A 50,994-nucleotide genomic window follows, 5' to 3' on the forward strand; every position below is an offset into this window, starting at 1 on the left:
GGGCGGGGGCAGGCGAAGTGGCGGCCACCGCGCCGGGGCCGCAGATGGCCTGGGTGCGGGCGGTCGCGAAGGCCTGGATATCGGACAGCGGCCGCGGATGCGCGCTGGCCACCGCGGCTGCGAAGAGCTGGGGCGAGGGCAGGGTGCGCCCGCCGTCCGGCGCGCAGAAGGTCTGGCTCAGTTCCCACCGCCGGACCACGCGGTCCTCCTCGATACGGCTGCTGCTCGCCGCCCAGAGGATGTTCCCCCGCCCGCGCACGGCAGAATCGAGGATGGAGGGCTGCTCGGCAAGGGTCTCCTCGCGGTTGCCGGCCGGCTCCACCGGCCCCAGCCGGCGTGCGAGCGCGAGCGGCGGCGCATCCCCCGGATAGGCCGAGACGAAGGCGAGCAGGGCCTGGTCGCCCGCCGGCGATCCCGGCTGCGACGTATCCATGTCGAGGAAGATGCCACTCGCCCGCTTGGCCGCCGCCAGCGCCACCAGCCCGGCAACCATATCGCGGGGCGCCTGCTGGGGGTGCCCGAGCCGCGCCATCGTCGCTGCATCGATATCGATCAGCGTCACCGGAACGGCATCGCGGGTGGCGCCGGACAAGACCGCCGACCAGCGCACGATCCTGTCCTTGTCGCCCAGATTGGCGCTGAACCCGGCGATCTGGTCAGCCAGGCCGAAAAACGAAAAGCAGCCGACGATACTGGCAATGATCACCGGCTTGGCGAGCAGGCCGATCCCCCGGGACGGACGTTTCACGAAAGGATCCACCTCGGTATGAACGCCACAACACCACCCGCCCGTGCGGCTGCCAAGGAACGGCAATCTTTTGAAAATACAGCTCCAGCGGCGCCTTGGAAAGAGCTGTCGGTCCGGGCTAATTGTCTGCCGGCCGGCCTTCGCCGATGGTTCATGCCAGGCTGATGGACAGGCACCGAAGGCACGGCAAACGGCCACTCAGGAACAGATGAGCATGTCCGGAAAAACCCTGAAGCGCGACAAGTGGGTCCGCATCATGTGCGACTATTCCGCCGATGGCGTGTGGGACCATCGAGGTGCGGCCTGCAATGCGGCCGACCTTCCGGTTTCATCGGAAACCCGCGCCATGATCCGTGGATGGCAAGCGTGGTACGAGCACGCCGCCGGCTCGAAGATGTCGCACGTGTTCGACGATGCCGCGCACGCTGCATTCGGCCTGTTCATCGCGCGATGCGTGAAGCGCGAACTGCCTGACTGGACGGTCATCTACCTCGACGACAGCAAGCCGAGAAACGGTTGGCAGCCGGGGGAACCTCGCGACCATTTCGAATATGAGATCATCCTGGCGTCGGACGGGAGCTTTCTGCCATGATTCGAGGACTGATCTGGCGGAAGGGGTGGGATTCGAACCCACGGTGGGCTTCCACCCACGGCGGTTTTCAAGACCGCTGCCTTAAACCACTCGGCCACCCTTCCGAAGATGCGCATCGGGCGTTGACGCCCCGTCCCGAGTCCGGCTGAAGCCCTCATCTAGCCCACCCGCCGGCACCCGTCGAGGCCTCCCCAAAAGGACCCCTCGCGTTCACCATGGCCGCGGCTTCGCCCCATTTTCGCCGTCATTAGCCCTGCTTTTGGCGAGGAATGCGGTTGTCCGGCTCAAAGGATGGCGCGCGCCTTGAAGACATCCCGGCCGGGTTTCGGCGCAAGCTGGAGACCGGGCATTGATGAAGAGGGGACCGTCGTTGCACTTCCTTCCGCGCATTCCGGCTGCCTTGCATAGGTCCTGTCCGCCTGTGGCGGGCGCGGCAACAGCGGCAAAGGCCGGAAGCTGTACGGGAGTGAAAGTGGCGGCGGCGCTCGCCGGCTGCCTCGCCATCGCGGGCTGCGGCTCCGTTGAAACCCTCGGCAGCAAGATCGATCCCCTCTACGGCGTCTCGGCCAGCCCCCGCGTGGTGGCGGAGGGCGATCCGGTCCCCCGCGGCGGCGGCGGCTACAAGGTGGGCAAGCCCTATACGGTGGCCGGGCGCACCTATGTGCCGGCGGAAAATCCCAACTACTCCGACGAAGGCCTCGCCTCCTGGTACGGCAAGGATTTCCACGGGCGAAAGACCGCCAATGGCGAGATCTTCGACATGGGCTCCATCTCGGCCGCCCACAAGACGCTGCCCATGCCGTCCTATGTGCGCGTGACCAACCTCGCCAACAAGCGCTCCATCATCGTGCGCGTGAACAATCGCGGGCCCTATGTGGGCGGCCGCGTGATCGACGTCTCCTATCGCGCCGCCGACCTGCTCGGCTTCGCCAAGTTCGGTGTCGCCCGGGTGCGGGTGGATTACATGGGCCGCGCCCCCATCGACGAGGATGACGACGTCAAGCTGGCCTCCACCCTGCGCCAGGACGGCACCCTTGCCGATCTGAAGGCCACTTCGCCGGTCATGGTGGCCTCCGCCCGGCCCTTCGTGCCGGACGTGCCATCCGTGCGCGCGGTGCCGGCCTCCACCCCGCCCAGCGCCGAGGCGCCGGTGCCGCCGTCGCGGCCCTATGACCTCGGCACGTCGGGAAGCCCCGCGTCCAATGCGGGCTCGGTGGCGGTGGCGAGCGCATCGGGCTGGTCCTCCGGGCCGGCCCCCGTCAGCGGGCTGGGGTTTGCCGGCGTGCCCGCCGAAGGCGCACGCTGAGAAGGCGCACGCTGAGAAGGCGCACTTGGACCTGCGTTTTCCTGAGGCGTTGCGCGTCAGGGCTTTACCGGTCTCCCGACCTTGGATGATGATCGCGGCGCACCGTCGGCTGCGCGGCTGAGTCTCGGCCGGGCACATCTGGGGTGGCACGTCTTGCCCGCGGCGGCCGTGGCCGATCCGGGATAGCCAGGTGGATCAACATGCTGCCGAAGCGTCGCTTCGCCCTTCTTCTCGCGGCCGTCGCCATGCTCTCCGGTGCGATGGCTGCCGGCGCGATGATTGCCGGCGCAGGTCGCGCGCGGGCGGCAGACGGATTCCAGACCCAAGCACCTTCCGCCATCCTCGTGGACTACGAGACCGGGACGATCCTGTTCGAGAAGGATGCGGACCGCCGCATCGCCCCCGGCACCCTGGCCAAGGTGATGACCGCGGATGTGGTGTTCTCCCAGCTCAAGGCGGGCAAGATCGCCCTCGACACCCCGTTCACCGTGAGCGTCAACGCCTGGCGCCGCGGCGGCGGCCCCTCGGGCCTCGCGGCCATGTTTGCCGAGGTGAACAAGCCGGCCCCCGTGGGGGAGCTTCTCGCCGGCATGCTTGTGGTCTCGGGCAACGACGCGGCCATCGCGCTGGCGGAGGGCATCGGCGGCACCGAGGTCGAATTCTCCCAGATGATGACGGAACGGGCCAAGGCCATCGGCATGGCCAATTCCGAGTTCCGCAATGCCACGGGCTTCGCCGATCCGGGCCAGTTTTCAACAGCCCGCGACCTGTCCGTGCTGGCCCAGCACATCATCCGGACGTATCCCGACTATTATCCCGTGTTTGCAAGGCCCGGCATCGAGTGGAGCCGGATCAAGCAGCGCAACCGCAACGTGCTGCTCGATGCCGGCATCGGCGCTGACGGGCTCCAGATCGGCTGGCTGAAGGATGTCGGCTACCATGCCCTCGGCTCGGCGGTGCAGAACGGCCAGAGGCTCATCGTCGTGGTGCTGGCGGCGCGGTCCGAAAAGGAACGGCTGGACGAGACCCGCAAGCTGGTGGATTGGGGCTTCCAGTCGTTTCGCCAGCGGGTGATCTTCGCCGCCGACCAGGAGGTGGGCCGCGCCCAGGTGTTCGGCGGTGCCTTGGGCAGCGTCGGCCTCGTGGGGGGACGGCCGGTGACCGTGCTCACCCCGCGATCGGGCAACGAGCGCATCACCGCCCGCGTGGTCTATATGGGTCCGCTGCGTGCGCCGGTGACCAAGGGCACGCAGGCGGGCCGGCTCGAAGTGACGCGCGGCCAGACGAAGGTGCTGGAAATGCCGCTCTATACCCAGGAGGACGTGCCGATGGGCTCGCTGGTGGATCGCGCCCTCGACGGCGGCCTGACGCTGATGGGCGACAGCGTGCGCGACCTCGCCAAGCGCGCGCTGGCGAAGCTCCACAAATGACCAAGGGCTGCTTCATCACGCTGGAAGGCGGGGAGGGGACCGGCAAGTCCACCCAGGCCCGCCGCCTTGCGGCGCATCTGCGCACGCTCGGCCACGACGTGGTGGAAACCCGCGAGCCCGGCGGCTCGCCGGGGGCGGAGGCGGTGCGCCATGTGCTGCTCTCGGGCGCGGCCGAGCCGCTGGGGCCGGTGGCCGAGGCCCTGCTGTTCGCGGCCGCCCGGGCCGACCATGTGAAAACCTTGATCCGCCCGGCGCTGGCGGCAGGCAAAACCGTGATCTGCGACCGCTTCATCGATTCCACCCGGGTCTACCAGGGCGCCGTGGGCCAGGTGGCGTCTCATCTCCTCGACGCGCTGGAAGAGATGGCGACGGGCGGCACCCGGCCGGACCTGACCCTGATCCTGGACGTGCCGCCGGAAACCGGCCTTGCCCGTGCCGCCGCGCGCGGCAAGGGCGACCCCGACCGGTTCGAGAAGGAAGGTATCGCCTACCACGCCAGCGTGCGCGAGGCCTTCCTCGCCCGCGCGGCGGGGGCGCCGGGGCGCTGCGTCGCGGTGGACGCCACCCCCGACGCGGATCGGGTGGCGGCCGAGATCGCCGGCGTCGTCGCCGCCCGCCTCGGCCTGTTCGCCACCGCCGAGGCATCCTGATGGCGCCGGCCCTGAGCCCAATGAGCCGCGCCCCAATGAAGCGCGCGCCAATGAAGCGCACTCCATGAGCGAGATCGTCTCCGGCGATGTGCTGCCCGGCGCGCCCCACCCGCGCGATCAGGCGCGGCTGTTCGGCCATGGGGTGGTGGAAGCGGACCTGATCGGCGATTTCCGCGCCGGCCGGCTGCCCCATGCCCTGCTCATCGGCGGGCCGGAGGGGATCGGCAAGGCGACGCTGGCCTATCGCCTCGCCCGCATGGTGCTGTCCGGTGGCCCCGCGCCCGGCAGCCACACGCTGGATCTTCCGCCGGCCCATCCGGTGTTCCGGCAGGTGGCCTCCCAGAGCCATCCGGATCTCCTGGTCCTGCACCGGGTGCCCGAGGCGGGGGAGGACAAGATCCCCACCGTCATTCCGGCCGAGATGGTGCGGCGGGTGCGCAGCTTCTTCGGCGCCACGGCGGCGGCCGGGGGCTGGCGCGTCTGCATCGTGGACGCGGTGGACGAACTCAACGCGTTCGGCGCCAACGCGTTGCTGAAGACGCTGGAGGAGCCGCCCCCCAAGGCGTTGTTCCTGCTCATTTCCCATGCGCCGGGCCGGGTGCTGCCCACCATCCGCTCGCGCACGCGACTGCTGGGGCTGCGCCCACTCGGCAGTGCCGACGTGCTCGCCGCCCTCGATCACCTGAAGGAGGAGATGGCGGACCTCGACGCCGCCACCCTGCCATCCGCCGCCGAGGCCAGCGGCGGCAGCGTGCGCCGGGCCATCGTGCTGGCGCGGGGGGAGGGGATGGAGGTGCGCGTCGCCACCCTGAAGGCGCTGGAGCAACTGCCCCGGCCCCGTCCGGAAGACCTCCACGCGCTGGGTGCCCGCCTCCAGGGCGACCGCTCCGACGGGCTCGACCTCTTCATCGAGGCGGTGAGCGACTATGTGGCGGCCCGTGCGACGCAAGGCGAAGAGCCGCGCCATCGCCTTGTCCGCCTCGGCGAGGTATGGGAGAAGGTGCGGCGCAGCGCGCGCGAGGCGGATGTCTTCAATCTCGATCGCAAGGCGCTGGTGTTCCGTGTCTTTGCCGATCTCGCCGAAGCCGTGCGCTGAGAAGCCGCCGCGACGCGCGGGGCCGGAGCCCTTTTCCGAGCCAGCCTGTTTCGAGCGCCCGATGTCCGCGAAGCCTCCCTTCTACATCACCACCGCCATCGCCTACCCCAACGGCGTGCCCCACATGGGCCACGCCTACGAGGCGATCGCGACCGACTGCATCGCGCGCTTCAAGCGGCTCGACGGCTATGACGTGCGCTTCCTGACGGGCACGGACGAGCACGGCATCAAGATGCTCCAGACCGCCCAGAAGGCCGGGATCACGGCGCCCGAGCTGCTGGCGCGCAACGTGCCGCGCTTCGAGGCCATGGTGGAGGCCTTCAACCTCTCCATCGACGATTTCATCCGCACCACCCAGGAGCGGCACCACGCCTCCAGCCAGGCCATCTGGGAGAAGATGGCCGCCAATGGCGACATCTATAAATCCACCTATGCCGGCTGGTATTCGGTGCGCGACGAGGCCTATTACGCCGAAGACGAGACCCAGCTGAACGAGCAGGGCGTCCGCCTCGGCCCCCAGGGCACGCCGGTGGAGTGGGTGGAGGAGGAGAGCTACTTTTTCCGCCTCTCCGCCTATCAGGATCGGCTTCTCGCCTATTACGCGGAAAACCCCGGCTTCATCATGCCGGAGGCCCGGCGCAACGAGGTGGTGAGCTTCGTTTCGGGCGGGCTCACGGACCTCTCCATCTCCCGCACCACCTTCGACTGGGGCATCCCGGTGCCCGGCGACGACAAGCACATCATGTATGTGTGGGTGGACGCGCTGACCAACTATATCACCGCGCTCGGCTATCCGGACACGCAGGCGGACCTGTTCAAAAGGTTCTGGCCGGCGGACGTGCATGTGATCGGCAAGGACATCATCCGCTTCCATGCGGTCTACTGGCCGGCCTTCCTGTGGTCGGCTGGGCTGGAGGCGCCGAAACGTGTGTTCGGCCACGGCTTCCTGTTCAACCGCGGGGAGAAGATGTCCAAGTCCGTGGGCAATGTGATCGACCCGTTCGATCTCGCCGCCACCTACGGCGTGGACGCCATCCGCTATTTCTTCCTGCGCGAGGTGTCGTTCGGCCAGGACGGGTCCTACAGCCACGAGGCCATCGTGGCGCGCATGAACGCGGACCTTGCCAACGACCTTGGCAACCTCGCCCAGCGCTCCCTGTCCATGATCGCCAAGAACCTCGATGGCGTGGTGCCGCAGCCCGGCCCGCTCTCGCCGGAGGACGAGGCCATCCTCGCTTTGGCCGACGGCATGCTGGAGAAGAGCCGCGAGGCCATGGAGGGCCAGGCGATCCACCACTACCTCGCCGCGGTGTGGAACGTGGTGGCCGAGGCCAACCGCTATTTCGCCGCCCAGGCCCCCTGGGCCCTGCGCAAGACCGATCCCGCCCGCATGGCGACCGTGCTGTGGGTGACCGCCGAGCTGATCCGCGAGGTGGGCATCCTGGTGCAGCCGGTGATGCCCGAAAGCGCCGCCAGGCTGCTCGACCTCGTGGTGGTACCGGCGGACGAGCGCGGCTTCGACCGGCTGGGTGCCGGCCACCGGCTGCCCGCCGGCCGCGTCCTGCCCGCGCCCGTGGGCGTGTTCCCGCGCTATGTGGAGCCGGAAACGGCCTCGTGAGCGCAAAACCGCGCGACGGGATGGATGGCGCACCCTAAAGTGTCCTATACGGGATTCTGATCATGCCGATGCGATCGGGATCCATTTCGCTCATGCAGCCCATGGGCTTAACCTTGATCGGGCACTTTCAACCCCAGGCGCGCCGCGGGCGCGTGGCAGTGGAGGCAGCGGGAGCCGTGCGGATGACGGGCGCAAAAGGGATCTCGGCGGTGGCCCTCGTGCTGCTTCTCGCGGGCTGTGGCGGCGAGCGGTACGACCGCGCCCCGCCTCAGGCGTCCCTGGACCCCGTGCCCCCGATGATGCCCGCCGAGCAGGCGCCCCTGCCGGAAGGCCCGGCGGTTCCGCGCATTGAGGTCAGGCTTCCGAACGCTGATTCGACGCTGGTGCGCGCGCGCATTTCCACCTCGCGCCGGGCCCGGCAATACAACATCACCGTGGACCAGCCGGCCCAGCTCGTGGCCGAGAAGCGCCTGTCGCCGGACGAGGCCATGAAGCGCACCAATGGTCAGAGCCAGGACGCGGCCTTCCGGCTCGACTACATTTTCAACACCTCCGGCGGGACGGTCACCGTCTCGCTCGAAGCCTCCATCGTCTCCAATCCGGGACGGCCGGGCGAGGTGGTGCATCCCATCACCATGCCCGCCAGCGATGCCGAAGCGCTCAAGCAGGAAATCTCGGCGTCCGGCTGAGGGGGTTCACTCAGCGCGGCCGCTCGGTTCCTGACAGGCGCTCGACGAGGATGACGGTGGCGAGGGCCGCCACCGTCTTCACCACCGCACCGGGAAGGAACGGCAGGAAGCCCTTTTCCAGCGCCGCCGTCGGCCCGATCTTGGTAGCGAGCCAGCCGGCCCCGATTACCATCAGCAGCAGATGGCCCAGCGCCAGAACGCCGAACAACGGCAACGGCTTGAGCCGCGCCCAAGTCTCCTGCAACAAGCCCACCAGCAGTGCCGTCAGCAGGAAGCCGACGATGAAGCCGCCCGACGGCCCGGTGAGCATGCCAAGCCCGCTGCGCCCGCCAGAAAACACCGGCAGGCCCATGAGCCCGGCAAACAGGTAGATCGCCACGGTCAGCCCGCCGAACTGCCACCCCATGAGCGCAGCAAGGGTGATCAGCACATAGCTCTGCGCCGTGATGGGCACCGGCTGGATGGGAATGGAGACCTGCGCGCTCCACGACAGCAGGGCGACACCCACGACGAGCGCGGCCACCGCCCAGGCGGCGGAATAATCGGCGAGCCGGGCGAGGGCGGGGCGGAAGGGGAGTGCAGGCGATGGCATGTGCGAGACCCGTTGCGGCAACGCCCGCACAAAGGCCGAAGCGGCGCCGTCCGTCAACGCCGGTGGCGGTGGGTTTCAAGCCTCCTCGGCATCGCTCGCAGGCCGAGGCCGTTCCTATGAGCGGCCGTTTCCATGACTTGCCCCACCTCGACGCGGGAGGGGGATGCGCTTATGGGAGGCCGATCTTTCGAATGTGAAATGCCATGCTCGTCGACAGCCATTGCCATCTCGATTTTCCCGACTTCGCCGCCGAACTGCCGGACGTGGTGGCCCGCGCCGGCGCGGCCGGGGTGTCCCATCTCGTCACCATCTCCACGCGGGTGCGGCGGTTTCCGCAGATCCTCGCCATTGCCGAGCGGTTCGACCAGGTCTCCTGCTCGGTGGGCACCCATCCGCACCAGGCGGCGGAGGAACTGGACGTGACCCTCGGCGAGATCGTCGCTTTGTCCCGCCATCCCAAGGTGGTGGCCATCGGCGAGGCGGGGCTCGACTATCACTACGACACCAGCCCGCGCGACGCGCAGGAGCAGGGCTTCCGCACCCATATCGCGGCGGCGCGGGAGACCGGCCTGCCCCTGGTTATCCACGCCCGCGAGGCGGACGAGGACGTGGCCGCCATCCTGGAGGAGGAGAGCGCCAGGGGCGCCTTCCCCTTCCTGCTCCACTGCTTCACGGCGGGGCCGGATCTGGCGCGCCGGGCACTGGCGCTGGGCGGCTACATCTCCTTCTCCGGCGTGGTGACCTTCAAGAAGAGCGAGGACCTGCGCGCCATCGCGGCGAGCGTGCCGGCCGACCGCATCCTGGTGGAGACCGATTCGCCCTTCCTCGCGCCGACGCCCTACCGCGGCAAGCGCAACGAGCCCTCCTTCGTGCGCGAGACCGCCAAGGTGCTGGCCGAAGCCCGGGGCGAGGCGTTCGAGGATTTTGCGCAGGCCACCACGCGGAATTTCTTCACTTTGTTCTCCAAGGCGAAAAGCCAGCCCTGACATCAAGAGGACGCCCGGTGAACCACGACCGCTATGACGACACCTATATCCGCGCCATCCTGTCCGAGGTGCGGACCATCGCCATCGTGGGCGCCAGCGCCAATGCGGCCCGGCCGTCCTATTTCGTCATGAAATACCTGTCCGAGCGCGGCTATCGCGTGTTCCCGGTCAATCCGGGGCAGGCCGGCAAGACGGTGGCCGGCCTCACCTTCGTGGCCACGCTGGCCGACGTGCCCGAGCCCATCGACATGGTGGACGTGTTCCGCGCGCCGGAGCATGTGCCGGCCGTGGTGGACGAGGTGCTGAAGCTCGATCCCCTGCCCAAGGTGCTGTGGACGCAGCTCGGCGTGCGCAACGACGAGGCCGCCGCCAAGGCCGAGGCCGCGGGGCTCAAGGTGGTGATGAACCGCTGCCCCAAGATCGAATATGGCCGCCTCTCCGGGGAGATCGGCTGGACCGGGGTGAATTCCCGCACCATCTCCTCCCGCAAGCCGCTGCGGCTTGGGGAGGGGGTGCAGCGGCTTTCCATCGCACCGCGCGGGCCTAAAAGTTCATAAAATTCGTCGATTTACTGTATTAAATAAAAATCCACGCCGGGCTATCACGGATCGGCGTCCTGCCACTGGGAGACAGCGCTTATGACCGACGAGACCAGCGCGCCGCCGCGCGAGCCGGGTTTTTCCACCCTCGCCATCCATGCGGGCGCGCAGCCGGACCCCACCACGGGCGCGCGGGCGACCCCCATCTACCAGACCACGTCCTTCGTCTTCGACGACGTGGACCACGCCGCGGCCCTGTTCGGCCTCCAGACCTTCGGCAACATCTATTCGCGCATCACCAACCCCACCAATGCGGTGCTGGAAGAGCGCGTGGCGGCGCTGGAAGGCGGCACGGCGGCGCTGGCGGTGGCCTCGGGCCATGCGGCGCAGCATCTGGTGTTCCATACGCTGCTGACGCCGGGGGATGAGTTCATCGCCTCCCGCAAGCTCTATGGCGGCTCCATCAACCAGTTCAACCACGCCTTCAAGAGCTTCGGCTGGAACGTGGTGTGGGCCGATCCGGACGACATCTCCTCCTTCGAGAAGGCGGTGACGCCGAAGACCAAGGCCATCTTCACCGAGAGCATCGCCAATCCCGGCGGCGTGGTCACCGACATCGCCGCCATCTCGGCGGTGGCGAAGAAGGCCGGCGTGCCGCTCATCGTCGACAACACGCTGGCGACGCCCTACCTGTGGCAGCCCATCAGGCACGGCGCCGACATTGTCGTGCATTCGGCCACCAAGTTCCTGGGCGGCCACGGCAATTCCATCGGCGGCGTGATCGTGGACGCGGGCACCTTCGACTGGTCCGCCACCGACCGCTATCCCTTCCTCTCCAAGCCGCGGCCGGAATATTCCGGCATGGTGCTGCACGAGACCTTCGGCAACTTCGCCTTCGCCATCGCCGCCCGGGTGCTGGGCCTGCGCGATCTGGGCCCGGCGCTGTCGCCCTTCAACGCCTTCCTCATCCTCACCGGCATCGAGACGCTGGGGCTGCGCATGCAGCGCCACAGCGAGAATGCGCTGAAGGTGGCCGAATATCTTGCCGCCCATCCCAAGGTGGAATGGGTGAGCTATCCCGGCCTTGCAAGCGACCGCTACCATGCCCTGGCGCAGCAGTATTTGCCCAAGGGCGCGGGCGCCGTCTTCACCTTCGGCCTGAAGGGCGGCTACGAGGCGGGCGTGAAGCTGGTGTCGAACGTGGAGCTGTTCTCCCACCTCGCCAATATCGGCGACACGCGCTCCCTCATCATCCACCCCGCCTCCACCACCCATCGCCAGCTGACGGACGAAGCCAAGGTGGTGGCCGGCGCCGGGCCGGAAGTGGTGCGCCTGTCGGTGGGCATCGAGGACGTGGCCGACATCATCGGCGACCTGGACCAGGCGCTGGCGAAGGTCTGAGGAGGCGCCGTCTCAACCGGAGCCTTCGGCGCCATAGACCTCGCGCGTCAGCTCCAGCCACGCGCGGGCGGCGTGGGACAGGTAGCTGCCCTGCCGCCAGACGATGGCCATCTGCCATTGCGTACCCGGCTCGTCGAGCCGGGTACGCACCACGGAGGGCGTCGCCCGCTGCTCGGCGATGGTGCGGGGCAGGAAGGCGATGCCGAGGCCCGCCCCCGCCAGCTCCACGATGAAATCGATCTGGCCGCTGCGCGCCGCCACCTGCGGGGCGAAGCCGTTGCGGGCGCAGGCGTCCTCCAGCACCTGGTTGAGGGCGAAGCCGCCCTCGAACAGGATGAAGGGGGAGGACGCCAGCGCCGCGATGCCGGTGCATTCCGCGCCGGCCAGCGGGTGCGCTTTGGGCAGCACCGCCATCAGCGGCTCGCGCCGCACCGGCTGGCCGTCGAACCCCTCGCGCGCCGGCAGCAGCGAGCCGGCCAGTTCCACCTCGCCATCCAGCAGCATTTCTTCCAGCCGCTTCGAGCCGTGCTCGGTGAGGCGGATCTCGATGCCGGGATAGCGCGCGCGGAAGATGGCGAACAGCGGCGCGAACAGGGTGCTGGCGCCCAGCGGCGGCAGGCCGAGACGCAGGCTGCCGCGCCTGAGGCCGCGCAGGTCGTCCAGTTCCGCCACCAGTCCCTCGCGCTCGGCCAGCAAGGTGAGGGCACGGCGATAGACGATTTCCCCCGCTGCGGTGAGCTGGCTGCGATGGCCGATGCGGTCGAGCAGGGGCACGCCCAGTTCGTCCTCCAGCTGCTTCACGGCCTTGGAGACGGTGGGCTGGGTGGAAAACAGCACCTTCGCGGCCGGGGAGAAGCCCCCCTGGCGCACCACCTCGACGAAGACCCTCAGGGTGCGAAGTTCCATATTATGCGATTATGGAATGAATTGAATTCAGTCAATTCATTTTCATCATACTGCATCGCATACTATATTGCCGGCAATGGCACTTCAGGTGCCGCACGGTGTCTGCCCCCATGTCTGCCTCAATGTCTTCACATTCCATGTCCCGCTGGCCCATGTTGCGCAATATGCTGCGCAGCATGGGCGTTACGCTGCATCGCAGCATGATCCTTCAGATCGCGGTTCTCGCCGGCTTCTGGGCCGTGGGGGAAGCGACCGTGCGGCTCACCCACCTGCCTCTGCCCGGCGGCATCGTCGGCATGGTGGTGGTGTTGACCCTGCTCGGCACCGGCCATATCCGGCCCGCCGTGGTGCGGCGCGGCGCCGGCTGGCTGTTGGCCGAAATGCTGCTCTTCTTCGTTCCGGCGGTGATGGCGATCCTCGACCATGGCGAGCTGATGGGCCTTGTGGGCCTGAAGATCGCCGCGGTGATCCTCACCGGCACGGTCATGGTCATGGGCGGCACCGCCCTGGCGGTGGACCTGTGCTACCGCTGGCGCATGCGCGCGGCGACGCCGGAGGCCAGCCATGCTGCGTGATCCGCTGTTCGCCACCCTGTTCTGGTCGGCGGTCACCATCGGCTGCTATGCGGCGGCCCGGCTGGTCGCCCGGCGCTGGCGCTTCTGGTGGACCTCGCCGCTGCTCCTCACCCCGGTGGCGGTGGGCATTGTCGCCCTCAGCCTCCACACCGGCTATGCGGACTATATCCGCGGCACCCACTGGCTGGTGCTGATGATGGGGCCGGCGACGGTGGCCTTCGCCATTCCCATCTACGAGCAGCGCGCGCTCATCCGCCGCCAGTGGCCGGTGCTGCTGGTGGGCGTGCTGGTGGGTTCCGCGCTGGCCATGTCCACGGCCTTCCTGCTGGCGGACCTGCTGGGCCTGTCGCACACGCTCCAGCTCAGCCTGATGCCGCGCTCCACCTCCACGCCCTTCGCCATGAGCGTATCCAGCGACATCGGCGGGTTGCCGGACCTCACGGCGGTGTTCGTGATCGTCACCGGCATCTGCGGCGCGGCGCTCGGGGAGCTGGTGATGAAGCTGATGCCGCTGCGCTCGTCGCTGGCGCGCGGCGCCCTGTTCGGCATGGGTGCCCACGGTGCCGGCGTCGCCCGCGCCCACCAGATCGGTGGGGAAGAGGGGTCCATAGCCGGCTTGGTGATGGTGCTGGCCGGACTGTTCAACGTGCTCATGGCCCCGGTGGTCGCCGCCTTGATGGCCTGAGACTTGGGGCCGGATCCTCACATCTTGAATCAAGGTGAGCAAATCCGGCCCCAACCTCGGGCAAAGACACTACTTTCCGCGTTCACCCCTTGACCAGCCGAAGCTTCGGCGCCGCAGCTTCGTCCCGTCCGGAGGAAAGCCCGCCCAGATGCAGCGTGGCCACCACCAGCACCAGGGTGGCACCGAACTGGTGGGCCAAAGCCAGATCAAGGGGCACCTGATGGATCAGCGTCAGGATACCCAGCATCGCCTGCGCGGTGACGAGAACGAACAGCACCCACGCCCGCTGCGCCGCAGCGCCACCCACCCGGCGCGCGCCGAGGGCATGCAGCAGCGCCAGCGTCCATAGGGCATAGGCGATCATGCGGTGGTTGAACTGCACCGTCAACGCATTCTCGAACAGGTTGCGCCAGAACGGCTCCGCTGCCGCCAGCTGGGCCGCGGGGGGGACAAGATGGCCGTCCATGAGCGGCCACGTATTGAAGGCCATGCCGGCATCGAGCCCCGCCACCAGCCCGCCGGCGAAGACCTGCACCAGCACCAGCACCAGCAGCGCCCACGCGGTGGCCCGCATGCGCCCACTCACCACCTGCCGCGGCTCCGGCGACAAGGAGCGGGCGACCGCAACGATGGCGGACAGGATGATGCAGGCCAGCGTCAGATGGACGGCAAGGCGGTACTGGCTCACCGATACCCGCGCGGTCAGCCCCGACGCCACCATCCACCATCCGACCGCGCCCTGAAGGCCGCCCAGAACGAACAGGGCCAGGCACTTCGCCAGCAGGCGGCCGCGCAGCACCCCGCGCCAGGCGAACCAGAGGAAGGGCAGCAGGAAGGCAAAGCCGATGAGGCGGCCGAGCAGGCGGTGGCCCCATTCCCACCAGTAGATCCGCTTGAAGGCCTCCAGCCCCATGCCCTTGTTGAGGATCTCGTATTGGGGAATGGCCTTGTACTTGTCGAACTCGGCCTGCCAGTCCGCCTGCGAGAGCGGGGGCAGGGCGCCGGTGACCGGCTTCCACTCGGTGATGGAGAGGCCCGATTCGGTGAGACGGGTCGCACCGCCCACCACCACCATGGCGATGACGAGCCCGGCGAGGGCATAAAGCCACAGGCGCACGCCGGCCAGGCCGGGGCCGCGGCGGTCGCGGGGGAGCGTGATGGCCTCGACGTGCGGCATGTGTCCCTCAGTTTCCGTGCGATCGCGGGGCTGGAGCAGGGCTCGGTCAGGCCGATCCGTCTGCGGTCCCGCGATGCGCGCAAGACGAATGATCGCATATCCCGCCCGCCGGACCGGCGCCCTGGCGGGGACGTGCTCTGGCCCCTCGGGTCCGATCCGTTATAGAGGGCGCATATGGCGCGCAAGGGCGCGGGTGCCGCATGCCCCTGGGGGCGCACCCCGTGCGGCGGCGAGACGAGGGAGAGCAGGTCCATGCCCCAACGCATCCGAAAGCTCATCGGCACGGTGCTGCTGCTCCTGCTGGTGGTGTTCTGGGCGCTCTCCGCCATGGCCCTCGCCCAGGGGCGGGTGACCGAGCTTGGCTGGTTCCTGCAGATGATCTGCTACACCCTGCTGGGCGCGCTGTGGGTCATCCCCGCCGGCCTGCTGATCCGCTGGATGGAGCGACCGGACCGCAAGGCTTGAAGTCTAAAGTTCAAATAATTACAGTGTATTATATCTGAGTTCTCATGCGTTTGGTGAGGTCCGCAGGGCGTCGACAGCAGAGCCTTGCCCGCGCATGAGGCGCAGCTTTCAACCGTATAATTAGTCGGCTTATTAAAAATATTCGCCGGCTATGTATATGGCGGTGGTTTCAGGCGGCGCCGGCATAGCGAAGCGTGGCTTCGCGGTGGCGCATGGGCGTGGCCAGGGCGTCGAGGGTTGGCAACGGCGGCGCGTCGCCTTCGGTCTGGTGGCCCTCGTCCTGCGGTGCGGCAAGGCACAGCATGACCACCCGTGCGAAGCGCTGCTGCGCCAGCGCGTCGAAGCTCTCCACCGCCGCGGTGGACGGGGCGGTGTCGGCCGTCAGGCACACCACCAGCGGATCAAGGGCGGCAAGCCTGTCGCCGCCGTCAGCGCCCGACAGGCTCGGCGCGGCGACCACCACATAGTCGTAGGTGCGCTTCAGCGCCCCCAGCACCAAGGCGAGGCGATCGGCCCCCACCACGAACGATCCGGCGCGCGCATCGCGGCCGGGCGGGATCACATGGGCGCGGGAGCGGGCATCGCGATGGATGGTCTCGCCAAAGCCGGCGACGCCGAACAGCAGCTCGCTCATGCCCGGAGCGAAGGAATCAGGAACAAGCGAGGCCAGGCACCTGGAGCCGCCGTCGAGCGCCACCAGCGCCACGCGCGCCTCCTCCGCCAGCCGGCGGGCGAGGGCGATGGCGCAGGCGGCCGAGGCTTCCGGCAGGTCGTCGGAACTGAGGATGACGAGGGGGGATGCGCCGGACCGCGTCAGCTGGACGGCGAGCCGGGCCACGGCCGGCTCGATCTGAAGCCCGCCGTCCGGCCCGCCGAGCCAGGCGATGCGGTGGCTGCCCTTGAGTTCCAGCGGCAGGTCCGTGCCGTTCAGCGGACCTTCGGCTTCGGGCGCGGCGGCGGCCTTGCGCTGGGCGATCAGCAGGGTCAGGGCGGCCGCCAGGAGCAGCCCGAGCGCCAGCGGCCGCGGCGGATCGGGCAGGAAAGCGACGCGCGCCGGCTCCCCGCGCCGCACGGCGGGCAGGACAGCGGGCAGGACGGCGGGCAGGAGAGCGGGCTCGTCGGTGGCAACCCGCGTCGTCGCGTCCAGGGCCAGGAAGGCGGCCACATAGGCGTCCGCCGCGCGCAGGGCCAGTCCCGGCGTCGGCGCGGACAGGGACAGGCTCAGGCCGCGCCCGCCGTTGACGGTCGTGACCGTGAGATCATCGAGCAGCCGCCAGGCCGCGCGCACCGCTTCCGGGCGGTCCTGCGCCTCGGCGCGGGCACCGCCGAGCTGGCGCCAGAGCCCCGCGGCCAGCCGTGAGCGGTCATCGGGCGCGAGCCGGCCGGCGGCGTCATAGGCCAGCTCGCGGGAAACCAGCACCTGGGCCACGCCGCGCGCCGCGGCAGCAGGCGGCTGGGTGCCCACGTCGAAGGCGATGGTGGTGGTGGCGGTGAAATGCAGCGGGAAGAAGCTAGCGGCGACGGCCAGCAGAAGGGCGAGCCACGCCACCTGCCAGAGGCCGGGGCGCCATGCGCGTGCGCTCGCCCACCCTGCGGCGCGGGCCTCAGCCACATCCGTGTGCGCCACGTCCGTGTGCACCATTGGGCCGCTCTCCCCGGAGCCGGACCCGTCGCCGCTCACAAAAGCCGCCCCGGACCGTCCCGAACCTTCGAGGAAGGGACCGTTTCCCCGGCCGGACGCGTGAAACACGCCGGTCGGAACAACCCCTCGCAGGCGGCGCGAGTCGCACCAGCCTTTATCGAGTTGAGCGGATTATGGTTGATGGTTGGTAAACGAGGGCCTCGGTGCCTTCCGCAGGGGCGGCGCCGTCACCGGTCCTCCCAGCTGGGGGCACGCCTGGCGAGGACCGCGGAGATGCCTTCGTCCGCGTCGCGGGCCAGCATGTTCTCGGCCATCACGCGGGAGGCATGGGCATAGGCGTCGTCGAGGCCCATCTCCATCTGGGCGTAGAAGGCGGCCTTGCCGAGCTTCACCGGCACCTGGGACTTCTCGGCGATGCGGCGGGCGAGGGCCTGCGCCGCAGACAGCGCCTCGCCGGCCGGCACCACGCGGTTGACGAGGCCCATGCGGCGGGCCTCCTCCGCCTCCACCCACTCGCCCAGCAGCAGCATCTCCATGGCGTGCTTGCGCACCAGATTGCGCGAGAGCGCCACCATGGGGGTGTGGCAGAACAGGCCGATGTTCACGCCCGGCGTGCAGAAGCGGGCCTTCTCCCCGGCCACAGCGAGGTCGCAGCTCGCCACCAGCTGGCAGCCGGCGGCGGTGGCCATGCCTTCCACGGCGGCGACGACCGGCTGGGGCAGGCGGACGATGGCGGTCATCAGTGTGGCGCAGCGCTCAAGCACCTCCTCGAAATAGGCCCGGCCCTGGTCGGCGTCGCCGCGATGGGCCTGGATCTCCTTCAGGTCGTGGCCGGCGGAATAGACCGGGCCTTCCGCCGCCAGCACCACGACGCGCACGGAGGAATCCGCCGCGATTGCGGCGAGGGCGGAGGTGAGCGCGGCCATCATCGCCTCGGAGAGGCTGTTGCGCTGTTCCGGCCTTGCCAGCGTCAGCGTTGCGACCCCGTCCTCACAGCTCGTCTTCACGACAGGGGCCGCCGCGCCGGCGACGGGATGGGCCGATGGCACAGCCGACATGGATTTCCGCCTTCTTCCGTTTGACCTTCGGGGTACTATCCTATTCACAAGAAGCAACCGGCGCGAGCCGGGCCAAAGCGCATTCAAGGGCAGGGGACGAGAGGCATGGACGCGGCGCGCGGTGCGGTGATGTCGGTAAAGGAGCTGGAAGCCTTCCTCACGCTGGAGTTTCCCCAGGCCTTCGGGCCGGGCAAGCCGCACCATGTGGAGAGCGTGGGCCGCAACGTCGCCACCGTCCGCCTCGACGCCGACGAGAGCCATCTGCGGCCCGGCGGCACTGTTTCCGGCCCGGCCATGATGGCGCTGGCGGACGTGGCCATCTATGTCGCCCTGCTGGGCCAGATCGGGCCGGTGGGGCTCGCCGTGACGACCAACCTCTCCATCAATTTCCTGCGCAAGCCGGCGCCGGGCCCCATGTTCGCCGACGCCAGGCTGATCAAGCTCGGCAAGCGCCTTGCCGTGGGCGAGGTGGGGCTGCGGGGGCCGGGCAGCGACGACCTCGTCGCCCATTGCGTCGCCACCTATTCCATCCCCGAACGGCCGGGAGCCTGATCCCGGTCAAGGACACCGCCTTTCCAACCCGCTAGAGACGGGCAATCCGACGGGATTGCGACGCACTCTCGCCGGAACCTGCTCCGGGGATGGGTCAAGGGGAGAGGCGGCCATGGCGACCATCCTGATCATTCAGGGGCATCCCGACCCTGGTGGCGGCCATCTGTGCCACGCGCTGGCGGATGCCTACGCGGCCGGGGCGCAGGCGGCCGGCCATACGGTGCTGCGGGTGGATGTCGGCCGGCTCGACATACCGCTGCTGCACACCCAGCACGACTTTCTCCATGCCCCGCCGCTCCATGCGCTGGCCTCCGCCCGCGCGGCGCTGGTGGAGGCCGAGCACGTGGCCCTCTTCTTCCCGCTCTGGCTCGGCGGCATGCCGGCGGTGCTCAAGGGTTTTCTGGAACAGCTGCTGCGTCCGGGCTTCGCCTTCGACTATGTCAAAGGCGGCGGCACGCGCATGCTGCTGGAAGGCCGGTCCGCCCGGGTGGTGGTGACCATGGGCATGCCGGGGCTCATCTTCCGGCTGTGGTTTCTCGGGGCGGGACTCTCGGCGCTGACGCGCAACATCCTGGGCTTCGTTGGCTTTTCCCCGGTGCGCGCCACCGTGCTGGGCGGCGTCGAGGCGGCGGGGGAGGCCAGGCGCCGGCGCTGGCTCGGCCGGATGGACGCCCTCGGCCGCGCCGCGCGATAGGGTCGGAAGATAGGGCAAGGTCATGGGATAACAGGTCGTTTTTTGATGGTGTTATAGCACCATTTTTATAACTCATTGTTTTATAATATGTTTTAATGCCTCTGAAACGTTGACGGATGGGCGGGGCTCCACTAGAAGCCGTTCATCGCCGGATCGCGATTGGCCGCAAGGCCGTCGCGACCGGCCTTCTTATTCGGAAGCATCCCATGAAGACGTATTCGGCCAAGCCTGCCGAAATCGAAAAGAAGTGGGTGGTGATTGACGCCAGTGGCCTCGTCGTAGGCCGGCTCGCGACCATCATTGCCATGCGCCTGAAGGGCAAGCACCTGCCCATCTACACCCCCCACGTGGATTGCGGCGACAACATCGTCGTGGTGAACGCGGAGAAGGCGGTGTTCACGGGCCGCAAGAAGGACCAGAAGGTCTACTACCATCACACCGGCTTCCCGGGCGGCATCAAGGAACGCACCGCGAAGTTCGTGCTCGAAGGCCGCTTCCCGGAGCGCGTCATCGAGAAGGCGGTGGAGCGCATGCTCGCCCGCGGCCCGCTGGGTCGCAAGATCATGGGCAACCTGCGTGTCTACAAGGGCCCGTCCCACCCGCACGAGGCCCAGCAGCCGGTCGCCCTCGACGTGGCGGCGCTCAACCGCAAGAACGTGAGGAACTGACATGGCCGAGGTTCTCCAGTCCCTCGACGCTCTCGGCGCGGCCAGCGTTGCCGCCGTCCAGCCCGAAGCCCCCGTGCATGTCCAGAAGCTGGACAAGTACGGCCGCGCCTATGCCACCGGCAAGCGCAAGAACGCGGTCGCCCGCGTGTGGGTTCGCCCCGGCACCGGCAAGGTCACCGTCAACGACCGGGACATCGAGGTGTATTTCGCCCGTCCCGTGCTGCGCCTCATGATCAACCAGCCGTTCCAGGCGGCTGCGCGTGAAGGCCAGTACGACGTGGTGTGCACCGTCTCCGGCGGCGGCCTCTCCGGCCAGGCCGGCGCGGTGCGCCACGGCATCTCCAAGGCGCTCACCTATTACGAGCCCGAGCTGCGCAGCCCCCTCAAGAAGGGCGGCTTCATCACCCGCGACAGCCGTGTGGTCGAGCGCAAGAAGTACGGCCGCGCCAAGGCCCGTCGTTCGTTCCAGTTCTCCAAGCGCTGATCGCGCGGAACGCTTCGATCTCAATGCGAACGGCGGGGCCTGGCCCCGCCGTTTTCTTTTGTGCGCCGTGTGGTGCCTGGGTATTCCAGGCAGTGCCGCCGAAACGCAAATGGCCGGGACGAGCCCGGCCATGCGCAAAAAAACTCTGGAATGGGATGGCACCGCCCGCAAGGGCCGGGCGCGTCAGAAGCTCGGGGTGTCGCCGTCGAGGGGGCTCCACTGGCCGTTGACGGTGGGGTCGCCGGGCGGACCGGAACCGTAGCCGCCCGACAGGTCCGGCGGGAACACGTAGTCGTTGTTGCGGTCGTTGCCGATCTTCACGTCGGGGCGGATGGCCGGGCCGGGACCGGGATCGAGATAATTGCCCTGGGGAATGACCGGCAGCTGGATGACACGGGGCGACACCTGGATCCGCTGGCCGGACGAATAGGTCTGTGCCGAAGCCTGCACGGCCGCCGCCGCCATAATCGCCAGCAGCATCGCTCCCGCGGTGCCGTTCGCTCCCCAGCTCACATGCGCCATGATACCGTCCCGCATCCCGCCGAACGAAACCCGCCGGCTGCCGCCTTGAAGCACGTTCCCGGCGGGGTGTGAAGGGGTGTGCTGGCGCCACCACCATGGCAGCGAGGGGGCGCCAAAGACAATTGCCCCCGGCGCGGCGGCACGGCATCTTCGCAGCCAGGCTCGAATGGCGCGCCCGGTGCGGCCCGCCCGGTGCGGAGGTCAACACCGATGCGGTCCCTGCACATGGCGGCCCGGCTCCTCGCCGGGATCATCCTTGCGGCCAGCACGCTTCCCGCCTTCGAGGCCCAGGCGGCGCCGGCCCGCATCATCCTGCTGCGGCATGGCGAGAAGGCCGGCCCCTGGCAGCTCTGCCCGCTCGGAATGGAGCGGGCCCGCGCGCTGGCCGCCTATTATCTCGGGCGCAACGCGCAGAACTCCCTGTTCCGGCCGGGGGAAACACCGAAGGCGATCCTCGCCATCTCCATGCACACGCTGGATACCATCTCCCCCGTGGCCCAGAGCTGGGAGATGCCGGTCACCTTCTACAGCGCCATGCCGGAGCCGCGGGGCGACGGCTTCCACCTGAGCGCCAAGCGGCTCGGCGCGCGCACGCGCGAAGCGGTGCGCGACATGCTCACCAAGCCCGAATGGGCCGGGCAGACCCTGGTGGTGGACTGGGAGCACGATCACATTGCCAAGACCGACCTGGATCGCGATCGCATGGCTGCGGCCCGCGACGCGGCCAAGGATGTGAGCGAACCGGCGGAGCGGGTCACCCTCTATGACCTGCTGCGCCTCGACCGGCTCGCGGGCGTTCCAGACACATGGCCGGGCGATACCTACGACTATTTCTGGATCATCGATTTCGATGCGCAGACCGGCCAGCCGTCCGCCTTCGCCATGGTGAAGCAGGTGTTCGGGCCGCCGTTCGCCCATATCCCGCACAACGACTGGGGCAAGCGTGAGGCCGGTGCGCCCGCCTCACGCGCCGGCTGTACCTGAGCATCTTCGCACCGTCTGCGACCGCAACCCGGGGCTCCGGAAGGGCGCCTGGATAACGTGCCTGGAACAAAGTGCCAGAGCGGGATCGGGAGCGGAGCCGGGCGCGACGCGGCGTGCGAAGACCGTCGGATACCGACCGTGTCGGCCTCCGCACCTGTCTGGTCCGCGACAGTCCGGGCTTGTTTATTGCCGGCTTATTTCTTGTACTTGCGGATCATCATATCAATGGCGGTGGTGGATTCCGACACGTTCAACCAGTTTTCCGCCTGCTCGTCGTTCTTGAATTCCCGGCCCAGATTGATGGGCTCATCGTGTCCCGGCACGTGCAGGAAACAGGCCCACTTGCCATTCGGCAGTTTATCCACGGTGACCTTATGGTCCGACATGCTGCGATCCTCGCCTGCGCTGTATTTGCTTCACGGGGCACAGGCGCAATACGCGCGCCCGCCGCCCGGTCCCTCCAATGCAATTGGCCGGCCAGAGCCGGCGGATCGGCGGCTTGACCACCGCCTTCTGCAGGGCCACCACTGATCGGGATCGGGGGAGGGGAGGGCGAGATGGACGAGATGCGCGCGCGGCTGGACAGCCCGGAGACCTTCGAACCCCTGCTCCGGCTGGCGCTCCGGTTCGGGACGCTGGCGCTGCTGTTCATCTGGTGCTTCACCATCATGAAGCCGTTCCTCACCCCCATCCTCTGGGGGCTCATCATCGCCATTGCGTCCCATCCGCTGTTCATTCGCCTCAGGGCCGCGGTCCATGGCCGCACCGCCGTCGCGGCCACGCTCTATGTGCTGCTGGCCCTCGCGCTGCTGGTGCTGCCGGCCTATCTCCTCGCCGACACGCTGATCGCGAGCCTCAAGCTTCTGGCCCACCATCTCGCCGACGGCACCCTGCGCGTGCCGCCGCCGCCGGAATCGGTGCGCAGCTGGATCGTGGTGGGGGATCCCATCCACCGCTTCTGGCTGCTGGCCTCCACCAATCTCGACCAGGCCTTCGCCTCGATCACCCCGGAGCTGACCTCCATGGGGCGCTCCATGGTCTCGGGCGTGTCGGACGTGCTGGTGGGCTTCCTCGAATTCATCATCGCCATCTTCGTGGCGGCGGCCCTCATGGCCAATGCGGCGAGCGGACAGAGGATCGCCGGCGATGTCGCCATCCGGCTCGCGGGCGAAGGCGGACGCAGCTATGCGGATCTCGCGGTGCGCACCATCCGCAGCGTCACCAAGGGCATCATCGGCGTCGCCCTCATCCAGGCACTGCTCGCCGGCCTGGGCTTCCTGGCGGCGGATATCCCGGCCGCGGGACTGCTGGCGCTGTTGTGCCTGATCATCGCCATCGTGCAGCTGCCGCTGGTGCTGGTGCTGCTGCCGGTGGTCATCTACGCCTTCACCATTCTCGAGCCCGTGCCCGCCGTGGTGTTCGCGGTGTGGTGCACCGGCGTCTCGCTGATCGAGCACGTGCTGCGGCCGCTGATGCTGGCGCGCGGGGTGGATGTGCCCATGCTGGTGGTGTTCATCGGCGCCATCGGCGGGCTGCTCACCTCCGGCGTGCTCGGCCTGTTCGTCGGGCCGGTGGTGCTGGCGCTGGGTTATACGCTGGTGCTCGCCTGGCTGCAGGCGGCCCCCCACGGCGGCGGCGTCGAGGGGGGTGAGGTCGAGCGCCTTTAGAGCCCGCGCCGATTGGCCTGCAAGCCGATCGGCCAACGCTTTCTCTTTCCTTGAGTCCAGAGGCCGGCGGCTTTGTCTGCGCACCGTTTCCGCCGGCGCGATGGACGCGCCGGCGGACACTCAAGGGGTCAGTGCGCCGCTCCCGGCACGATCACGGTCGGGACCATGCTGGTGAAGGGCGGCAGATAGGCCTGGGCCATGATCAGCAAGCCCACCAGCACCGCTAGCGCGATGGAGTGGAAGAACACGTAGCGCAGGATGGAGCCCTCGTGCCCGTACCACTTGGTGGCGGTGGAGGCGACGACGATGGACTGGGCGTCGATCATCTTGCCCATCACGCCGCCGGAGGAGTTGGCCGCGGCCATCAGCACCGGGTTGAGATGGAGCTGCTGCGCGGTGATCTTCTGCAGGCCGCCGAACAGCACGTTGGACGCGGTGTCCGAGCCGGTCACCGCCACGCCGACCCAGCCGAGCAGGGTGCCGAACAGCGGATAGAACCAGCCGGTATGGGCGAAGGCGAGGCCCAGCGTGGCATCGAGGCCCGAATAGCGGATGACGAAGCCGAGCGCCAGCATGCAGGCGATGGTGAGCAGCGAGTAGCGGATCATGTACAGCGTCTTGCCGTACATCCTCACGAGGCCGGCCGGGCTGTAGCCGAGCACGAGGCCGGAGACGATACCGGAGAGCAGGATTCCGGTGCCGGTGGCGGAGACGAGGTTGAGGCTGAACACCGCCGCCTCGGTATGGGGCGCGGCCACCACCGGGGGCACCTTCTGCACCAGCTGGTGCAGGCCTTCCACCGGGAACCTGGCCACCCAGATGCTGTCGAAGAACGCCTTGGCCTCGGGCACGCCCCAGATGAACACGAAGACGGAGAGGATGATCCAGGGCAGCCAGGCCTTGAACACCGCACCGGGCTTCTGGGCCTCGGCGGCGGGCATGTGGCCGGTGTCCTCGAGGTCCTTGGAGGACCAGTCGCGGGGCGCTTCCGTCATGGGGCGCTTGGGCTGCCACACCCGCAGGAACAGGGCGAGGAAGGCCATGGAGGAGATGGCCGCCACCACGTCCACGAGCCAGGGACCGTGGAAGTTGGAGACGAGATACTGCGGCACCGCGAACGATACGCCCGCCACCAGCAGCGCCGGCCACACTTCCAGCATCTTGCGGAAGCCGACGAAGGCCCAGATCAGCCAGAACGGCACGATGAGGGAGAAGAACGGCAGCTGACGGCCGATCATGCCGGACAGCTGGTGCAAATCAAGCCCGGTGACGGCGGCGAGCGCGATCACCGGCGTGCCCAGGGCGCCGTAGGCCACCGGCGCGGTATTGGCGATGAGCGAGAGGCCGGACGCGGCGAGGGGCGAAAAGCCGAGGCCGATCAGCATGACGGCGGTGACCGCCACCGGGGTGCCGAAGCCCGCCGCGCCCTCGAAGAAGGCGCCGAACGAGAAGGCGATGAACAGCAGCTGGATGCGCCGGTCGTCCGAGATGCCCCGGATGGAGCGCTGGAGAACGTCGAACTCCCCTTTCTCGCTGGTGAGCTGGTAGAGGAAGATGACGTTGAGGATGATCCAGCCGATGGGCATCAACCCGAAGCCGGCGCCGTAGAGCGCGGACATCCCGGCCATCTGCACCGGCATGCCGAAGGCCAGCACGGCCACCACCAGCGCGCTGGCAAGGCCCAGCAGTGCCGCCAGATGGGCGCGCATCTCGAAGATGCCGATGGCGCCGAGCAGGACCACGACCGGTACGGCCGCGAGCAACGTGGACAGCAGCATGCTGCCCATGGGGTCATAGACTTGAGACCAGATCATCGGGTGCCCCTCCAGCCTCAGGGCAAGCCGGGGCGTTCGGGTCCGCGGTGCGGCCCGTGCCTTCTTTGCTGCCTCTGAGCGGTGTTTATAGGTATGTGAATATGGTGAACGACCCCGGACGGGCCGCGGTCAATCTTTTCCTCCGGATATAGTATTCTGGTCTTCTAACGAACCAGTAGTGCCATTTCGGTAAAATACTTTGACCATGCGTGTCAACTGGAGAAATCTCTTTCACCGTCGCAGGGCGCCGGCTAAAATCAGTTCAAATCGCAAGAAGGCCGCTAAACTCTTGATTCTCCTCAAGCGGCAGAACAGATGGGCAGGATGACCAAGGACGGCATCAAGGGCGCCAGCGCCGCCGAGAGCACCGCGCGCCACATCGAGGAACTGATCGTGGAGGGTGCATTGCGCCCGGGCGAGCCGCTGCTTCCGGAACGGGAGATGGCGGTGCGGCTCAACGTCTCGCGCCCCACCTTGCGGCAGGGCATGAAGATGCTCGAGGACAAGGGCCTGCTCGTCGCCGATACCAACGGCAGCCGGGTGGTGGCGCCGCTGGGAACCAGCTTCACCGACCCGCTGATCAATCTCCTGTCGTCCGGCGAGGCGGTGACGGACGATTATCTTGAACTGCGCACCACCCTCGAACGCATGGCCGCGACCCTCGCCGCCACCCGCGCCAACGACGTGGACCGCGCCATCCTGCGGGAAGCCATGGAGCGCATCGACAGCGCCCACGGCGAGGCCGATGCGGGCCACGAGGCGGAAGCCGACGTGGACCTGCACCTCGCCGTCTACGAGGCGAGCCACAATCTGGTTCTGCTGCACATCATGCGCGCGCTGTCGGGCATGCTGCGCAAGGGCATCTTCCACAACCGGGAAAAGCTCTATGCCCGGCCGGAGGTGCGCGATGTGCTGCGCGATCAGCACCGGGCCATCTACGAGGCCATCATGGCGCGCGACCCGGACGCCGCCGGCCGCTGCGCCGAGGCGCATATGAGCTACACCCAACGCGTCATCGCAGAGATTGCGGCCGCCGATGCGCGCCTCGAAATCTCCCTGCGCCGCATCGAGGGCGGCGGCATTGCCTCACGCGCGGGCAAGCCGCGCGGCTGAGCCCCCGGGATCCTTTGTCGCTCAAAACATCCTGCAACCGATCGCGACACCGATCTTGTGAACGCTGCCTTGTGAAGGGCGGCGGCATCATCCCCCTGGAGCACTCCCCAAAATGGCGAATCGGGGATATGGTCCCTCGATCCGTCCCAGTACCGTAGTTAAATACCGCCAATAAGTAAGATGAGGGAATTGCCACCCGGTACCGGTTGTTTTCGCGGCTGATAACGCTTCCGCAGTGCTCGCCTTTTCTTTTCATGCAGGGCAGATGCGCGACGGGACCGTGGCATCGGAAGATCGGACTGGAATGCCAGAAGGTATTTGGGGATGACCAATATGTCGCGCGCCCGTGCCGTCCGCATCGCTTCGCTGCTGTTGCTCGGCCTCCTCTCCTCGTCCGTTGCGCGGGCGCAGGAAGGCGGCATTCCGGTGGGCGTCGTTCCCGCTGAACTCAAGCCCGTCTCCGACGCCATGGAGTTCGTCGGTCGCGTGGAGGCGCCGGAACGGGTGGAGATCCGGGCCCGGGTGAAGGGCATGCTGGAAGCCGTCCTGTTCAAGGAAGGCGAGACGGTGAAAGAGGGCGCGCCGCTCTATCGCATCGAGAAGCCCCTGTTCCAGGCCGACGTGCAGCAGGCGGAAGGCGACGTGGAGCGGGCCAAGGCCGCCCTCAGCCTCGCCAAGATCCAGCGCGAGCGGGCCGAGGAACTGGTCGCCAAGAATGCCGGCACGGTGGTGGCCCGCGACCAGGCGGTGGCGAACGAGGAATCCTCCACCGGTGCCCTGCTGTCGGCCGAGGCGGCGCTCAACACCACCAAGATCAATCTCGGCTACACCGACATCGTCTCGCCCATCACCGGCCGCATCGGCCGCTCGGCGGTCACCCGCGGCCACATCGTGGGGCCGGACAGCGGCGTGCTCGCCACCGTGGTGAGCCAGGACCCCATGTACGTCACCTTCCCGGTGAGCCAGCGCGACTATCTGGAAGCGCAGAAGGACGAGGGGAAGATGGACCTCGCCAGCGTGGAGGTGCGCATCAAGTTCGCCGACGGCACGGTCTATGGCGAGGTGGGGCGGGTGAATTTCGTCGACGTCTCGGTCAATCGCACCACCGACACCATGATCCTGCGCGCCGATGTGCCCAACCCCGCCGGCAAGCTGGTGGACGGCCAGTTGGTCCGCGTGGAGCTGAAGGCCGGGACACCGGAGGAGCGGGTGGTGATCCCGCAGGCGGCGCTGATCGCCGACCAGGCCGGCATCTATGTGTTCGTGGTGGAGAACGGCAAGGCGGTGGTGCGCCGGGTGAAGACCGGCGGCACCCAGGGGCCGAACATCATCGTCACCGACGGGGTAAAGGCCGGCGAACCGGTGATCGTGGAGGGCTTCGAGAGCCTGAAGCCCGGAATAGCAGTACGAGCGACCCCGACGGCCATCGGCCTGAAAGGCTGAGCCATGCTCTCTTCCGTCTTCGTCGACCGTCCGCGGCTCGCCATCGTCATCGCCATCGTCACGGTGATCGCCGGCCTGCTCTCGCTGCTGGCCATTCCGGTGGCGCAGTATCCCGATATCATCCCGCCGCAGGTGTCGGTGACCACCGCCTATCCCGGCGCCTCCGCCGAAGTGGTGGATTCCACCATCGCCCAGCCCATCGAGGCGCAGGTGGTGGGCGTGGACAAGCTCATCTACATGAAGAGCGTGTCCGGCGACGACGGAAGCTATTCGCTCACCGGCTCGTTTGAACTCGGCACCGATCCGGACATCAACACCGTCAACATGAACAACCGTGTCCAGGTGGCGCTGTCCAAGCTGCCGGACGATGTGAAGCGCCAGGGCGTGGTGGTGAAGAAGAAGTCGTCGGCGCTGCTCGGCGTGCTGGCCATTTCTTCGCCGAAGGGGACCTGGGACCCGCTCTATATCTCCAATTACGTCACCATCAACATCCTCGACGAGCTGAAAAGCATTCCGGGCGTGGGCGACGCCTCCCTCTGGGGGCCGCAGGACTATGCCGTCCGCGCCTGGGTGAAGACCGATCGCCTCACCGGCCTCGGCCTCACCACCGAGGACATCGTCGGCGCCATCCGCGCCCAGAACATCCAGGCGGCGGTGGGCCGCATCGGCGCGCGGCCCGTCTCCGACGACCAGCAGCTGCAGCTGAACCTGCGCACCAAGGGCCGGCTGTCCAGCATGGAGGACTTCGAGAAGATCGTCCTGCGCACCAATGAGGACGGCTCGGTGCTGCGCCTCGGCGACGTGGCGCGACTGGAGCTGGGTGCGGCCAACCTCGACCGCGAAACCCTGTTCAACGGCGGCCCGGCGGCGGTGCTGGCGCTCTACCAGTCGCCCGGCGCCAACGCCATCACCACGATCAACGCCATCCGCACGCGCATGGGTGAGCTGTCGAAGGCCTTCCCCGAGGACCTCGCCTGGAAGGTCACCTACGACCCCACCTCCTTCGTGGTCGAGACCATCCACGAGGTGCAGAAGACGCTGATCGAGGCGTTCATCCTCGTGGTGATCGTGGTCTACCTCTTTCTCGGCAGCTTCCGGGCCACTTTGATCCCGACGCTGGCGGTGCCGGTGAGCCTCATCGGCACCTTCATCGTGCTCAATGCCATCGGCTATTCGGCGAACTCGGTGTCGCTGCTGGCCATCGTGCTCGCCATCGGCATCGTGGTGGATGACGCCATCGTGGTGGTGGAGAACGTCGAGCGCATGATGGAGGAGCATCCCGAGCTTTCCCCCGCCGAGGCCACGAAGCGGGCCATGGCGGAAATCACCGCGCCCATCATCGCCATCACTCTCGTGCTGCTCTCCGTGTTCGTGCCGGTCGCCTTCATTCCCGGCATCTCCGGCGAGCTGTTCCGCCAGTTCGCGGTGACGGTGGCGGTGGCCATGTTCCTGTCGGCCATCAACGCACTCACCCTCTCGCCCGCGCTCTGCGCCATCCTGCTGAAGCCCGCCCATGGGCCGAAGAAGGGACCCATCGGCTATGTCATGCGCGGCATCGACAAGGTGCGCGATGCCTATGGCGCGGCGGTGGCGCGCATCGTGCGCTTCTCGCTCATCGGGCTGGTGTGCGTGTTCGTGGCCTCCGGCGGCATCTTCGCCCTGTCGAAGATGACCCCCACCGGCTTCCTGCCCGAGGACGACCAGGGCGCCTTCTTCGTGGTGGTGCAACTGCCCGGCGGCGCGTCCGTGGGCCGCACCACGGAGGTGATCCGCAAGGCCGAGGCGTTGTTGAAGGAAGAGCACACGGTGGAGGATTTCACCTCCGTCATCGGCCTCAACTTCATCGACAACTATTCCCAGCCCAACGCCGCCTTCATCGTCGTCACGCTGAAGCCGTTCGAGGAACGGCACGGCGCGGAGAACGGCACCGCCGCCATCCTCTCCCGGCTCGGACCGAAGATGCGCGGCATCTCCGGCGGCACGGTGGTACCGCTGGCGCCGCCGCCCATCGTCGGCCTCGGCACCGGCGGCGGCTTCAGCTTCGTGCTGCAGGACCTGCGGGCCGGGGACCCGAAGGCGCTGGCGCAGGTGCTGCGCGGCCTGCTGGTGGCGGCCAACCAGGACCCGCGCCTGGCCCGCGTCTTCTCCACCTATTCCGCGTCCAATCCCTCGATCCAGCTCGACATCGACCGGGACAAGGCCCAGGTGCTCGGCGTGCCGCTGGACAGCGTGTTCCAGGCGCTCCAGACCTCGCTCGGCGGGCTCTATGTGAACGACATGAACCTCTACGGCCGCACCTGGCAGGTCCAGGTGCAGGCCGAGGCGGAGGATCGAAAGGACATCGACGACATCTACCGCATCCATGTGCGCAACAACAAAGGCGAGATGATCCCGCTGCGCTCCATCGTGGAGGTACGGGTGGAGGTCGGCCCGCCGGCGCTGATCCGCTACAACAACAAGCGGGCGGTGACGGTGCAGGGCGCGCCGGCGGAAGGCGTCTCCTCCGGACAGGCGCTCGCGGCCATGGACGAGGTGGCGGCGAAAACCCTGCCGCAGGGCTTCTCCGGCGCGTGGACGGACACCTCGTTCCAGGAGAAGCGGGCGGAGGGCAAGACCGGGATGATCCTCGCCTTCGCCGTGCTGTTCGCCTTCCTGTTCCTGGTGGCGCTCTATGAGAGCTGGTCGATCCCGGTGCCGGTGCTGCTGTCCGTCACCGTGGGCATGCTGGGGGCGTTCGCGGCCATCGTCATCGGCCGGCTCACCCTCGACCTCTACGGCCAGATCGGCATGATCGTGCTCATCGGCCTCGCGGCCAAGAACGGCATCCTCATCGTCGAGTTCGCCAAGGAGCGGCGCGAGCACGGGGAGGATCTCCTGCAGGCCGCCACCGAGGGCTCGCGCCTCAGGTTCCGTCCGGTGATGATGACGTCGCTCGCCTTCATCCTCGGCCTCTATCCGCTGGTGGTGGCGACGGGGGCGGCGCAGATGGCGCGGCAGAACGTGGGCACGCCGGTGTTCGGCGGCATGATCGCCGCGTCCTTCCTCGGCATCTTCGTCATTCCGCCGCTCTACGTGCTGTTCCAGGGCATCCGCGAGAAGCTGCGCCCCAGCACACGGCCGAAGGCGCAACCGGCGCCCGACGCCCCCGCCGCCCACGCGGACTGAGGCAGGTGCGCGGTGGTTTGGCCCGCGCGCTCAGAACGTCATGCGCGCCGAGAGCGTGGCTTCCAGCGGGTCGCCGATGGTGTTGCCCAGATTGTTGGTGGTCTGGGACGACGTGTAATAGGTGGTATCGAACAGGTTCTTCACGTTGATCTGCACCGTGAGCGGGCGCTCGGCGGCGATGGTGTAGGCCACCATGGCGTCGAACACCACGTAGGCGGGCAGCCAGTAGGTGTTGGCCGGCACCCCCGGCGCCGCGCTGCGGCCATGGAAGCCGCCGCCCACCTTCAAGGTGTTGTCGCCCCACACCTTGCCGAAATCATAGGTGGTGAACAGGGAATAGGTGTGGCGCGCCACGTTGGCGGGGGTCTTGCCGGCATATTGCACGTCTTCAACGATCACCGCATCGGTATAGCCGTAGCTGGCAATGATGTTGATCTTGTCGGTCACCGCGCCGGCGATGTCGAACTCCAGGCCCTTTGAGCGCACCTTGCCGGCGGTCTTGGCATAGCTCTCGCCATTGATGACCTCGGTGTAAAGCACGTTCTCCTTCTCGATGTTGAAGAGCGCTGCCGTGCCGGTGAGGCCCTTGAACAGCTCGAACTTCACGCCCGCCTCGTAGGACACGCCGGTCTCGGGATCCAGCGCCCCGATATGGTCGGCGATGGAACTCTGCGGCATGAAGGAGGTGGAATAATTGGCGTACAGGGACAGCTTGTCCGTGGCCTTGTAGACGATGCCCGCCCGGGGCATGAAGGCGCCGCCCTCGGCATCGGTGTTCAGGTTGAAGGGCCGGCCCTTGCCCGCCATCTGGGTGTAGTATTGGTAGCTGGCGCCGGCCACCAGGATCCACTGGTCGGTCAGGTAGAAGGCGTCCTGGGCGTAGCCGTTGTAGAGCGTCTGCTGGATGGTCTGGTCGCTGTCCGCCGCCGACACGGTGGTGCACAGGGGCAGCGCGCCATAGACCGGGGCATAGATATTGAAGCCCTTCTGGTTCTTGCAGCGGAGCATGTCCGTGCGCAGCAGGTCGTAGTCGTTGTAGGCGACGCCGAACAGCAGCTCGTTCCTGAAGCCGGCAATGTCCGCGCGGCCGCTGAGATCGGCGCGCACATTGTTGTCGGTCTGGGTGGAACCCTGGGTGGCATCGGACCTGCGGGTGAGGATGCCCGTGGCGGGCTCATAGGCGATCACCCGGGCCTGGTTGTCGGAATAGGTGTCCTGGCTCCAGGCGTAGTTCACCTTGAGCTTCCAGGCGTCGTTGAAATCGTGTTCCACGCTGGCGAGGAACAGGTCGGAATCGCCCTGGGTGACGTTGTATTTCTCGTCAAACCGCGTGCGCCGGTCCACCGGCACCGCCTTGCCGGTCCCCAGATCGAAGATGGTGCCGCGGTCGAACGGCACGGCGTAGTCGCGGTGGGTGTAGGAGACGTTCACCGCCGTGCTGTCGCCATACCATGCGAGGGCAGGGGAGATCAGGGTCTGCTCGGTCTCGCCGAAATTGCGCCAATAGTTGGTGTCCTGCATCTCGCCGATGAGCCGGTAGGCGAAATTCGTCCCGGCGATGGGGCCGGTGATGTCGAAATCGCCCCAGCTGCCGCCGAAGCTGGTGAGCGAGCCGGACAGGCTGCCGCCGAACGTCTCCTGCGGCCGCTTGGTGATGACGTTGATGATGCCGCCCGGCTCCTGGATGCCGTAGAGGGTGGAGGCCGGGCCCTTCAGCACTTCCACCCGGTCGGTGGTGGCATTGAAGCTGCGCGGCAGCACCGTGCGCAGGCCGTTGGTCAGCACGCCGCCGTCGCGGTTGTCGCCGAAGCCGCGGCGGATGAAGGCGTCCTGCGTGCCGCCCAGCGTGTTGGCCTGGGTGATGTTGCTGATATTGGCCAGCACCTGGTCGAGGGTGCGGGCGTTCTGGTCGAGGATGACCTCCTGGGTCACCACGTTCACCGCCGCCGGAATGTCGAGGATCGGCATTTGCGTGAGCGTGGCGGTGGAGGTGGCGACGGGCTGATAGCCCACCACCACCCCTTCGCCATGCTCGGCCTGCACCTGGACGGTGGGCAGCTCGGTATTGTCCTGCGCTTGGGTGTTCTGCGCCGGCTTCCCGGCCTGCGGTGCCGTCTGGGCGAAAGCGAGGCCGGAAGCGGCGGTGAGCTGCAGGAGGCCCATGGCCGAAGCCGCGAGATGCCGACGAAGAGGATGCCGGCAAAGCCGCTGCGCTGCATGTGAAGACATCTGACCCTACCCCAAACCTGATCCCGCCATCGCCCGGCCGCTACCCAGGGCGATGGCCTGAAGCCGTGGTCCCGCCGCGGCGGGCGCCAGCCCTGAGTTTTGGGTGATCGCTGTAGTAGTAAAATCTGGAAATGATCTAATAGTCCCGCGAACGATGATTGATCATTCCTCAAAACAGATACAAACTGAAGATGCGAACTGGCACATAGGCTACATTCGCATCCAGGAATGGTGGTGACGCGGGGATTGTCTGGTTACGAACAATGTCATTTCAGAAATAGAATAATTTGAAAGTAGCCTGAATTGATCGCGCCATGGATTTGAAAGGGCGATAATCAAAAAGGTTTATCGTATTTTTCTGTACGCCGCCGTTTGACTGCTACAGCCCTGTGACCGACTGAGTCCCATGACGGAGGCCCGGGCCATGGGCTCGCCTGACCGCCCCGCCGTGGCGCGGAGCAAGGCTCTTCAAGGAAGACCCGAGTGTTCGAGACCGCCATCCGTGAACCCGCCAGCCCCTGCCGCAACCCGGCGGTGGAGGCCGCGCGGGGCCACGGCGGGTCGGACGGGTCGGCGCCCCGGCTCGCAGTCGACTCCCTGAAAGCCGGCTGGGGCCACACGGTCGTGGTGGATGACGTGTCGTTTTCGGTGCGCGCCGGCCGGATGACTGCGCTCATCGGGCCCAACGGCTCGGGCAAGTCCACGCTGTTGTCGGTCATGGCGCGGCTGCTGAAGCCGCTCGGCGGCGCGGTCCATCTCGACGGGCGCTCCATCCACCATCTGCCCACGCGCGCCCTGGCCCGCGACCTCGGCATCCTGCCCCAGAGCCCGCTGGTGCCGGAGGGGCTCACCGTGTTCGATCTCGTCTCCCGCGGCCGCTACCCCCACCAGGGATTTCTCAGCCAGTGGAGCGAACGGGATGACGCGGCGGTGGAGACCGCCATGCGCCTCACCGGCACGCTGGATTTCGCCCGCACCCCGGTGGAGGCATTGTCGGGCGGCCAGCGCCAGCGTTGCTGGATCGCCATGGCCATGGCGCAGGACACCAGGGTGATCCTGCTGGACGAGCCCACCACCTTCCTCGACCTGCGCTATCAGGTGGAGGTGCTGGACCTGCTGCACCGCCTCACCCGCGAGCACGGGCGCACCGTGGTCGCCGTCCTGCACGACCTGAACATGGCCCTGGCCTATGCCGACACGGTGCTGTGCCTGAAGGACGGGCGCATTCGCGCCAAGGTCGAGGACGGCGCCGGCCTCACACCCGCCCAGATCGCCGATTTGTTCGGCGTGGCGGTGGTGGCGGTGGAAAACCCGATTACCGGCAAGCCGGTCTTCATCCCGCTCGCCGCCGTGTCGGGGGCGACGCCGTGACCCTCGCGCCGACCGCGCCTGCCTCCATGCCCGCCCGCAGCTTCGCCCGTCGCGCGCGCCCCCTCGCTGCGACGGCGGTGCTTCTGGCGCTCCTCGGGGCACTCGCGGTGGCCCATCTCGGCGCCGGCGCGCGGCCGATCACGCCGGGCACGGTGATCGAGGCGCTGGTGGCGTTCGATCCCGACAGCTTCGACCACAAGGTGGTGGTGGAGCTGCGACTGCTGCGCCTCCTGTGCGGCCTGCTGGTGGGTGCCGGCCTTGGCCTCACCGGGGCGCTGCTGCAGAGCATCACCCGGAATCCCCTGGGGGAGCCCCATATTCTGGGGCTGAACGCGGGGGCGGCGCTGGCCGTGGTCTCCACGCTCACCTTGTCGCCCTGGCTGCGAACATGGCTGCCGGCCGAGGCGCTGCTCGCCGCGCGGCCTCTGGTTGCCGCGCTGGGGGCGGCGGCCCTGTCGGGCCTCGTCATCGCCACCGCATCGGCGGGGCGCACCGGGCTCACGCCCATGAAGGTGACCCTGTGCGGCGTCGCCCTGTCCGCCTTCGCCGCGTCGCTCACCTCGGCGCAACTGATCCTGGACGACCAGACGCTGGCCACCGTGCGGCTCTGGCTGGCCGGCGACCTCTCCGGCCTGTCCTATGGCGCGCTTCAGGCGGCGCTGGTGCCGGCGCTCATCGGCATGGGCCTCGCCTTCGCGCTATCGGGCCGGCTCGACGCGCTGGCGCTGGGCGATGGCGCGGCGCGGGGCCTCGGCGTCCATGTGGGCCGCACCCGGCTGGCGGGGCTGGCGGCGGCGGGTCTCCTGAGCGGGGCAGCCGTCTCCCTCGCCGGCCCCATCGGCTTCGTCGGGCTGGTGGTGCCCCATGCGGTGCGCGGCCTCGGCGCCCGCGACATGCGTCTCGCCCTGCCCCTGTGCGCCATGGCCGGGGCAGTGCTGCTGATCGCGGCCGACCTTGCCGCCCGCATGCTGTTCGCCCCGCGCGAGCTGGCCACCGGGGCGGTGACGGCGCTGGTGGGCGTGCCGGTCTTCATTGCCCTCGCAAGCCGGAGGCGGAAATGAAAAACGCAAGCCGGAGGGGACGATGACCTCGCCCGCCCGCGCCGCCGGCTATCGGCGCCTTGCCGCCGGCCCGCTCGCCCTGCGGTTTCGCCCGCGCGCGGCAGGGATCTCGGTGGCGCTGCTCCTGGCCCTCCTGGCCGCCGGCCTGTTCGCCCTCGGGTCCGGCAGCCTGCCCATGACCCTGCCGGAAGTGCTTACAGCGCTCACCCGGAGCGGAGCACGGGCGGAGGCGGTGCAGGTGGTGGACCAGATCCGCCTGCCGCGCGTCCTCATGGCCCTCCTCGCCGGTGCGGCGCTGGGCCTGTCGGGCGCCGCGATGCAGGCGCTGACGCGCAACGGCCTTGCCGATCCCGGCCTCGTGGGGGTGAAGGAAGGCGCCAGCGTCGCCGTGCTGGCGCTCATCCTCGCCTTTCCGGCGGTGGATGCGGCGTGGCGGCTGCCGGTGGGCATGGCGGGCGGGCTCGCGGTGGCGCTCGTGGTCACCGCGCTCGCCCGCGACCTGTCGGGGGTGCGCTTCGTGCTGGTGGGCATCGGCGTGTCGTGGCTGCTGGCGGCGGGGCTGCTGGTCTTCATCACCACGGCCGACATCAACGATGTGGAGACCGCCCTGGTCTGGCTCGCCGGCAGCCTGCATGCCGCCGACTGGAGCCTCATCCCGGCGCTGGCCTTCTGGAGCGGCCTCGGGGCGCTGGTGCTGATCGCCACCGCGCGCGACGCCGACGCGGCGTTGCTGGGCGATGGCGTGGCGCGGGGCCTCGGCGTGCGGCTCAGGACCATGAAGGCGCTGGGCCTTGCCGCGCCGGTGCTGATGACGGCGGCGGCGGTGTCCTGCGTGGGCAGCCTCGGCTTCGTCGGGCTGATGGCGCCACATATGGCGCGCTTCCTGGTGGGTGGCGGGCAGGCGGCGGTGCTCACCGCCAGCGCGCTCCTCGGCGCAGTGCTGGTGCTGGCGGCCGACACGGCGGGCCGCCTGCTGTTCGCGCCGCTCCAGATCCCGGCCGGAGTGGTGATGACGCTGGCGGGCGTGCCCCTCTTTCTCCTGCTGCTGTGGCAGCGCCGCGACCGGCTGTGATCCCCCGACGAGACCTTGGACATGCCCTCACTCTTCCGCTTCGCCTGTCTTCTCGTGGTCCTGCTTCTGACCGGCGCTGCTCCAGCCGTGGCGCAGACGCGTGCCTTCACCGACGATCTCGGCCGCACGGTGGAGGTGCCCGCGCGCCCGCAGCGCATCGTCTCCCTGCACGACCTCGACCTCACCTTGCCGCTGATCGAATTGGGCGTGGTGCCGGTGGCGAGCCACGGGCGGGTGCGGCCGGACGGCACCCGCTTCCTGCGGGCCGGCAAACTTTTGACCGGGGTGGACTTCGACACAGCCCCCATCGCCTTCATCGGCGCCAATGCCATCGATCTGGAGGCGGTGGTGGCGGCGAAGCCCGACCTCATCATCACCTCGCCCACCCGCGACACGCCCCTTTCCCAGCTGGAGCGCATCGCCCCCACGGTGAGCATCGAGCACCTGAAGGGCGGGCCGGCCGCCATCTACGGCAAGCTCGCCGCCCTCACCGGCACGCAGGCGCGCCTGGCCCAGCTCCAGGCGCGCTATGGGGCGCAGATCGCCCAATTGCGGGCGCTGGTGGACACCTCCCGCATCAGTGTCGCGAGCTTCCAGGCCAACCAGGGGAAGATCACGGTGTTCCACACCGACCGGGCGCTGGGGCGGGTGCTGCGCGATGCCGGCTTCCGCTTCCCCAGGCTGGTGGAAGCCATCCCCGAGGGCGGCCGCATGGACGTGAGCGCCGAGCGCCTGCCGGATCTTGAGGCCGACTTCCTCTTCGGCACCTTCCGCTCGGACCTCGGCGACGGTCCGGCGGTGGAGATCGCCGCCATGGAGCAGGTGATGCCCGGCTGGTGCCGCCTGATGAAGGCCTGCCGGGAGGGCCGCTACCTGCTGCTGCCGCGCGACGAAACCATCTCCAACACCTATGCGGCGCTCTCCTTGCTCGTGGCCGTGGTACAGGCACAGGTGCTGCGGCAGGAGTTGAAGCCGCCGGCTCCGCGCTGAGGCCAACGGCTCCGGTCTTCGACCGGCGCCGCGCGGGCTTGAACCACGGCCCTGCTTGGAACAGCATGGCCGATCCTTATTTTCCCGGAGAAAGCAAAGGGCGAGATGACGACGCCGTCGCAAGGTCGCAGGAGCAAGGTGGACCGGTTCGGCGAGCGGCTGCGCCAGCGCGGCGCGACCCTGTCCCCGCGCCTCAAGGTTGTGGCCGACTATATCAACGAGAACCGCCGCACCGTGCTGGGCCAGTCGGCGCTGGAAATCGCGGCCGAGACCGCGACCTCCGACGCCACCGTCATTCGTGCCGTGCAGGCCCTCGGCTTTGATGGGCTCAAAGACCTCAAGCGCACGCTGGCCGGGCATCTCGGGGCCGTGATCTCGTCCGTGGACAAGATGACCTCCACCACGCAGGAGCTGGAGCGCGACATCGACGCCTCCATCGACTTCGTGCGCGACGGCCACATGATCGGCATCGCGGAAGTGACCAAGCCGGAGAACCGGCGGGCCATCTCCGCCGCCATCGAATTGATGCGCGGGGCAAGCGGCATCGGCCTGTTCGGCATCGGTGCCTCGGCCATCCTCGCCGACTATGCGGCCCGCCTGCTGATGCGCAACGGGCGGCACGCCTATGCCCTCAACCGCACCGGCATCGGCCTCGGCGAGCAGCTGCTTGCCATGCGGCGCGGCGACGTGCTGGTGATGATGGGCCAGGCCAGCGCCCATCGCGAGGGTGTCGCCACGCTGGAGGAGGCGCGCCGGCTCGACGTGCCCATGGTCCTGCTGTCCGGCTCGGCCTCGCCCGCCTTCGGCCGGCAGGCGCAGGTGGTGATCCACGTGCCGCGCGGCAAGTCGGAGACGGTGCCGCTCCACGGCCTGGTGCTCATGTGTCTGGAAATGCTGGTCATCGGCCTTGCCGCCACCGAGCCGGACCGGTCGCTGAAGTCGCTGGAGCGCCTGCACACGCTCTACGAGGACATCCGCCGGCCCCCGCGCGGCGGCACGTGATACCAGCGGCCCCGGTCTTCAACCGGTGCCGAGAGGGTTTCGCTCAAACGCCGCGCGGACTTGACCAAGGACCGGGGAAGCGGCCTCAGCCACCGCCCAGGCGCTCCGCCAGGAGACGCTCGGCCAGGAGACGCTCCTCCAAAAGACGCTCCGCCATGAAGCGCTCGAAGCGCGGGTCGTCCGCATAGGCGACATTGATCCGCATGGCCGGCGGATGCGCCCCCGCCCCGGGATGGAACACCGCGCCGGGCGCCAGCAGGATGCCCCGTTCCGCCGCCTGTCGCGACAGGGCGCTGTCGTCCATGCCGTCGGGCAGGGTGCACCACAGGTAGAAGCCGCCGCCCGGCGGCCCGAAGAGGGGCAGCCCCAGCCGGCCCAGCGTCGCCTGGGCGCTGGCGGTGGCGGCATCCACCCGGCCGCGCAGGCGCTTGAGGTGCCGCCGGTACTGGCCCGATGTGATCAGATCGTTGACGATGCGTTCCACATAGCCGGAACTGTTCACGCTGGTGACCATCTTGAGCGCGCCCAGCCGCTCGATGAGCCCGGCGGATGCCACCACATAGCCGCAGCGCAGGCTGGCGGAGAGGGTCTTGGCCAACGTGCCCACATAGATCACCCGCTCCAGCTGGTCGAGGGCAGCAAGGCGCGGACGGGCAGCGGGCAGGATGTCGGCGAAGGGGTCGCTTTCCACAATCAGCAGATCATGCCGCGCCGCCACCTGGAGCACCCGGTAGGCCACCGCCGGGGTGAGGGAGCAGCCGGTGGGATTGTGCGCCAGCGACTGGGTGAAGAAGATCTTCGCGCCGGTCGCCGCGGCCTTCTCTTCAAGCTCGGCCACGTCCGGACCTTCGGGCTTGCGGCGCACGCCGATGGTGCGAGCCTTGGCAAGGCGCAGCTTGCCGAACAGGGGATAATAGCCGGGGCTATCCACCAGTACCGTCTCGCCCGGCTCCACCAGGGTCCGCACGATGAGGTCGAGGGCGTGGTTGGCGCCCTGCGTCATCAACACAAGCGCGGGATCGACGCCGATGGCCCGCTCGGCGAGCAGGGTCGCGATGGTCTCGCGCAGCAGGGGAAAGCCGAGCGGGCTGCCATAGCTTGCGGGAAACGGCCGGCTTCCCGGACGGTTGATGGGCTTGAGATAACGCCCCACCTCCGAGCCCTCCATCCAGGAGGGCGGGGGACGGCCGTCGCCGACGCGCACGTCATAATGCTGCTCCAGCTGCTCGCGCAGCAGCCACACGCTGTCCACCGCCTCCACCACGGCGGGAGCGGCGGGGGAAGGGGCCGGGGCGCGGGTGCGCTGCACATAGAAGCCGGAGCCGGCCCGCGCTTCCACACGGCCGGACGCGGCCAGGCGCTCATAGGCCTCCACCAGCGTGTTGCGCGAGACGCCGAACGCCGCCAAGGCCGAGCGGATGGACGGCAGCTTCTCCCCCGGCCGCAGCTGGCCGCGATCGATGCGTTCGCTCACCGCAAGCACGATGGCCGCGACGCGCGACAGTGGCTCCTCCCGAGGGGGCTTGTCGTCAACTGTACCCATGATGGGAAGGGTACGGCCTTCCCGTTTTCGGTGCAAAGTGTTCCTTGCCGTGCCAGGGGCCGCGCCCGAAAGTCGCAGCAACGGACCGCCATAGAGCGGCCGGACAAGAGACCGGGACGAAACGCCACCTGCATCCGCCTTCCGCGACCGCCCCTCGGGCCGGATCGCACCCGGCTGGCTGCGCGCCTTCCCCCCTCGTCGTCCGACTGCCCGTGCCGGCCCGCCCGTGAATGCACAGGAAGGCTCGATGATGACGTCCGCCGCAGGCCAGAACCGTAGCTCCCGCATCGCCGGCTTCCACAAGAAGACCCCGCGCGAGCGGCTCGACCTCGTCGCCGCCTTCGCGGGCCTCGACGACGCGGCCGTCGCCCACCTCGCCAACATGGGCAATCTCGACCCGGCGCTGGCCGACAAGCTGATCGAGAATGTCATCGGCACCATGAACGTGCCGGTGGGCGTGGCCACCAACATGAAGATCGACGGGGAAGACCTGCTCGTCCCCATGGCGACGGAGGAATCCTCGGTGGTGGCCGCCGTGTGCAACGCCGCCCGGCAGAATTACGAGACCGGCTTTTCCACCTCCGTGTCCGGCAACCTCATGATCGCGCAGGTGCAGGCGGTGGAGGTGCGCGACCCCGCCGCCGCCCGCCTGCGCATCCTGGAACGGCGGGACGAGATCAAGACGGCGTGCGATGCCTGCGATCCGGTGCTCGTCAGCCTCGGCGGCGGCTTCCGCGACCTGGAGGTGCGGCTGCTCGACACGCCGTCGGGCACCATGGTGGTCACCCACCTCATTGTGGACACCCGCGACGCCATGGGCGCCAACGCCGTGAACACCATGGCGGAGAAGCTTGCCCCCGCCATCGCCGGATGGGCGCAGGGCCGGGTCTACCTGCGCATCCTTTCCAACCTCGCAGACCGGCGGCTCGCCCGCGCCCATGCGGTGTGGCGCACGGCGGACATCGGCGGCGAGCAGGTGCGCGACGGCATCGTCAGCGCCTATCAGTTCGCCGCCGCCGATCCCTATCGTGCCGCGACCCATAACAAGGGTATCATGAACGGCATCAGCGCCGTGGTGCTCGCCACCGGCAATGATACCCGCGCCGTGGAAGCCGGCGCCCATGCCTATGCCGCCCGCTCCGGCCGCTACACCTCGCTCACCACCTATGAGGTCAACGCGGACGGCGACCTCTCCGCCGCCATCGAGCTGCCGCTGGCGGTGGGGCTCATCGGCGGGGCCACCAAGGTGCATCCCACGGCGCGGGCCAGCCTCGCCATCCTCGGCGTTTCCACCGCCGAGCGGCTGGCGCGCATCATCGCCGCGGTGGGACTGGCGCAGAACTTCTCGGCGCTGAAGGCCCTTGCCACCACCGGCATCCAGAAGGGCCACATGGCCCTTCACGCCCAGAACATCGCCATGATGGCCGGGGCCGTGGGCGAGGAAGTCGACAAGGTGGCCCGCATCCTCGTGGAACGCGCCAGCGTGCGCATGGATGTGGCGGCAAAAGTCCTCGAAGAGGTGCGCGGCGGCTGACGCTGCGCCAGACGCCCAACAAGAACCAAAAGGGAGAAAACCATGCTCAGGAAGACCTCGCTCGGGCTGCTCGCGGGCGCCGCCATCCTCGCTTCGGCGCTCGGCTCCGCGCAGGCGGAGATCCCCGGCAACACCATCCGCATCGGCGTGCTCACCGACCTGTCCGGCTTCGCCTCCGATTCCACCGGCATCGGCTCGGTGACGGCGGCCAAGCTCGCGGTGGAGGATTTCAAGAAGGAGAAGCCGGCCATCGCGGTGGAGGTGATCAGCCTCGATCACCAGAACAAGCCGGACATCGGCTCCGCCACCGCCCGCAAGTGGATCGCCGACGGCACCGTGGATGCCATCCTGGACGTGCCGTTCTCCTCGGTGGCGCTGGCGGTGCAGGAGGCGGTGCGCGGCTCCAGGGTCGCCTTCATCGCCTCCGGCCCCGGCACGGCGCTGCTCACCGGCGAGAAATGCTCGCCCAACACGGTGCACTGGACCTACGACACCTGGGCGCTGGCCCATGGCACCGCGCTGGCCTTGCTCAAGCAGAAGAAGGACAGCTGGTTCTTCATCACCGCCGACTATGCCTTCGGCCATGCGCTGGAGGCCGATGCCATGGCGGTGGTGAAGGCGGAGGACGGCAAGATCCTCGGCGCTGTCCGCCACCCCACCAATGCGTCGGACTTCTCCTCCTTCATCCTGCAGGCGCAGGGGAGCGGGGCCAAGGTGGTGGCCCTCGCCAATGCGGTGGGCGACACCATCAATTCGGTCAAGGCCGCCTCCGAGTTCGGCCTCACCGCCGGCGGGCAGAGCCTCGCCGCCTTGCTCATGCAGCTCACCGACGTGCACTCGCTGGGCCTGCCGGTGGCCAAGGGCCTGTTCCTCACCGAGGGCTTCTACTGGAACATGAACGACGGCAGCCGCGCCTTCGCCGACCGCTTCGCCGCGCAATTGAACGGGCGCCGGCCCACCGCCAACCAGGCCGGCGTCTATGCCGGCACGCTGCATTATCTGCGTGCCGTGGCGGCGGCCGACAGCACCGACGGCCAGCAGGTGGTGGCGAAGATGAAGGCGATGCCCTCGAACGATCCGCTGTTCGGCAAAGGCGAGGTGCGGGCCGACGGCCGGCACATCCACAACATGTACCTGTTCCAGGTGAAGGCGCCGGACCAGTCCAAGGGGCCGTGGGACTATTACAACCTCGTCGCAACCATCCCGGCGCAGGAAGCCTTCCGGCCCATGGCCGAGGGCCGCTGCCCGCTGGTCGCAAAGCCGTAAGGCGAGGGCAGGGCGGCTAAAGCCCTCGGCAGGACGGATCTCACCGGACGGGCGGCCATGGCCGCCCGTTGCCAGTTCTCAGCCTCACCCGATGGTGCCGCCGGCGACGAAGCAGGTCTGGCCGGTGATGTAGCCGGCCTCCTGCGAGGCAAAGAAGCAGATGGTGGCGGCCACTTCCTCCTGCGTGCCCATGCGGCGCAGGGGCGTGCCTGCGAGAATGTCCTCGTACATCTCCTTGCCCCATTGCTTTTCCTGCTCGGACAAGGGGATGGGATTGCGCGGGATGGCGCGGGTGCCGTTGTCGATGGCGCCGGGGGAGACCGCGTTGACGCGGATGCCGTGCTCGGCCAGCTCCAGCGCCATGCAGGTGGTCATGGCATGGACGCCGCCCTTCGCCGCCGAATAGGGCACGCGATAGATGCCGCGGGTGGCGTTGGAGCCCACGTTCACGATGGATCCCGCCTTCTGGCGCATCATCACCGGGATCACGGCGCGGCAGCTCCACAGGGTCGGCCACAGGGAGCGGCGGATCTCCTTCTCCATCTCTTCCGGCTGGTATTCCCAGAACGGCTTCGACCAGATGGTGCCGCCCACATTGTGGACGGCCACGTCGATCCGGTCGTAGGCCTCCAGCGCAGCGGCGACGCTCGCCTGCGCGCCCTCGAAGGTCTCAAGGTCGGCGGACAGGGCCCGCGCGGTGCCGCCGGCCGCCTCGATCTCCGCGCGGACATTCTCATTGTGCTCGGCCGAGCGGTCCACGATCAGGAGCTTTGCCCCCTCCCGCGCCAGCCGCAGCGCCGTGACGCGGCCGATGCCCTGCGCCGCGCCGGTCACCAGGGCAACCTTGTCGGCAAAGCGCTTGTCTGACACCTGTCGTCTCCTCTTGGAAAAAGGGGGAGGGCGGCGGCCGGGTGGAGCCGGCGACCATGCGTGTCATCGTGGGTTCAGTGCGCCGCCGACAGGGCGCCTTCCGGCTGCGCCGCGATGGCAAGCGGCACGGCGATGCCGCGATAATAGCCGGGCGCCCCACCCATCGGCAGGAACCATCCGTCCCGCGCCGAGCCCGGGATGGAGCCGGTGCGGCCGATGCCGATGGCGGTGTCGATGGTGAGCGTGATGCCTTCGGGGCTGTCCGCGCCATAGCGGAGGCCGCCGATGGCGGTGCCCTCGCCGACGCCGCCCCTGCCGTCCGAGCACGACACCCTCACCAGCCCCGGCATCTGGCTGCGCGGGGACAGGTGATGGGTGGCTAGGGTTGGGATATCGACGATAAAGGTCTCGATACGGTCGATACGCGCTGCGACGCCGGTGTGCATCCGTGGCATGTCCTTATGTTCGGCATAAGGAAAATCACGCTCACGGGGCGCGCGTCAAAGACAGTCTCGGTCGGTTTCCATACCTAATAGGTCTGGACATGGACCTGCGCCATCTCGGCCATGTCACACCCGTCGACCGCGAGCGCCGCTTCGCCCGCGCGGCGCACAAGCTTCACATCGCCCAATCCCCCCAAGAGCCGGCAGATGCGCGAACTGGGGGAGAACCTGGGCGTCGCGTCTGGCGGACCTGGAGGCGGCCTCTTCAGCGCTTGGTCGGCCGCCCGACCGGCTTGGGCGCGGCTTCGTTATCCCCGCCCTTGCGAAGCATGTCTGAGGCAGTGAGGATGATGAGCGACACCAGTGCAACAGCCGTCGCCGTCAGCGCGTAAATGATCAGGAAGGGATAGCCGAAAAAATAGACGAGCGCCGCGAAGCACACCACAAGATTTGCGATGAAATAATATTTGGCGTCGGGTGCTCCATAGATGGCATCCTTGAGAAACCACCCGAAGACGGGAACACGAAGAGCGACGCGCGCGGCTGTTTCCATGATCGAACCCAAATAAGCGTTGAATTGATCTCAATCCGGAAGCGGAATTTGATCTAGCGCAAAAATGGCCGATCCAGGTAGCAGCATCAAGCGGCCTTACCGCCGCAGCCACGGCTCAAATCCCTGCTTTGCGGGCAATTTGGCGCGGCAAAACGTCGTGTGGGGGTGGTGGGGGCGCTGAGGTTGCCGGTCTTCCAGGTTGATTGGATGGCTTCCTACGGCCAAGCTGTCGCCGGGCTGTTCACGGTCAATTCGCGAATCTGTGCGAGAGCGAGACGCTGGTAATGAACCGCATCAAAGAGGTTGCCATTTGGCTTGCCGAGCCGATTGGCATTTGGGCCCTTCTCGGAACAATATTGCTTTGGTTTCTGATTGGCCCGTGGTGGTCAAACTGCTTGGAGCCGCGATTTAGAGTGCTTGGCATTTTCTTGCAGCTCTACGGAATTTGGACCGTGTACCAAGGCATCAAGGACAAACATAAGCTTTTCTCTCAACCGAGCATGCTTTGTCACTGTGCGAACTATCTTCGGCGCTTCCCGCTTCGGAAGCGACAGATTGTGATGGGGGCGATAGGTGCCACTGATGGCGCGGACAGTGCTGCTGCCCGCCTCGTCGTGAGAGCAGGTCCGGACGCATCACTCTCGGATCGCCTGTCGCGCCTTGAAACCAACTTCGATGGGCTCTTCAACGAAGTAGGCCACATTTCAAGCCGCCTTGATGCCGAGACCAAATCCACTGGCGAGCGGCTGTCTTCCGAAGCGGAGGCTCGCAAGCACGACATTGAGACCGTGAACCGTAAGCTCGAGGCGGCGACGGCGGGCGGGCTCTATATTGATTTGTTAGGGCTAGGCTGCGTCGTTCTCGGCACCGTCATCGGTGGCATCGCACCGGAGATGGCAGATTGGTTTGGCGATCCGGAGTGCAAACCAGTTCCTTGGCGGAGCTTGTGGATGCTCCTTGCCTATTAGCGAGCCCATCACCGGTTTGGCGGTACGTGGTGGTGCGCCACGGAACGCCACAGCAGCGTTCTGAACGCCATGGGCGACCTAACGTAGCAGACGCCGGGCGGGGCGTTATCCGAATCTCGATTGATATCATTGGTGAGCCCGTCGGGATTCGAACCCGAGACCCCATGATTAAAAGTCACGTGCTCTACCGGCTGAGCTACGGGCTCACTCGCCGCTGTGGTTAGGATGCCAAGGCGGCAGGGTCAAGGCCGGCGGCGGCAGGGCCTTGGGAAAGATGCGCCGGGCCCGCGCAGGGCCTGTGCATATCCCAAGCCCATTGACCGGCTGGCCCCCCATGCCCACCATGGCTCTTCATTGCTCCTGGAATTGCCATGCCCGTCCATAATCACATTGCCTCCGGCGCCGACGAGATCGCGGCCTGGCGCCAGGATTTCCATCGCCATCCCGAACTCATGTACGAGCTGCCCCGCACCAGCGCCGCAGTGGCCGAGAAGCTGCGCGCCTTCGGCTGCGACGAGGTGCTCACCGGGCTCGGACGCACCGGCGTGGTCGCCATCGTGCGCGGACGCGGGGACGGACCCATGATCGGGCTGCGGGCCGACATGGACGCACTGCCCATCTTGGAGCAGACCGGCGCCGCCTATGCCTCCCAGGCCCCCGGCGTCATGCATGCCTGCGGGCACGATGGCCACACCGCCATGCTGCTGGGCGCCGCGCGCCACCTGGCGGAAACCCGTGCCTTCTCCGGCACCGCCGTGCTCATCTTCCAGCCGGCGGAGGAGGGCGGGGCCGGCGCCAAGGCCATGATCGACGACGGCCTGTTCGCCCGCTTCCCGGTGAGCGAGGTCTACGGCATGCACAATCTGCCGGGGCTGCCCGTGGGCCGCTTCGCCATGCGGCAGGGCGGCATCATGGCCTCGTCCGACCGCATCGAGATCCTGGTGGACGGTCGCGGCGCCCATGCCGCCCGGCCCAACCAGGGGGTGGACGTGGTGCTCACCGGCGCCGCCATCGTCACGGCCCTGCAGCAGGTGGTGTCGCGCAATCTTGATCCGCTGGCCGCCGCGGTCATCTCCATTCCCATGTTCCATGCGGGGGAGGCGGACAATGTGCTGCCGCCCCGCGCGCGGCTCGCCGGCACCATGCGCGCCCTCGATCCCCATGTGCGCGAGATCCTGCGCACCCGCATCGCCGCGGTGGCGGAAGGGGTGGCCGCCGCCCACGGCGCCACGGCGACGGTGAGCTTTTCCCAGGGCTATCCCGTCACCCGCAACCACGCGGCGCAGACCGCGTTCGCGGCTGAGGTGGCGGCCGAGGTGGCCGGCCTGTCGGAAGTGGACGCCTCCGCCCCGCCGCTGATGGCGGCGGAGGATTTCGCCTTCATGCTGGAGGCGAAGCCGGGGGCCTACATCTTCATCGGCAACGGCCCGTCCGCAGACCTGCACCATCCGCAATACGACTTCGCGGATGCCGCCATTCCCTTCGGCGCGTCCTATTGGGTGCGGCTGGTGGAACGGGCGCTGCCGCTTTCGGTCTGACGCAGCATCGGGCTTTCAGCCCGGACCGTTCGGCATTCTGCCGGGCTTTCAGCCCGGCTTGCGCAGGACGAAGGTGAGCAGGCCTTCCGCCACCGTGCGCTCTTCCAGTGCGGCGCCCGTCTCCTGTGCCAGATGGGGAATGTCGATCACCGCCATGGGATCGGTGCAGGTGACCACGAGGCGGGTTCCGGCGACCGCTTCCTTCAGCGCCTTGCGCGTGCGCAGGGCCGGCAGGGGGCATTTCAGCCCCCTGAGATCCAGCTCCACCGTCTCGGGCGCGGGCGCCTTCAAGCCGCCTGGTCCTTCAGCCGCGCCAGGCTCTCGTCCCGGCCGAGCACGGTGAGCACGTCGAAGATAGGCGGGGAGGTGGGCTTGCCGGTGAGCGCGGCCCGCAGCGGCTGGGCCACGGCGCCGAGCTTCACGCCCTGCGCCTCCGCATAGGCGCGCACGGCGGCCTCGGTGGCGGCGGCGGTCCATTCCACCTGCTCCAGCGCGGGCACGAGGCGGCCGAGATGGGCGCGAGCCTCGGGCGAGAGCAGGGCCGCCGCCTTGTCGTCCAGCGGCAGCGGGCGCTCCACGAAGATGAATTCGGCGTTGTCCACCAGTTCCACCAGGGTCTTGGCGCGCTCCTTCAGCCCCGGCATGGCGGCGGCGAGCTGGGCGCGGCGCTCCGGCGTCATGCGGGCGAGGCGGTGCTCTGCATCGGGCAGATGGGGCACCAGCGCATCGATGGCGGACAACAGCTCCGCATCGCTCGAGGCGCGCATATAGTGGCCGTTGAGGCTCTCCAGCTTCTGGAAATCGAACCGGGCGGCGGAGCGGCCCACCTTGTCGAGGTCGAAGAAGCCGACCATCTCCTCGGTTGAGAAAACCTCCTGGTCGCCATGGCTCCAGCCAAGGCGCACCAGATAGTTGCGCAGCGCCGCCGGCAGGTAGCCCATGTCGCGATAGGCATCCACCCCGAGCGCGCCATGGCGCTTGGAGAGCTTGGCGCCGTCCGGCCCATGGATGAGCGGGATGTGGGCCATGCGCGGCACCTCCCAGCCCAGGGCGCGGTAGATCTGGGTCTGGCGCGCCGCATTGGTCAGGTGGTCGTCGCCGCGGATGACGTTGGTGATGCCCATGTCGTGGTCGTCCACCACCACCGCCAGCATGTAGGTGGGCGTGCCGTCCGAGCGCAGCAGGACGAGGTCGTCGAGATCCTTGTTGGGGAAGGTCACGGTGCCCTGCACCATGTCCTCGATCACGGTCTCCCCCTCCTGCGGCGCGCGCAGGCGGATGACGGGATCGCGATCCTTGGGCGCCTGCGAAGGGTCGCGGTCGCGCCAGCGGCCGTCATAGCGCGGCGGGCGGCCCTCCTTGCGGGCCAGTTCGCGCATCTCGTCCAGTTCCTGGGGCGTGGCGTAGCAGCGATAGGCGTTTCCCTGCGCCAGCATCTCCTCCACGGCGGCGCGGTGCCGCTCGGCCCGGGCGAACTGGTAGATGGGCTCGCCGTCCCAGGTGATGCCGAGCCACTCCAGCCCCTCGATGATGGCCTCGATGGCCGCCTTGGTGGAGCGCTGGCGGTCGGTGTCCTCGATGCGCAGCAGCATCTTGCCGCCGGTGTGGCGGGCATAGAGCCAGTTGAACAGGGCCGTGCGCGCCCCGCCGATGTGCAGGAAGCCGGTGGGGGAGGGGGCGAAGCGAGTGACGATCTGCGACATGGGGGAACTCGGCGAGGCTCGGTCCATGGGAGCGGACGGGCGAGCGGACGGGGCAGGGCAGCGCGCGGGCGATGCACGGGCCGGCAGGGGCAAGAGCTTCGGCAGGCGCTTCAGCACGGGCCCCACTTGCCGACCGCGCGGGAATGCACGCACCATGGCACGCGGGAGGCGCCCGTGTAGCATAGGCGCCGGGCACAAGGAACACGGCCGCCCGTTCCGGCGGAGGGAGGGGGCAGGTGCCCTCGGATCGGAATCGGCCGTAGCGGGGCATCTGGGGCGACATGACGCAGCAGGACCAGCGCCCTGCACGAACGAGTGGACGCGTCGCCGTTCTCGGCGGCGCGCGCGCTTCTGCGCTCCGGGCGACACCCCCTGGCCTTGCCCGCGTCCTCGATGCGCTCAGGGCCCGCCTTGCCGCAGATCTCGCCGCCGAGGCCGCCTCCGGCCGGCTGATCCTGTGGCTTCCGGCGGCTTTCGCCCTTGGCATCCTGCTGTATTTCGGCGCGGCGCAGGAACCGTCCCTTGCCGTCGCCGTCGGGCTTTTTTCCGTCCTCGTCGGAAGCGCGATCGTGCTGCGGGCGCGGCCGGTGGCATTCGGGGCGGTGGTGACCGTCGCCGCGGTGGCGGCGGGCTTCGCCACGGGTTGCGTGCGCACCGCGCTGGTGGCGCACGAGATCGCCGCGCCGGGCAAAACGCCGGTGCGGCTGTCGGGCTTCGTGGAGCGGGTGGAGCATCGCCCCAAGGGGGATCGCATCCTGCTGCGGCTGGACAGCGGGCCGGTGAAAGGTCTCGACCCGGTGCCGCGCCTCGTCCGGCTCACCCTGCGCAAGGGCTGGGCGCCGCCGGTGGGCACCCATGTCACCCAATTGACCCAATTGCTGCCGCCGCTGGGCCCGGCCATGCCCGGAGCCCACGATTTCGGGCGGACGCCCTGGTTCGCCGGCATCGGCGGCGTGGGCTACGGACTGGGGCGGCCCAAGCTCGCCGGGCCGGCCGAGCCGCCCCTGTCGGTGCGGCTCGCCATGGCGGTGGATGCGGCGCGCGACAGCCTGTCCCGCCGCATCCGCGCCTCGCTCGCGGGCACGCCGGCGGAAATCGCCGTGGCCCTGGTGGCGGGCGACCGCTCCGCCGTCGCGCCGGAGGTGGAGGAGAGCATGCGCGTGTCAGGGCTCACGCACATCTTGTCCATTTCCGGCCTGCACATGGCGCTGGTGGCGGGCACGCTGTTCGCGTTCGTGCGCGGCGGCCTGGCTCTGGTGCCGGCGCTGGCGCTGGGCTTTCCCATCAAGTCGCTGGCGGCCATCGTCGCCCTCACGGGCAGCGCGGCCTATCTCGTGCTCTCGGGCAATGATGTGCCGGCGCAGCGGTCGTTCGTGATGACGGCGCTGGTGCTCGCCGGCGTGCTGGTGGGACGGCCGGCGCTCACGTTGCGCACCGTGGGCGTGGCGGCGGTCTGCGTGCTCGCCTTCACCCCCGAGGCGGCGCTCGATCCCGGAACGCAGATGTCGTTCGCCGCCACCCTGGCCCTCGTCGCCGCCTATGAGCGCCTGCAGCCCCTGCGCGCCCTGCCGCGCCCGGACGGGTGGGTGG

General features: G+C 68.3%; 48 protein-coding genes and 2 tRNA genes. 32 read left to right on the forward strand and 18 right to left on the reverse strand.

Features of this window, described 5'->3' with window-relative positions; genetic code table 11:
* Window positions 1-748: CHASE2 domain-containing protein (locus K9U41_RS04000; protein WP_282639568.1), on the reverse strand; the 748-nt coding region annotated here is incomplete at its 3' end.
* Between the two features lie 214 nt (window positions 749-962).
* Here K9U41_RS04000 and K9U41_RS04005 point away from each other — a divergent pair.
* Window positions 963-1,340, forward strand: coding sequence for a hypothetical protein (locus K9U41_RS04005; RefSeq protein WP_282639569.1), 378 nt, complete (start codon window positions 963-965; stop codon window positions 1,338-1,340).
* A 14-nt stretch (window positions 1,341-1,354) separates the two neighbouring features.
* On the opposite strand, the gene K9U41_RS04010 is transcribed toward K9U41_RS04005, so the two are convergent.
* Window positions 1,355-1,444, reverse strand: a tRNA-Ser gene (locus K9U41_RS04010).
* A 368-nt stretch (window positions 1,445-1,812) separates the two neighbouring features.
* Between K9U41_RS04010 and K9U41_RS04015 the strand changes: the two genes are divergently transcribed.
* From K9U41_RS04015 to K9U41_RS04040, 6 genes are all read left to right on the forward strand, one after another.
* A complete protein-coding gene (locus K9U41_RS04015; protein WP_282639570.1) occupies window positions 1,813-2,646 on the forward strand; it encodes a septal ring lytic transglycosylase RlpA family protein in 834 nt (277 codons plus the stop codon).
* A 200-nt stretch (window positions 2,647-2,846) separates the two neighbouring features.
* Window positions 2,847-4,076 (forward strand): D-alanyl-D-alanine carboxypeptidase family protein, encoded by a 1,230-nt coding sequence (locus tag K9U41_RS04020; RefSeq protein WP_282639571.1) that lies wholly within the window; start codon window positions 2,847-2,849, stop codon window positions 4,074-4,076.
* Window positions 4,073-4,726: a dTMP kinase gene (tmk, locus tag K9U41_RS04025; RefSeq protein ID WP_282639572.1), complete on the forward strand. Its 654-nt coding sequence runs from the start codon at window positions 4,073-4,075 to the stop codon at window positions 4,724-4,726. Before K9U41_RS04020 ends, tmk begins: the two co-directional genes overlap by 4 nt.
* A 64-nt stretch (window positions 4,727-4,790) precedes the next feature.
* The gene (locus K9U41_RS04030; RefSeq protein WP_282639573.1) at window positions 4,791-5,822 is read left to right on the forward strand and encodes a DNA polymerase III subunit delta'; all 1,032 of its coding nucleotides are present in this window, start codon (window positions 4,791-4,793) and stop codon (window positions 5,820-5,822) included.
* A 61-nt stretch (window positions 5,823-5,883) separates the two neighbouring features.
* Window positions 5,884-7,440, forward strand: a complete 1,557-nt coding sequence (metG, locus tag K9U41_RS04035) for a methionine--tRNA ligase (RefSeq protein WP_282639574.1) — start codon at window positions 5,884-5,886, stop codon at window positions 7,438-7,440.
* 182 nt (window positions 7,441-7,622) lie between these two features.
* The gene (locus K9U41_RS04040) at window positions 7,623-8,129 is read left to right on the forward strand and encodes a hypothetical protein (RefSeq protein WP_282639575.1); all 507 of its coding nucleotides are present in this window, start codon (window positions 7,623-7,625) and stop codon (window positions 8,127-8,129) included.
* A gap of 10 nt (window positions 8,130-8,139) precedes the next feature.
* On the opposite strand, the gene K9U41_RS04045 is transcribed toward K9U41_RS04040, so the two are convergent.
* Complete coding sequence (locus K9U41_RS04045; RefSeq protein ID WP_282639576.1) at window positions 8,140-8,721, reverse strand: biotin transporter BioY; 582 nt, start codon at window positions 8,719-8,721, stop codon at window positions 8,140-8,142.
* 203 nt (window positions 8,722-8,924) lie between these two features.
* Here K9U41_RS04045 and K9U41_RS04050 point away from each other — a divergent pair, with 203 nt between their 5' ends.
* The 3 genes from K9U41_RS04050 to K9U41_RS04060 all read left to right on the forward strand — a co-directional run bounded on the left by K9U41_RS04050 (window position 8,925) and on the right by K9U41_RS04060 (window position 11,647).
* Window positions 8,925-9,707, forward strand: coding sequence for a TatD family hydrolase (locus tag K9U41_RS04050; RefSeq protein ID WP_282639577.1), 783 nt, complete (start codon window positions 8,925-8,927; stop codon window positions 9,705-9,707).
* A 17-nt stretch (window positions 9,708-9,724) separates the two neighbouring features.
* Window positions 9,725-10,264 (forward strand): CoA-binding protein, encoded by a 540-nt coding sequence (locus K9U41_RS04055; RefSeq protein WP_282639578.1) that lies wholly within the window; start codon window positions 9,725-9,727, stop codon window positions 10,262-10,264.
* Between the two features lie 81 nt (window positions 10,265-10,345).
* The gene (locus K9U41_RS04060; protein WP_282639579.1) at window positions 10,346-11,647 is read left to right on the forward strand and encodes an O-acetylhomoserine aminocarboxypropyltransferase; all 1,302 of its coding nucleotides are present in this window, start codon (window positions 10,346-10,348) and stop codon (window positions 11,645-11,647) included.
* Between the two features lie 12 nt (window positions 11,648-11,659).
* Here K9U41_RS04060 and K9U41_RS04065 read toward each other — a convergent pair whose 3' ends face one another.
* Window positions 11,660-12,553, reverse strand: a complete 894-nt coding sequence (locus tag K9U41_RS04065) for a LysR family transcriptional regulator (protein ID WP_282639580.1) — start codon at window positions 12,551-12,553, stop codon at window positions 11,660-11,662.
* Between the two features lie 152 nt (window positions 12,554-12,705).
* Here K9U41_RS04065 and K9U41_RS04070 point away from each other — a divergent pair, with 152 nt between their 5' ends.
* Both K9U41_RS04070 and K9U41_RS04075 read left to right on the forward strand, forming a co-directional pair.
* Window positions 12,706-13,128, forward strand: a complete 423-nt coding sequence (locus K9U41_RS04070) for a CidA/LrgA family protein (RefSeq protein WP_432715721.1) — start codon at window positions 12,706-12,708, stop codon at window positions 13,126-13,128.
* On the forward strand, window positions 13,118-13,813 hold the full coding sequence (locus tag K9U41_RS04075; RefSeq protein ID WP_282639582.1) for an LrgB family protein: 696 nt from the start codon (window positions 13,118-13,120) through the stop codon (window positions 13,811-13,813). The genes K9U41_RS04070 and K9U41_RS04075 overlap by 11 nt, the downstream gene beginning before the upstream one ends.
* A gap of 82 nt (window positions 13,814-13,895) precedes the next feature.
* Here K9U41_RS04075 and K9U41_RS04080 read toward each other — a convergent pair whose 3' ends face one another.
* Window positions 13,896-14,990, reverse strand: a complete 1,095-nt coding sequence (locus K9U41_RS04080; protein WP_282639583.1) for a COX15/CtaA family protein — start codon at window positions 14,988-14,990, stop codon at window positions 13,896-13,898.
* Window positions 14,991-15,242: 252 nt separating this feature from the next.
* Between K9U41_RS04080 and K9U41_RS04085 the strand changes: the two genes are divergently transcribed.
* Entirely contained in the window at window positions 15,243-15,455 is a 213-nt protein-coding gene (locus K9U41_RS04085) for a DUF2842 domain-containing protein (protein ID WP_282639584.1), read from the forward strand.
* A 169-nt stretch (window positions 15,456-15,624) separates the two neighbouring features.
* On the opposite strand, the gene K9U41_RS04090 is transcribed toward K9U41_RS04085, so the two are convergent.
* Window positions 15,625-17,097 (reverse strand): hypothetical protein, encoded by a 1,473-nt coding sequence (locus tag K9U41_RS04090; RefSeq protein ID WP_282639585.1) that lies wholly within the window; start codon window positions 17,095-17,097, stop codon window positions 15,625-15,627.
* Between the two features lie 227 nt (window positions 17,098-17,324).
* Complete coding sequence (locus tag K9U41_RS04095; RefSeq protein WP_282639586.1) at window positions 17,325-18,155, reverse strand: enoyl-CoA hydratase; 831 nt, start codon at window positions 18,153-18,155, stop codon at window positions 17,325-17,327.
* 105 nt (window positions 18,156-18,260) lie between these two features.
* Here K9U41_RS04095 and K9U41_RS04100 point away from each other — a divergent pair, with 105 nt between their 5' ends.
* The 4 genes from K9U41_RS04100 to rpsI all read left to right on the forward strand — a co-directional run bounded on the left by K9U41_RS04100 (window position 18,261) and on the right by rpsI (window position 20,553).
* Window positions 18,261-18,707, forward strand: a complete 447-nt coding sequence (locus K9U41_RS04100; protein WP_282639587.1) for a PaaI family thioesterase — start codon at window positions 18,261-18,263, stop codon at window positions 18,705-18,707.
* Window positions 18,708-18,819: 112 nt separating this feature from the next.
* Window positions 18,820-19,401, forward strand: coding sequence for an NAD(P)H-dependent oxidoreductase (locus K9U41_RS04105; protein WP_282639588.1), 582 nt, complete (start codon window positions 18,820-18,822; stop codon window positions 19,399-19,401).
* 206 nt (window positions 19,402-19,607) lie between these two features.
* On the forward strand, window positions 19,608-20,069 hold the full coding sequence (gene rplM / locus K9U41_RS04110) for a 50S ribosomal protein L13 (protein ID WP_012116314.1): 462 nt from the start codon (window positions 19,608-19,610) through the stop codon (window positions 20,067-20,069).
* 1 nt (window position 20,070) lies between these two features.
* Complete coding sequence (gene rpsI / locus K9U41_RS04115; protein WP_282639589.1) at window positions 20,071-20,553, forward strand: 30S ribosomal protein S9; 483 nt, start codon at window positions 20,071-20,073, stop codon at window positions 20,551-20,553.
* A gap of 183 nt (window positions 20,554-20,736) precedes the next feature.
* On the opposite strand, the gene K9U41_RS04120 is transcribed toward rpsI, so the two are convergent.
* A complete protein-coding gene (locus tag K9U41_RS04120; RefSeq protein ID WP_012116316.1) occupies window positions 20,737-21,075 on the reverse strand; it encodes a hypothetical protein in 339 nt (112 codons plus the stop codon).
* 210 nt (window positions 21,076-21,285) lie between these two features.
* Here K9U41_RS04120 and K9U41_RS04125 point away from each other — a divergent pair, with 210 nt between their 5' ends.
* Window positions 21,286-22,059 carry a histidine phosphatase family protein gene (locus K9U41_RS04125; RefSeq protein WP_282639590.1) on the forward strand — a complete coding sequence of 258 codons (774 nt, stop codon included), beginning with the start codon at window positions 21,286-21,288 and terminating at the stop codon, window positions 22,057-22,059.
* Window positions 22,060-22,253: 194 nt separating this feature from the next.
* Here K9U41_RS04125 and K9U41_RS04130 read toward each other — a convergent pair whose 3' ends face one another.
* Entirely contained in the window at window positions 22,254-22,445 is a 192-nt protein-coding gene (locus tag K9U41_RS04130) for a hypothetical protein (protein ID WP_282639591.1), read from the reverse strand.
* Window positions 22,446-22,616: 171 nt separating this feature from the next.
* Between K9U41_RS04130 and K9U41_RS04135 the strand changes: the two genes are divergently transcribed.
* Window positions 22,617-23,726, forward strand: coding sequence for an AI-2E family transporter (locus K9U41_RS04135; RefSeq protein WP_282639592.1), 1,110 nt, complete (start codon window positions 22,617-22,619; stop codon window positions 23,724-23,726).
* 128 nt (window positions 23,727-23,854) lie between these two features.
* Here the strand turns inward: K9U41_RS04135 and K9U41_RS04140 are convergent, their stop codons facing one another.
* Window positions 23,855-25,540, reverse strand: coding sequence for an L-lactate permease (locus tag K9U41_RS04140; protein ID WP_282639593.1), 1,686 nt, complete (start codon window positions 25,538-25,540; stop codon window positions 23,855-23,857).
* Window positions 25,541-25,864: 324 nt separating this feature from the next.
* Between K9U41_RS04140 and K9U41_RS04145 the strand changes: the two genes are divergently transcribed.
* From K9U41_RS04145 to K9U41_RS04155, 3 genes are all read left to right on the forward strand, one after another.
* Entirely contained in the window at window positions 25,865-26,653 is a 789-nt protein-coding gene (locus tag K9U41_RS04145; RefSeq protein WP_282639594.1) for an FCD domain-containing protein, read from the forward strand.
* 333 nt (window positions 26,654-26,986) lie between these two features.
* Window positions 26,987-28,096: an efflux RND transporter periplasmic adaptor subunit gene (locus K9U41_RS04150; RefSeq protein ID WP_282639611.1), complete on the forward strand. Its 1,110-nt coding sequence runs from the start codon at window positions 26,987-26,989 to the stop codon at window positions 28,094-28,096.
* 3 nt (window positions 28,097-28,099) lie between these two features.
* Window positions 28,100-31,261 carry an efflux RND transporter permease subunit gene (locus K9U41_RS04155; RefSeq protein WP_282639595.1) on the forward strand — a complete coding sequence of 1,054 codons (3,162 nt, stop codon included), beginning with the start codon at window positions 28,100-28,102 and terminating at the stop codon, window positions 31,259-31,261.
* A gap of 30 nt (window positions 31,262-31,291) precedes the next feature.
* Here K9U41_RS04155 and K9U41_RS04160 read toward each other — a convergent pair whose 3' ends face one another.
* The gene (locus tag K9U41_RS04160; RefSeq protein WP_282639596.1) at window positions 31,292-33,424 is read right to left on the reverse strand and encodes a TonB-dependent siderophore receptor; all 2,133 of its coding nucleotides are present in this window, start codon (window positions 33,422-33,424) and stop codon (window positions 31,292-31,294) included.
* 600 nt (window positions 33,425-34,024) lie between these two features.
* Here K9U41_RS04160 and K9U41_RS04165 point away from each other — a divergent pair.
* The 5 genes from K9U41_RS04165 (at window position 34,025) to K9U41_RS04185 (ending at window position 38,986) form a co-directional block, all read left to right on the forward strand.
* Window positions 34,025-34,861: an ABC transporter ATP-binding protein gene (locus tag K9U41_RS04165; protein WP_282639612.1), complete on the forward strand. Its 837-nt coding sequence runs from the start codon at window positions 34,025-34,027 to the stop codon at window positions 34,859-34,861.
* A complete protein-coding gene (locus K9U41_RS04170; RefSeq protein WP_282639597.1) occupies window positions 34,858-35,922 on the forward strand; it encodes a FecCD family ABC transporter permease in 1,065 nt (354 codons plus the stop codon). Before K9U41_RS04165 ends, K9U41_RS04170 begins: the two co-directional genes overlap by 4 nt.
* A 22-nt stretch (window positions 35,923-35,944) precedes the next feature.
* On the forward strand, window positions 35,945-36,994 hold the full coding sequence (locus K9U41_RS04175; protein WP_282639598.1) for a FecCD family ABC transporter permease: 1,050 nt from the start codon (window positions 35,945-35,947) through the stop codon (window positions 36,992-36,994).
* A gap of 21 nt (window positions 36,995-37,015) precedes the next feature.
* On the forward strand, window positions 37,016-37,984 hold the full coding sequence (locus K9U41_RS04180; protein WP_282639599.1) for an ABC transporter substrate-binding protein: 969 nt from the start codon (window positions 37,016-37,018) through the stop codon (window positions 37,982-37,984).
* 105 nt (window positions 37,985-38,089) lie between these two features.
* Complete coding sequence (locus K9U41_RS04185) at window positions 38,090-38,986, forward strand: MurR/RpiR family transcriptional regulator (RefSeq protein ID WP_282639600.1); 897 nt, start codon at window positions 38,090-38,092, stop codon at window positions 38,984-38,986.
* Window positions 38,987-39,071: 85 nt separating this feature from the next.
* Here the strand turns inward: K9U41_RS04185 and K9U41_RS04190 are convergent, their stop codons facing one another.
* A complete protein-coding gene (locus tag K9U41_RS04190; protein WP_282639601.1) occupies window positions 39,072-40,529 on the reverse strand; it encodes a PLP-dependent aminotransferase family protein in 1,458 nt (485 codons plus the stop codon).
* Window positions 40,530-40,779: 250 nt separating this feature from the next.
* Between K9U41_RS04190 and K9U41_RS04195 the strand changes: the two genes are divergently transcribed.
* A complete protein-coding gene (locus K9U41_RS04195; protein ID WP_282639613.1) occupies window positions 40,780-42,063 on the forward strand; it encodes a hydroxymethylglutaryl-CoA reductase, degradative in 1,284 nt (427 codons plus the stop codon).
* A gap of 42 nt (window positions 42,064-42,105) precedes the next feature.
* Window positions 42,106-43,329 carry an ABC transporter substrate-binding protein gene (locus tag K9U41_RS04200; protein WP_282639602.1) on the forward strand — a complete coding sequence of 408 codons (1,224 nt, stop codon included), beginning with the start codon at window positions 42,106-42,108 and terminating at the stop codon, window positions 43,327-43,329.
* Window positions 43,330-43,413: 84 nt separating this feature from the next.
* Here the strand turns inward: K9U41_RS04200 and K9U41_RS04205 are convergent, their stop codons facing one another.
* The 3 genes from K9U41_RS04205 to K9U41_RS04215 form a co-directional block, all read right to left on the reverse strand.
* Window positions 43,414-44,199, reverse strand: a complete 786-nt coding sequence (locus K9U41_RS04205; protein WP_282639603.1) for a 1,6-dihydroxycyclohexa-2,4-diene-1-carboxylate dehydrogenase — start codon at window positions 44,197-44,199, stop codon at window positions 43,414-43,416.
* A 74-nt stretch (window positions 44,200-44,273) separates the two neighbouring features.
* Window positions 44,274-44,654, reverse strand: coding sequence for a hypothetical protein (locus K9U41_RS04210; RefSeq protein ID WP_282639604.1), 381 nt, complete (start codon window positions 44,652-44,654; stop codon window positions 44,274-44,276).
* A 253-nt stretch (window positions 44,655-44,907) separates the two neighbouring features.
* Window positions 44,908-45,195 (reverse strand): hypothetical protein, encoded by a 288-nt coding sequence (locus K9U41_RS04215; RefSeq protein WP_282639605.1) that lies wholly within the window; start codon window positions 45,193-45,195, stop codon window positions 44,908-44,910.
* 284 nt (window positions 45,196-45,479) lie between these two features.
* On the opposite strand from K9U41_RS04215, the gene K9U41_RS04220 reads away from it, so the two are divergent.
* A complete protein-coding gene (locus K9U41_RS04220; RefSeq protein ID WP_282639606.1) occupies window positions 45,480-46,163 on the forward strand; it encodes a hypothetical protein in 684 nt (227 codons plus the stop codon).
* 130 nt (window positions 46,164-46,293) lie between these two features.
* Here the strand turns inward: K9U41_RS04220 and K9U41_RS04225 are convergent.
* Window positions 46,294-46,369: transfer RNA gene (locus K9U41_RS04225), tRNA-Lys, on the reverse strand.
* Window positions 46,370-46,534: 165 nt separating this feature from the next.
* Between K9U41_RS04225 and K9U41_RS04230 the strand changes: the two genes are divergently transcribed.
* Window positions 46,535-47,701, forward strand: coding sequence for a M20 aminoacylase family protein (locus K9U41_RS04230; protein WP_282639607.1), 1,167 nt, complete (start codon window positions 46,535-46,537; stop codon window positions 47,699-47,701).
* A 48-nt stretch (window positions 47,702-47,749) separates the two neighbouring features.
* On the opposite strand, the gene K9U41_RS04235 is transcribed toward K9U41_RS04230, so the two are convergent.
* Window positions 47,750-47,992 carry a sulfurtransferase TusA family protein gene (locus K9U41_RS04235; protein ID WP_282639608.1) on the reverse strand — a complete coding sequence of 81 codons (243 nt, stop codon included), beginning with the start codon at window positions 47,990-47,992 and terminating at the stop codon, window positions 47,750-47,752.
* Window positions 47,989-49,404, reverse strand: coding sequence for a glutamate--tRNA ligase (gene gltX, locus K9U41_RS04240; protein ID WP_282639609.1), 1,416 nt, complete (start codon window positions 49,402-49,404; stop codon window positions 47,989-47,991). Before gltX ends, K9U41_RS04235 begins: the two co-directional genes overlap by 4 nt.
* Before the next feature lie 281 nt (window positions 49,405-49,685).
* Here gltX and K9U41_RS04245 point away from each other — a divergent pair.
* The coding region (locus K9U41_RS04245; protein ID WP_282639610.1) for a ComEC/Rec2 family competence protein at window positions 49,686-50,994 on the forward strand (1,309 nt) is incomplete at its 3' end.

It is taken from the genome of Xanthobacter autotrophicus (assembly GCF_029991245.1).
GTDB classification, from domain to species: domain Bacteria; phylum Pseudomonadota; class Alphaproteobacteria; order Rhizobiales; family Xanthobacteraceae; genus Xanthobacter; species Xanthobacter autotrophicus_C.

Bases quoted from the DNA above. Each gene is read 5' to 3' on its own strand.
- K9U41_RS04005 (WP_282639569.1), top strand. From the start codon at position 963: ATGTCCGGAAAAACCCTGAAGCGCGACAAGTGGGTCCGCATCATGTGC.
- K9U41_RS04020 (WP_282639571.1), top strand. From the start codon at position 2,847: ATGCTGCCGAAGCGTCGCTTCGCCCTTCTTCTCGCGGCCGTCGCCATG.
- tmk (WP_282639572.1), top strand. From the start codon at position 4,073: ATGACCAAGGGCTGCTTCATCACGCTGGAAGGCGGGGAGGGGACCGGC.
- K9U41_RS04030 (WP_282639573.1), top strand. From the start codon at position 4,791: ATGAGCGAGATCGTCTCCGGCGATGTGCTGCCCGGCGCGCCCCACCCG.
- metG (WP_282639574.1), top strand. From the start codon at position 5,884: ATGTCCGCGAAGCCTCCCTTCTACATCACCACCGCCATCGCCTACCCC.
- K9U41_RS04040 (WP_282639575.1), top strand. From the start codon at position 7,623: ATGACGGGCGCAAAAGGGATCTCGGCGGTGGCCCTCGTGCTGCTTCTC.
- K9U41_RS04045 (WP_282639576.1), bottom strand. From the start codon at position 8,721: ATGCCATCGCCTGCACTCCCCTTCCGCCCCGCCCTCGCCCGGCTCGCC.
- K9U41_RS04050 (WP_282639577.1), top strand. From the start codon at position 8,925: ATGCTCGTCGACAGCCATTGCCATCTCGATTTTCCCGACTTCGCCGCC.
- K9U41_RS04060 (WP_282639579.1), top strand. From the start codon at position 10,346: ATGACCGACGAGACCAGCGCGCCGCCGCGCGAGCCGGGTTTTTCCACC.
- K9U41_RS04065 (WP_282639580.1), bottom strand. From the start codon at position 12,553: ATGGAACTTCGCACCCTGAGGGTCTTCGTCGAGGTGGTGCGCCAGGGG.
- K9U41_RS04070 (WP_432715721.1), top strand. From the start codon at position 12,706: ATGTTGCGCAATATGCTGCGCAGCATGGGCGTTACGCTGCATCGCAGC.
- K9U41_RS04075 (WP_282639582.1), top strand. From the start codon at position 13,118: ATGCTGCGTGATCCGCTGTTCGCCACCCTGTTCTGGTCGGCGGTCACC.
- K9U41_RS04080 (WP_282639583.1), bottom strand. From the start codon at position 14,990: ATGCCGCACGTCGAGGCCATCACGCTCCCCCGCGACCGCCGCGGCCCC.
- K9U41_RS04085 (WP_282639584.1), top strand. From the start codon at position 15,243: ATGCCCCAACGCATCCGAAAGCTCATCGGCACGGTGCTGCTGCTCCTG.
- K9U41_RS04090 (WP_282639585.1), bottom strand. From the start codon at position 17,097: ATGGTGCACACGGACGTGGCGCACACGGATGTGGCTGAGGCCCGCGCC.
- K9U41_RS04095 (WP_282639586.1), bottom strand. From the start codon at position 18,155: ATGTCGGCTGTGCCATCGGCCCATCCCGTCGCCGGCGCGGCGGCCCCT.
- K9U41_RS04100 (WP_282639587.1), top strand. From the start codon at position 18,261: ATGGACGCGGCGCGCGGTGCGGTGATGTCGGTAAAGGAGCTGGAAGCC.
- K9U41_RS04105 (WP_282639588.1), top strand. From the start codon at position 18,820: ATGGCGACCATCCTGATCATTCAGGGGCATCCCGACCCTGGTGGCGGC.
- rplM (WP_012116314.1), top strand. From the start codon at position 19,608: ATGAAGACGTATTCGGCCAAGCCTGCCGAAATCGAAAAGAAGTGGGTG.
- rpsI (WP_282639589.1), top strand. From the start codon at position 20,071: ATGGCCGAGGTTCTCCAGTCCCTCGACGCTCTCGGCGCGGCCAGCGTT.
- K9U41_RS04120 (WP_012116316.1), bottom strand. From the start codon at position 21,075: ATGGCGCATGTGAGCTGGGGAGCGAACGGCACCGCGGGAGCGATGCTG.
- K9U41_RS04125 (WP_282639590.1), top strand. From the start codon at position 21,286: ATGCGGTCCCTGCACATGGCGGCCCGGCTCCTCGCCGGGATCATCCTT.
- K9U41_RS04130 (WP_282639591.1), bottom strand. From the start codon at position 22,445: ATGTCGGACCATAAGGTCACCGTGGATAAACTGCCGAATGGCAAGTGG.
- K9U41_RS04135 (WP_282639592.1), top strand. From the start codon at position 22,617: ATGGACGAGATGCGCGCGCGGCTGGACAGCCCGGAGACCTTCGAACCC.
- K9U41_RS04140 (WP_282639593.1), bottom strand. From the start codon at position 25,540: ATGATCTGGTCTCAAGTCTATGACCCCATGGGCAGCATGCTGCTGTCC.
- K9U41_RS04145 (WP_282639594.1), top strand. From the start codon at position 25,865: ATGACCAAGGACGGCATCAAGGGCGCCAGCGCCGCCGAGAGCACCGCG.
- K9U41_RS04150 (WP_282639611.1), top strand. From the start codon at position 26,987: ATGTCGCGCGCCCGTGCCGTCCGCATCGCTTCGCTGCTGTTGCTCGGC.
- K9U41_RS04155 (WP_282639595.1), top strand. From the start codon at position 28,100: ATGCTCTCTTCCGTCTTCGTCGACCGTCCGCGGCTCGCCATCGTCATC.
- K9U41_RS04160 (WP_282639596.1), bottom strand. From the start codon at position 33,424: ATGGGCCTCCTGCAGCTCACCGCCGCTTCCGGCCTCGCTTTCGCCCAG.
- K9U41_RS04175 (WP_282639598.1), top strand. From the start codon at position 35,945: ATGACCTCGCCCGCCCGCGCCGCCGGCTATCGGCGCCTTGCCGCCGGC.
- K9U41_RS04180 (WP_282639599.1), top strand. From the start codon at position 37,016: ATGCCCTCACTCTTCCGCTTCGCCTGTCTTCTCGTGGTCCTGCTTCTG.
- K9U41_RS04185 (WP_282639600.1), top strand. From the start codon at position 38,090: ATGACGACGCCGTCGCAAGGTCGCAGGAGCAAGGTGGACCGGTTCGGC.
- K9U41_RS04190 (WP_282639601.1), bottom strand. From the start codon at position 40,529: ATGGGTACAGTTGACGACAAGCCCCCTCGGGAGGAGCCACTGTCGCGC.
- K9U41_RS04195 (WP_282639613.1), top strand. From the start codon at position 40,780: ATGACGTCCGCCGCAGGCCAGAACCGTAGCTCCCGCATCGCCGGCTTC.
- K9U41_RS04200 (WP_282639602.1), top strand. From the start codon at position 42,106: ATGCTCAGGAAGACCTCGCTCGGGCTGCTCGCGGGCGCCGCCATCCTC.
- K9U41_RS04210 (WP_282639604.1), bottom strand. From the start codon at position 44,654: ATGCCACGGATGCACACCGGCGTCGCAGCGCGTATCGACCGTATCGAG.
- K9U41_RS04215 (WP_282639605.1), bottom strand. From the start codon at position 45,195: ATGGAAACAGCCGCGCGCGTCGCTCTTCGTGTTCCCGTCTTCGGGTGG.
- K9U41_RS04220 (WP_282639606.1), top strand. From the start codon at position 45,480: ATGAACCGCATCAAAGAGGTTGCCATTTGGCTTGCCGAGCCGATTGGC.
- K9U41_RS04230 (WP_282639607.1), top strand. From the start codon at position 46,535: ATGCCCGTCCATAATCACATTGCCTCCGGCGCCGACGAGATCGCGGCC.
- gltX (WP_282639609.1), bottom strand. From the start codon at position 49,404: ATGTCGCAGATCGTCACTCGCTTCGCCCCCTCCCCCACCGGCTTCCTG.